Raw genomic sequence first — 57,671 nt, 5'->3', positions numbered from 1 at the left:
TACCAGTTCACCATCGGCCAGGTAGAGCAAAGTTTTGATCATATGCTCTGGCTTTTTATTCAGGAAAGAGCTTAATTCGGCAATCGTGCGCACATCTGGTGTCGCAATACGTGATACTTCAGGCGCCTTGCCTGCTTCACTCTCTTCCTTTTCTTCCATGTGCTCGACAGACAAGGAAGACTGAAATGCTGCCTTCTCCAGATTCGCAGCATACCCGCATTGTTTGCATGCCACAATCGTATCTTCCCCTACATCAGCCAGCGCCATGAACTCATGGGTCTCTCCTTGTCCCCCAATGGTACCAGCGTCAGCTTCAACCCGAAGATAATTCAGACCGCAGCGCTCCAGAATGCGGCAATACGCTGAATTCATCGCCTGATAGGTACGATCAAGCTCATCCCAGTCTGCCGCGAAAGAATAGGCATCCTTCATGATGAATTCACGTCCGCGCAGCAAGCCAAAACGCGGGCGTCGTTCGTCCCGAAACTTGGTGCCAATCTGGTACAGTGTGAATGGCAGCTTTCGGTAGGAATTGACCTCATCCCGGGCCAGCGCTGTAACCACTTCCTCATGCGTTGGTCCAAGCGCAAACTCCCTTGTGTGCCGATCCTTCAAACGCATCAGCTCCGGGCCGTACTGTGTATATCTGCCAGACTCCTCCCATAGTTCGGCTGGCTGCATGATCGGCAGCAGTACTTCCTGACATCCGGCACGGTCCATCTCTTCCCGCACGATTCGCTCCACGTTCAGCAGTACCCGGCGGCCCAGTGGCAGATAACTGTATATGCCTGCCGCTAACTGACGAATCATACCCGATCGAAGCAGCAGGCGATGCCCGGCCGCATCAGCCTCTGCTGGCGCTTCACGTAATGTAGGGACAAGCAGTTCACTTTGACGCATCTTTATAACACTCCTTATTAATCTGAATAATAGACATGATCCTGAATTCGGCTTTAACAGCAAAAAGACACATTCGTCAAGGGACGAATGTGCCGTGGTACCACCCTTATTTAACTGCATACACTTCTGCTTCATGCCCTGCGTGAGATATACAGTCCTATCGAGCATAACGGGCCCTTCCGGCGCAGGTTGCAGCCCGTTACCGACACGGACATTCCCCTTCGCAGCTAACGAGGTAGGAATTGCGCAGCAGCTGCAGGAATGTTGCACCTATCCATTCCCTCTCTGGTGAAGCCGGCCTGCGTAATCATGTCCTCGGTAAACGCTGTTTCCATTTTTGATCACATTAGAACATTTATAAGCACTTGTCAACAAACACCTCTGGATGCCCGGTCTTGAAACGAAATCCGTAACAGTGGCTGACACGGCTCCAGGTTCACTGTAAAATAGAGAAATAACATTTCAAGGATTACATCGTCGGCTCCCTTATGTCACATCAAATGCACGGTTTTCCTTAATAAAAAAATGGTTCCTTGATAAAGGAGTTTGTCTTATGCCCTATATTATCTATGATCTTGAATTTACAGTAAGCCGCAATACACGCTACTCCTCTGAAATTATTGATATCGGTGCCGTTAAAGTAAGTGAGGACACCAATGGCGTGCTTGCCGTCACCGACACCTTTCATACGTATGTTCGGCCATCCAACAAACCCGTTCTGTCTACAGACACGGTTCAGTTCACAGGCATCACTCAGAAAGACATTGATGCAGCCCCTCTGTTCCCGGCAGCGTTAGCTCAATTCATCGAATGGATGGGCACCGAGCCTTATTATATGTGCTCCTGGGGACCGGATGATCGCAGCAAGCTTATCTCCCATTGCCGCACACATCAGCTAGATGTGGCTTGGATCACGAATCATAATGACCTGCAGCAGCAGTGGTCGCGAGCCATGCGCGTAGACGGAAAGTTCCGTCAGCTAGGCCTTGCCCAGGCGCTTGAGCTCTGCGGCATTGAATTCGACGGTACACAGCATCGTGCTCTGGATGACGCGATTAATACCGCGAAGGTGTTCATGCACCAATTTGATCAGTTTACACTGGAACATAACTGTGCAGCCGATGATGAAGGTGTGACCTCGAAAGTGGTTTACTCTAGCGCTGCACAAGATGAGGAGAAGGAATCGCCATTTGGCAACCTTGCCAATCTGTTCAAAACCAAAGAATAGGCTTGCTGCCGGGCTTTACTATGTCATCGCGCGTGTTATGAATCGTCGTATACCTGATGCCAGCGCCTAAGATGCTCTTTCATCAGGATACGGCAATGTTTCGGTTCGAGAATCTCCGCCTCTGGTCCATACTTGGATATCCAGCTCAGAAATTGATCGACGTCGCTTAATACCGTTTCAAACAACAGGGTACCTTCGGGCTCAATAGTTACAATGGGGGCTGTTAACAAACGCTCTTGCATCACATGTTCCACAACAAGGGAAGAAAATCGGATTTTGACTACAGCCCCTTCCGAACTTCCGTTCATTGTCCGGGCAGTACGGAAATAAGACTGGATCAAGTAATCATTTTTGCGGAAGGTGCGTGGCATCATTCGTAGATCATGCAGCCGATTGACCTGGAACGTCCGAATACTCTCGGATAGATGACAATAGGCTACAAGCTCAAATTGATATTCTCGCGGGATCAAAAAATAAGGATCAATCCGAATGGTTTCCTTCTCCCCTTGGGACTGGTAGCTCCCTTCAACGCTGTTTTGTGAAATTCCTGCCTGGAGCAACGTAATAAGAGATGAATTCGGCTCATCCCCCTGCTGATCTTCCCACACATTGGCTCCCTCTCTGAACATTCCGCTGATCTGCTCTGACCATTCCACCTGATCGGTGCTGTGCTTCAGATTCGAAGCAACCACTTTCTCATAAGCACTCTCGAATGCAGGCTTGAGCAACGGACGGATATCATCCATTACTTCTGCCAGCTGCATAAACGCCTGTGCTTCCTCATTCGACCAATTAAGCGGATACATAGCAAAATGGCTGATAAACATGTACCCTCTTCCGTGTCCCATATTGGCGATCGGGATATGCATTGCACTGAGGGCCTCCATGTCGCGGTAAATCGTCCTTTCCGTCGTCTCGCATCGCTCGGCAAGCTCACGGGCTAAAATACCTGGCTTGGCTTGTACCAGCGTGATAATGCGCATTAATCGGATTAGTCGGTCTGTCATTTTGCCAGGCCCTCCATGGTGTTGTTTCAAATCGTAGGATACAGCTCCATCCTTGACTGGTATAGTATTGATGTATACATTCGACTTGTGGCTTGACTTCACCTTCATAAAAAATATGTAAACTCGTTCTCTCTATAACGTTACCACTCGGTTTTGTTTTATTCACTTAACATCGTGTTCTGGCGATTATGATAACCGGTCGTAAACGTAATGCCATAGTGATAACGAAGCTTTTCAACAATCTCGGCTTCAGCGTAATAATCGAGATCCTGCTTGCGCGCAGCTTCGATCAGCAGTGCATCCGCATGACGACGCAGCAGCTCGCTTCCCTCTTCGATGCGCCCTCGTTCATAAGCACGTAAAGCCTGTTTAAGTAATGGAACCGTTTCGTTCAATTTAATCGTTTTTTCGACTTTCGGGTCCTCTGGCTGGCGAAGCATGCCCAGATGACTTGTATATTGAATATAAAGCTGTTCTCTGCGAAGCAGCACACGCTGACTCTGCTTCAACTTGCGGGTACTCCAGTAAGCAGAGCATACTGCCGCTTTGCCGGAGAAATGAGGTCCTACAGCGAATTCCAGCAGAATCTGTTTGCTTTCCCCCTTGTATACATCTCCAAGCCGAAGGACCCAGCCAATATCTGTCTCTTTGGAACGGCATCCATAGATGCCTTTCAGATGAACTCCGTGTTCCGGTTTGAGCAAAAGCTCTAAATCTCTCGACATAATTTTGGGTGCTATTTTCCTAAGTCTTTTGGCAGGGGCTCCGTACCGCCACTCTACCATCATATACACGGGATCGGCCCCCCCTGTCGGTATGGCCTCTTTATTCCACGAATAAGATACTTCAAAGACTGAGTTCACTGGTAGTCTCTCCCCCGATTTATGTGTATTATCTTCTAAGTTAGCAGGGTGAATGGACACTATATTGTCACGGAACATATGTTCCCATTACTTTTTTCCATTATATTAGTTTTCTCTCCCTTGTTCCGCCTAGAAGCGACAATAAACGACGAAAAAGCCTGGCTATTAGCCAAGCTTTTGACACGTCTCTCTATGACAAGTCCTATCTTACACGGCAGGAGGATTAATCTCCATATTGTGCATGTACTGTACACAATCCGTTTCAGTAACAGGAGCATAAGTTACACTGTCAATAATAAGTTTGCGTCCTACTGGCTCACCGTTTACGGTAATTATAATCGTTTTCGTTAAAGTGTTATGATTTGATGTACTCATATTATTCTACTCCTTCATTTCACAAAATTCATTTAAATTAAATCTATTGGGTATACGGTAATTTATTACATATTTACGCACAGCATATACGCAAAAAAAGTATTTTATATTTTCGAAGTTTCGCTCTCCTTGTATTACCCCATCCTATCTAAAATTAAACATTTGTTTCATTTCGATTTTTTTGGGCCTTTTCGGGTAATAAAGCTTAATCCTCTTGAACCCTTTGTCCCGTTTTTGACGTATAATGAAAGAGCCGTAATTCAACAAATGCCGACGAATTCGGCAGCCGATCCATTTTACCGAAGAAAGAGGTGTTAATGATGCCAAAATCCATTCCGGGTTATTTCATTCGGGTGTTACTCAGCACTTGTATACTTTTCACCATTACATTAGCTTCCACTGCTCATGCAGCGAGTGCCAATATATTTTCGGATATCTACAGCGGATGGGAGCGCGTCTCTGAACTGCCTGGAGAAGTCAATGCCTTGCAGGAAAGCTACAAGCAGACACTGGAGCAGTTAAATCAGGCCTCTGCTCAATTGGGACAAGCCCAAGCCAGCGTCGAAGCCTTTAAAGCGCAGAATGAACAGCTGCTGGCACAGAATCAAAAGCTCACCGACATGGTCAGCAAGCTGCAAAATGAACAGGATGCCAGAACCGCTACAGCGCAGCGTATTCAAACGATGGTGATTACTGTCGTTTCTCTCATTGCAGGTTACTTCCTTCTGATCCGTGTGATGCGCTGGGGAATGCGCCGCCGGTCAGGCCGAGTATAACAGAACAGGAGCAATGGCATGAACATACATCTGAACCATGCTGAAGCTGGCACAGCCGGACAAGTGGTTACTTTTTCACTGATACAGGACGACCGTCTTCACATTTTGCATCCGCAGCAGATCGTTGCGTTTCGTGGCCCCAGCAACAGCAGGCAGGATAAGTTGCTGAATATATCGGGCATATATCGCAAAAAAAAGCTCATCAAATCGGAGATTACCGGCCCTTGTCAGTTTGTCGCCGCTCTTCCTCCCGGATTTACGATGAAAGAAGTACAGCTGACCGAGAATAGCGATCTGCTCTATGATTTTCGTCATTTGTTCTTCTATACTGACGGGGTCACCATGCATACCAAAATTCAGAAGATCAAAAATATGCTGATCACCCGGGATGCCGTCAAGATGAAGTTTTCGGGCGAAGGCAAGATCGGACTGCTGACGCAGGGTCAGGTATGTCAGCAGGAGCTTCACCCCACCGCTCCGCTCTATGTGGACGCCGGAAGCATTATAGCCTACCCGGAGAATGCTCATCTGGAGCTGACCGTATACGGGAATAATCTGGCCAGCCAGCATATGAACTATCATTGGAAAATGACAGGACACGGCTCCGTACTCTTCCAGGCTGGACGTGAGAATTACAAACTGCAGCAGGACGTGAACGATGAGGGCTTGTTTAAACGGATATTAAAAGAAGTTATTCCCTTTGGTAATGTGATTATCAAATAACAGATTCAGGGACTTCTAAAAAATATGCCGAGCCAGTAAAGATGTGTGGTATACTGTACCCGGACAATTAAAGAAGAAAATCCATGCCCTTCGGCATGGGAGAGGTTCGCGAACTCCCTCTACAAGACTGGACCAGCTTATGGCATATTGCTATCGGTTAAGGTCAGCTTACAGTCTTGCGTACAGCTCTCCGCGTTCAGATGTTACACAGGCTGGCTTCAAACAACTATTGAAGTGCTGTGTATGTTGACACGGTGTACGTAAAAAACTAAGGACATTTTCTTATTGCAGCTTTTTTGAAGCTGCCATTGAGAAGGTGTGTTTTTTGATGGATGCCAGTTCATGAACTTCTCTGTTCTTCCGACATTCCTTGCTGCCATGCAGGGGTGATCTCAAGAAGATGGAGAGGTTTTTTTATGTTGAACGAAGAAAAAGCGGTCGTTGTATTCAGCGGCGGACAGGACAGTACAACTTGTTTGTTCTGGGCGAAGAAACAATTCGCCGAAGTAGAAGTCGTTACGTTTGATTACGGGCAGCGCCATAAACTCGAGATTGAGTGTGCCGCAGCCATTGCCAAGGATCTGGGTGTACAGCAAACGGTGCTCGATATGAGCCTGCTGAACCAGCTTGCTCCTAATGCACTCACACGTTCCGATGTGGAGATTACACATGAGGAAGGTGAGCTGCCAAGCACCTTCGTGGATGGTCGGAACCTGCTGTTCCTTAGCTTTGCAGCTATTCTGGCCAAACAAAAAGGCGCTCGTCACCTGGTTACAGGTGTATGTGAGACAGACTTCAGCGGATACCCCGATTGCCGGGATTCATTTGTGAAGTCGATGAACGTGACCCTTAATCTGTCGATGGATTATCCTTTCGTTATTCATACTCCACTGATGTGGCTGGACAAAGCTGCGACATGGAAAATGGCTGATGAGCTCGGCGCTTTTGATTATGTGCGTGAACGTACGCTTACCTGTTATAACGGTGTCATTGGTGACGGATGCGGTGAATGTCCTGCCTGCAAGCTTCGCAAAGCCGGGCTGGATCGCTACGTACAGGAACGGACGTCTGCTCTGGAAGCAGCACCCTCCACTGGAGCGGATGCATGATGAGAGAACCGGGGACATTTCGGATTGTTGAACGTTTGCAGCGGATCGATCAGGATATTCTGCCCTCACAGCTGAGATATCATCGCAAGCGTGTACTGGTCAGCAAGGAGTTTACATTTGATGCGGCGCATCATCTGCATTGTTATGAAGGCAAGTGCAAAAATCTGCACGGGCATACGTATAAAGTCATTTTTGGTATCAGCGGTTATCCGGGTGACACCGGGCTGACGGTTGATTTTGGACATATCAAGGACATCTGGAAAAGCCGTATCGAAGGTTATCTGGATCATCAGTATTTGAACGAAACGATGCCCTTAATGAATACAACGGCTGAAAATATGGTTGTCTGGCTGTTTGAACAGATGGAACAGGCTTTACAGTCCGAGCCCTACGCGGGACTTACCGACGGCGCTCGGACCGAATTTGTGCGGCTCTTTGAAACGCCAACCAGTTATGCCGAGGCGAGACGGGAGTGGATGATCGATGAGTAGCGCACAGGATCAGAAGCAGGTCAAAAGCACATTTGCAGTTGACATGCATGCGGATGTGCTTGCGCAGAACGAACCGGGTCCAGCTAATCTTTCCACGCTGGCTACAGATAGACCTCAAGCTCAAGCTAAGGAAGCACGCATCCCTGTCATGGAGGTTTTTGGTCCGACGGTTCAAGGCGAAGGCATGGTGATCGGACAAAAAACGATGTTTGTGCGCACCGCGGGATGCGATTACCGCTGCTCCTGGTGCGACTCGGCCTTTACCTGGGACGGCAGCGGCAAGGACCAGATTCGCATGCTGACGCCGGAGGCGGTATGGGATGAACTGCGCCGCTTGGGCGGCACACGCTTCTCCCATGTGACCCTCTCCGGCGGCAACCCCGCCCTGCTGGCTTCGCTGGGCGGGCTGGTTGCCCTGCTGCGGGAGAACGGCGTCCGCACCGCGGTCGAGACGCAGGGCTCACGCTGGCAGTCATGGCTGGCGGACATTGACGAAGTCACGGTCTCGCCCAAGCCACCCAGCTCGGGCATGGACACCGACTGGGCGGTTCTGGACGATGTGATCGGCCGGCTGGCTGCTGGCAAGGCAGATCGAAGCCATAGTCTGAAGATCGTGATCTTCGATCAGACAGACCTGGACTATGCCCGCCGTGTGCATGCACGGTATCCGGGCACCGCTTTATTTTTACAAACGGGGAACCCGGATGTTGCTTCGGCGGATACGCCACATCTGGCGGCCTCCCTGCTGGAGCGCTACGAGTGGCTGATTGACCGGTTGAGTGCTTCGGACGATTTGAATAATGTGCGGGTGCTGCCACAACTTCATACGCTGGTATGGGGCAATAAACGCGGAGTGTAACCCCCTTTCCTGTTTCCAACATAACCGTACTCCCACACAAATCATTGGCCTACCTTTGAATAAACTTTATGAATGAGATGGACGATATGGGTGATATGGGTGGAATGGGCGGCATGATGTATATTTGCTTTAAGCATTTTCAGAAGAAATACAGGCTGTTCCGCCTGTCACTATATATGCAAGATTATTGCGAGGCCTGCGGCTTCGACTGGATAAGAGGAGTGTTTGTACCCTATGAGACAACCTGACGAGATGCAAGATGTAACATTGCTTGGCAACCAGAATGTGAAATATACGTTTGAATATGATCCGGGCATACTGGAAAGCTTTGATAACAAGCACCCGTACCGTGATTATTTTGTCAAATTCAACTGTCCCGAGTTCACCAGCCTGTGCCCGATTACGGGTCAGCCGGACTTTGCAACGATCTACATCAGCTATATTCCCGATATCAAAATGGTAGAAAGCAAGTCGCTCAAGCTGTACCTGTTCAGCTTCCGCAACCATGGTGATTTTCACGAGGACTGCGTGAACATTATTATGAACGACCTGATCAAGCTGATGGACCCGCGCTTCATCGAAGTCTGGGGCAAATTCACCCCGCGCGGCGGCATCTCCATCGACCCGTACACCAACTACGGCAAGCCTGGAACGAAGTACGAGCAGATGGCTGAACACCGCATGATGAACCACGATATGAACCCGGAGACGATTGATAATCGTTGATCCAAAATTATAAAAGATATAAAAACGGGACTCTTCCAAATATGAAGTAGCCCCGTTTTTCCATTATTGATAATGATAGACCTCACCTGTTTCTACCAAAATTTCCGTCCAGACCAATTCACAATGGTATGGAATTGGTGAAAAGCCAGCATTGTACATGTGGAGTTTTGGGAAATGTTGTGATAAACTATAGTCAACAAGGATAAAATAAAAAGAGTAAGGATGCGTCAACATCCTCACTCTTTTACAACAGCCGCTTTCAAGGGCGGTGGCTGTAACCGGTAATTGAAATAGACCATTACCTTAGTCGGGGCGGTCTATTTCTTTTTGTTTTGATTATTCAATGCAATGACGATTGTTACGACCAGTCCAATCAAGGTTACTGTAAACCCCGCAAAACTGATCATTAGCGTCAGTACATCTTTTATCTCCACAGGCATCACCTCCTTACACAGGAGACTAGCCGACCACCCATTCAAGCCATTCTGTTGTTGTAACATATTATACCATATCTACTAACCTGTGGACATCCATTTGATATAAACATAACTGTATGCCATCAAGCAATGCAATTGAATTACCCTCGTAGACAGATGATCTGATTTTTATTTATTTTTAGTTTTATACAGTTAAAGGTTATTCTCATCTTTCTTATTCATCTCATTTTCCTCTTTCTCCCCTGTTCCCCTTGTCGCTTCATGCAATCTATCCTATTATGTAACAATATGCTTAATTGCATAGAATCTAACATCAGGCGCTGATCCCTCGTGACCGCGACCAAAGGAGAACTGATTATGTCCACTCAAACCACTTTAGCCACGGATGCCGCTGCGCGTTCCAAGGCCCCGACCGGATTGGATGCCCAAGGCACCGTATACCGGATTCTTATTGCCATCAGTCTTGTGCATCTGTTCAATGATTCTATTCAGTCTGTGATTCCGGCGATTTTTCCCATTTTAAAAGATTCCATGCACCTGACCTACACCCAGATTGGCTGGATTGCGTTTGCGATTAACTTCACCGCGTCCATTATGCAGCCGGTCGTTGGCTGGTTTGCTGATAAAAAACCGACCCCGGCGATTCTGCCGGTTGGCATGGGTTTTACGTTTACGGGCATGCTGCTGTTAGCCTTTGCTGACAGCTATATGATGGTGCTCATCTCCGTTATATTTGTCGGTCTTGGCTCTGCTGCCTTCCATCCGGAAGGCTCACGAGTATCTCACATGGCTGCCGGCCCGCGCCGCGGGCTCGCTCAATCCATCTTTCAGGTAGGCGGCAATGCAGGGCAATCCCTGGCTCCGCTGCTGACACGCTGGATTTTCATCCCGTTTGGCCTGTTCGGAGCGATCGGCTTCACCGGAATTGCAGCGATGGGCATCGCCGTTCAGCTTTATGTTGCACGGTGGTATGGAAAAATGCTGCAATCCGGTACATACCTGCGCAAACAGGCAGCAGCCCGCCGAGCTCCCAATCCGGCCCTGCGTAAGAAGATTGCCGCGGCGATTACTATTTTAATCCTGCTTGTATTTGTTCGTTCCTGGTACGTTTCGTTGATCGGCAGCTTCTATGCCTTTAACCTGAAGGAAGCCTTTACATTGTCTACAGAAGACGCACAGATCTATATCTTCCTGTTTCTTGCTGCCGGAGCACTGGGTACGTTCTTTGGCGGCCCGCTCGCGGATCGCTTCGGTAAACGTAACATGATCTTCCTATCGATGGCTGGAGCCGCACCGCTGGCACTGCTGCTGCCATATGCCAATCTGTTCTGGACGGGCGTGCTGCTGACGATTATCGGCTTTATTATGTTATCCAGCTTCTCGGTAACCGTTGTATACGCCCAGATGCTCATTCCCGGCAAAATCGGAACCGTATCGGGTCTTATTACAGGCCTCGCTTTTGGAATGGGTGGCATCGGCGCGCTTGTGCTAGGCAACTGGATCGACGCCATAGGTGTATCACCTGTGATGCAGCTGTGCAGCTTCCTGCCGCTGATCGGCATTTTCACGTTTCTGCTTCCATCGGATAAATTGCTCCATCGCTGGGCACAGGAAAACGGGAGCGAGGAGTAAATTTAAACAGTGCATTGGCCACTGAATAAAACGACAAAAGGTTCCTGCTTGTACTGTTTAACCAGACGAGCAGGAACCTTCTTCTTTTTTTCTTTTCTTTTTTTCTTTTTTCTTTTTTCTCACATTAGGCACAGTCTAACCTGTTTTTTGTCTGCTCCAGCCTCGCAGCTCTACCAGAATAAGCACAACAAACAGGGCGGCAAAACAATCAAATGCTCTCTGCAAGCCAAACCACTGGGTCATCAAACCCAGACCAATAGCAGGTAAAACAACGCCAAGATATGTTCCTGCATAAAATAAAGATAGTACATCTGCACGCCACTCATCCGAGGTCGTTTCATTCACAAGGGCCAGGCTTCCTGCATAGAGCGGTCCATACCCCATGCCTACGCAAACAATAGACGCACACAAGCAAATCATTGATCCGGTGTGTACCGTCACTACCAACAGCAGCAGCCCTGCTCCGATCAGCAGTGTCCCGAATAAACCCATGCTGCGAAGCTTCCAGCGTGCACTTCTGAATTGAGCAAGTGCAGCAATAATTAATACGATAGCCACAATAAGCCCGGACAGGACATAGCTTGTTTGACCGATCCATTCATTCAAATACATCGGAATCGTCGAGCCATACAGGCTCGTAATCCCCCATGCTACAAATGATGACAGCACGGCAACACTGAATGTTTTTGTTCCCGAGCGTGGAAGAGTCGGCATATGAAGCTTATATCCAGAAGTTCTGCCGGATAATTCAGCACGGGAGCTTATGAGACAGAGGAGTCCTGGGATCATCAGCAATAAATGCACGACGTAAGGGAGCTGTGTCGGATACGGCGCATATTGTGCCAATATGCCGCCCATCATAGGCCCTAGGGCATTTCCTGCGGTCACAGCGATAGCACCAACCATTGCGGCCTGCCTTCGATCCTGCCTTGGATGCAGCTGGGTCAGAGCAGCAACTGTAACTCCGTTGAATATGCCTACGGATATCCCCTGCAGGACTCTGGCGACCACGAGCATCGGATAACTCGTAGCAAAAAGCAGACAGAGTGTGCCTGCCATCGCGATGAGCAAGCCAGGCACAAGAAATCGGCGAAAGCCCCCACCGGATAACAACTGCCCAGTGATGATGATTGACGGAATAAGAGCAATCGCATAAGCAGCAAAAGCCATGGACAGCATCCCGGGTGTGAGATGCCACTGTTGCTTGTATATCGCATAGATGGGTGAAACAAGATTAAGACCCATCACCGCGATAAACAGACCATATGCGGCTGACCAATAGGAGAAACGCTTCGAGCGTATGCGCACCTTGTCCAGCCGGATGACATCCGGTAGCTGCTGTAAGGAATACGAGATTCTCTTCACGCCCTCATCATCAAGTTCAGCTTGAATGCGTACGCGGGACACATACCGATCTCGCGATCTTACCGTGGCAATATTGTCAATATTGATTCCTAGACTAGCAAACAAATTGGATATGCGAGCCAGCACTCCGGGATGATTGCTCACCGTCACCGACAAGACACACGCCCTCATGGCTCCCCCTCCTTTAGATACCGTAACAGAATATGGCTTGTTTGCTTTGACAATCTACAGCGTATTCACCAGAATCGAGGCTACAACGATAGAAGCCGTGGTTACAGTAGTAAAGCCGCCAACAAGCATCGGCGTAAGTATTTCATCCATAATGACTTTACGCTCTTGCTCATCTTCTGTAACCGAGCGGCTAACTTCCTCACAAATGATATAATCGCCAGGAAAGCCAAACATGGCTGTCAACGCAACAGGAATGCCTTTGAGCGGGTCCCACTTGAGCAGCTTGGAAGCCGCAAAGCCACCAACAATAATGCCCACAGCCGCAATCACAATGATCAGCAATACAGGTCCAAGAGATTGAACTAGTGCATCATATGTCACTCCATCTGTACTGGACATAACCACAACAATCAAGCCTACCATGGCTGCACCTGTCGTGCCTGCCTTGTCCATGATACGGGCCGGGAATATGCCTGCCATATGTCCCAGAATCCCCAACAGCAATGCCCAGATGCTGTAGTTGATTGAAGTCAGACTGTTCAAAAGCACAGCCAGGCTTCCTGCCAGAAAGAGCAGAAACAGCAAAATGGGCGGCGTCTGAAAACGACTCGGAAGCAAAGATTTGGATGTGTTGACTGCATGAGGATCAGCACTTCCAACCGATGATTTATTTTCAAAAAAGCCCTGTCCCTTCATTTTCACCACGTAGCGGCGCAGCAAATTCGTTGCAATGGGCATACCAAATAGAGAGTGAATTGCCATAATGACAGCTGGAATTGTAATCAGATATGCAAGATTTAACTCCTGAAGCTTCTGCGTAGTAATCAGGTAAGACAGTATTCCGCCCACAACCGGGCTTGCTCCCGATACCGCAACGGTATATCCATAGATCGGCGAAACAATTAACAAAATGAGCACTGTTCCCGTTATCGTCGCAATGAGCGAAATCAGTATGGCTTTGTACTGTGATCGAATCAGCTTAATCGGGATCAGTGTTCCCATATGAACGAGTAGCGGTGCAACCATCAGACTGCCGAATGCGGTCAGTGCAGACGTTTTGACAATACCCTCCGGGAAAAATCCAGCCCAGCTAAGCAGCAGGAATCCGACCAGAATGATGAGTAGCGAAGGAATACGTGCTCTGGACCATACGGAAACTAACTCACCTGCGGCCAGAAGAAGTAATAATATGGAAGCTACAAAAATGGGCTGACTAAACATGTGGATTCCCCCGTTCTCATGTAAAAAATGCAGTGACTCGTTTTTACATCATTTTAAACGTTCACCTTCAAGATACACCTGTTCTACATTACTGTTTGTCTGCAGCAGTCTGATATCCGACAACGGATTCACTCCCAGTACAATAATATCTGCCAGTTTACCCGCTTCAATCGTGCCGATCTGTTCGCTCATCTGCATTGCAGCTGCGGCAGAACGAGTTGCGGCTACGATCGCTTCCATCGGTGTAAAGCCGACATCCTTCACAAGCAATTCAAGCTCCAGTGCGTTTCCTCCATGCTCTACAGGAGCACATGAACAGAAATCCGTACCAGAAGCAATGACCACCCCGGCCTTGTGAGCTGTAATCATATGCTCGATATGCTCCTGATACACAAGCTGTGCCTTGCGGATGCCGAATTCAGGCACCCCGAATTTATGTCCCTCCTGAATGATGCGATGAACAATGGATAAGGTCGGCACAAGCACTGCCTTTTGCTGCAGCATGAGTTCAATACCACGCTCATCGATGTAGATTCCGTGTTCAATCGTTTTGACTCCAGCCATTAATGCATTAAGGATTCCTTGCGTCCCTTGGGCATGAGCAGCTACATAGGATTGAACTGATTCCGCTTCGTATACGATAGCTTTAAGTTCATCGAGACGAAACTGTGACCAGCGCGGATCATCCTTCTCCGACAACACTCCACCCGTAGAGCACACCTTGAGAAAGTCCGCCCCTTCACGAAACTGCGTGCGGGCCGTCTTGATGCACTCATCGACCCCATCACAGGTTGTAAAAATATTCATTTCACTCGGCAGCATATGAATATCTGCATGCCCACCCGTTTGACTCAACATATGGCGGGAGGTTTTGATTCGCGGCCCTTTCACGACCCCCTCTTTCATCAGATCTCGAATATATACAGCAACATGACTGCCGACATCCCTCACGGTTGTAAAGCCGGCCTGAATGAGCTTGGGCAAATCCTGCAAGGCTCGTCCCATCTGCATTTCGCTCGGCTCCAGAGCGACTTGTGCCATATTCAGTGATTTGGGACCATGAATGTGGACATGGGCATCAATCATGCCCGGCATGATCGTTTTACCATGAAGCTCGATAACTTCTGTTCCCTCAGGTACGATAAAGCTGCTTGCCGGACCTGCATACATTATCTTCTTTCCCTCAATAAAAACTCCGCTATTCTCCAGCGGTTCCCCACCATTGCCATCAATAAGCGTCGCCCCGGTTAACCACATTCGTTTCTCCATTTCACAACATCCCTTCTATGCTATAATCATTTGTTTTTTATATTGTTCAATTCGATGAATTGCAAGCATATCTGCCGCCCGGAATGCAGGAATATTATGCTGTCTGGCCAGTTCAAAAATGGTACCTAGCTGCTCATAAATTTTCGCTACATTGTTAAGCGCCCGTTCTCGTTGATATCCCTGTAATTCATCAGATACATTGATTAGTCCGCCTGAATTAACAACATAGTCAGGTGCATATAAAATTCCGCGTTCATGCAGCAGATCACCATGGCGTTCTTCCCGAAGCTGGTTATTGGCTGCACCGGCAACGATCCGAGCCTTCAATAATGAGAGTGTGTCGTCATTAAGAATACCACCCATCGCACAAGGTGCAAAAATATCACATGGCACTGTATAAATCTCGTTAACCCCCACTGCCGTGGCATTGTAATCTCGCACAGCCCGATCTACATGCTCCTGAACCACATCGGTGACGATGAGTTCAGCGCCCGCCTCTTTTAGAAAACCACATAAATGATAGGCTACACTGCCAACTCCCTGTACAGTCACCACTTTGCCTGATAAATCAGGAGAACCGTAAACTTCATTCGCTGCCGCACGAATTCCTTGAAATACGCCAAATGCAGTTACTGGTGAAGGATTGCCACTGCTTCCGAATTCAGGAGAAACCCCTGTCACATATGGAGTCTCCTGATGAATATAATCCATGTCCATCACGGTTGTGCCTACATCCTCGGCAGTAATATACCGTCCCTGTAGTGTATTCACATATTTGCCAAACGCACGAAACAAGGCCTCACTCTTGTCTTTTTTGGGGTCACCTATAATTACAGCCTTCCCACCGCCAAGCTGAAGACCAGCCGCTGCCGCTTTGTAAGTCATACCGCGAGCCAGACGAACAACATCCTCCAAAGCTTCATCCTCCGAGGCGTAAGGATACATGCGAGTCCCCCCCAATGCAGGTCCCAACGTAGTATCATGTATCGCAATGATGGCTTTCAAGCCTGACTGCTTGTCTTGACAATACACCAGCTGTTCTACGCCATAATGCTCAAGTAATGTAAATGTCAATTTGGTTCCCCCCAGTTAAATACGTTAGATATATTGACATTATAGAAATCATCCATGCCTAAAGTCATTGGAGAATCCATCAGAATTCTTCATAAAAATATGTGGCTATCCACAATTGACAACAGTTTTCCATTTCAATAGACCGTCCGATATGTTAACTTATATAACAAATTCATCAGATGAGAGTTGATCGTTATGAAAGCATTGGTGGACTGGATGAAAACGACTTGGGGTACAGCAGATATTCATATCTGGAGACGGGATATGTATGATCGGCACTGGAGATGCTGGTATCCATCAGTAGAGACAGAGTCTGATTATTCTGCCCCGGCCTGGCTGGAGGACGAACCGTTGAACTTGCCAGAGTTGCCGTCAAACAATATACAAACGTTAGCTTTCTCTATTGAACTGCTGGATCACTGCGAGATTAGAGTGGCATTGCCCGAAGGAGTTGCTGTGTCCGCTGATCAACGTCTGCTACTGGAGTATTTGATTCGGGACACGCTCATGCAGGAACAGATCACTATTGAACGTGCGCATCATGAGCGCTGGCTGGGAGGACTTAGAGAGTTGACCAGTTCTCTTGATCTGAATAATTTACTCTTTAAAATATTGGAGAATTCACTCAAGGTCATTCCCGCCGCTTCCAACGCGTTATTTATGATGATTGATCCGGATACTCGGAAATGGGTGTCCAAAGCCCAGATCGGATTCACAGACTCCATCTATCAAATTACTTCAGATATTGAAGAGGGTATTACCGGGACCGTTTATCGTGAGGGCAAGGGCAAAATCTATGAGGACAATACTCCAGTATTCGAGGAAATCATTCGTACGCTCAGTCTCGAAAATGTTCGCATCTTCGCCGAATCCAGCCACTACAGCGGTTTTGCCAAAAGAACGATCGCAGTGCCCGTTACGATGAAAGAAGACCGAATCGGTGTCCTGCTTGTTTATCAATATAAAGATACCAAGCTGCTGAATGAAAGCGATCTGATCAAGCTGCAAGGCTTCGCCGATCAGGCTGCTATCGCGATCTCCAATGCACGTATGGTTAATGAGCTTGTTGAAACGAATGGATATCTGGTTATTCGAAACGAAATTCATAACCTATTCACTCAACTGTCCATGGATAGCCGCTCTTTGCCAGAGATGATTCAGGCTGTTGAAAAAAATATAGGGCTACCTACCCGCTTCGTTGATCTAACAAAGCAAGAGTGGTACCCTGTGCAGCATAACGTGCCCTTTACCGCTTCAGAACTGGACCAGACTTTGGGTAAAAACCTGGCTCCAGTTATACTCGATTCGGATAGACAATTTCCTTATTATATTTTCCCTGTTCATAATGGTCCGCTACTTGCCGGATGCTTTGTTGTACAGCTAAAACGCCCACTGCGTCCACTAGACCATGATATTCTGGAGCAAGGAGCGGCTGTGGTCATGCTGCAGTTGGTGAACACCTACTCCATGACGGAAATGATATACCGACGGAGAAGGGATTTTTTCGAAGAGCTTATTCAATATAGGGAACCAGCCGAACTTTCTGATAAGATACAGCGCTTTGGTCTGTCTAGCCAAAAACCGATGTTTGTCTGCCTCTTACATCTTTCTGAAAATGTTCAGGACAAGGAAAGCAACGTCATTATGCAGCGATTCATTGCTCTTATTGAGAAGGAGCTCTCCGGTGAGAGCATGCTGTTATTCAGTTCACATGACAAGGTTACAATTCTGCTTCAGGCGCAACAAGTACGCAGCCAGCAGCAGCTTGTTCGCAAGTTAAAAAACCTGGTAAAACAAAGTATTACCTCAAGACTCCCACTTCTATATGGTGGAATCGGGGGAATGTATTCAGGTTTGGAGCAGGTAGCCAGAAGTCATGAGGAAGCATCACGCACACTGCTTTTTCTGCGTAAAAGCCAGCGTACAGGCATTATGAAGTATGAAGAGATTGGGATTAACCGGTTGTTTCTGCAGCAGGATATGGAAGAGATTGAGAGTTACATCCATGATGTGCTTTCCCCTCTACGCAATTATAAATATCAGGCAGAGGAGCTTGAATTGACACTGCATGTATATATGGAAAATAACCGTTCCATGTCGCTCACAGCAGAACAGCTTCATATTCATCCCAACACGCTGTACACACGGCTGCGTAAACTGGAGGAAATTCTGGCACTGGATTTGAATGATAGCGAAGACTGGATGAAAGTATATCTCGCATGTCATTTAAGTAAAATTTATTAGTCGGCTCTATTCTATTAAGCATACAAGGCTCCTGTCGTTCTGAATCATACAGATCTGCAGGAGCCTTGACTATTGTGACAAGATATATCTAAATCGTTACCTGTTCAGACATTCGTATCTGTCCACATGAACAGGTCCCCAGCAACATCAGACTGTGATCTATTTTAAACGTTGCAGAATCAAACGTTTTTTATACAGCATTTTACCTGCCTCAGCCACATCCTGGATCGTATTTTTGTTGCTGACTGAACCAAAAATCATACCCGCAACAGGCACCAGCTGGAACAGCTTTTTCCAGCCAAAAGACTCACTATAGGAGTTAAACACCTCACGCCAGCCCTGCATTTGGGATACCACCTCTACCTGCTTATCCGGGTTGTCGTAATCCGCCAATTCCTCAAGAATGGCTTTTTTGCCTACAATGTCAGCAGAAGAGAATTGCAGACATTTTACAATGAAAACGCGCTCCAGCGGATCATCGGGATCGTAACCATAACACAGCGCCATCTCCTGCAGCACTTTCAATGAAAGCCCCATGACGAGCGGAATGTCCGCTGCAATGGTGACGATACCTCCAAACCCCGTTGCGGCCCCTTGTGCCGCAGCAAACTTGCTTCGACTTTCGGTAATGTTATCCGCCACGCGGTCCAGCACCTCAAGCGGTATTTTGTGCACACTATGAATTTGGGCGGTGTTCTCCGTTTCTGCATCCTGCTCTAATCGGTAGATGTAATCTGTTGTTATGGGGTAACCCGAGCGCTCGCTTTCCTCTTGCAGGAGCTTGGCTACTTTTTTCTTCTGGACAAGGAATTTGCCACCCGTTTGCAGATACTGACCCACTTCGTTTAACGCATCACCAATCTTCTGCTTTAACCCCTTCGGCATCACTTTATCCAGCATGACAAACGGCAAACGCCCGATTTTATCCCAAATAAACAGATCCTTCTGTTCCTTCTCCCACTTTAAAATGTGTTCAAGTTCCCGATCCAGTGTCTCGCGTGATTCCATCTATAATCCTCCTATCAGATTGTCATGGTATATCCCTATTTTGAATACTGCCTGATGACTTGTCAGTTCAGCTTGTACATATCCTACTATTTCAGCTAACGATCTCAGAAGAGCTTATTTACTCAATATCAGGCTTTCTGAAATTGTAACGATTCCCAGGAGTCTTATTTTACCGAAAACACATAATAAACGCCCATTTGAACATAAAATTGCCCCAATAAGCTCTCCTCGATTCGTTAGAAACTAAACCCGTGTAATATGTGCCAAATAGCGCTTCTGGGGATCGTTAGAGTTTCGTTGTAAATGACTATTGGGCATTAAAGGTATACGGCTCTTGAATAGTAATGAGGTTGAACGGCAACGAAGCTTGAATTTATTTTCAATATCATTGTATACGCTACTGCCCGATTTCGGTTGCTTTCCTGCTCTTGCTCTTGCTCTTGCTCTTGCTCAAAGCCTCCTTGATCCAAACCTCCTGATTCAAGTTTTTGCTCGAATCTTGCTTTCCCCCCTTCTCGAGACATGATTAACAAAAAGAGCCTTTCGTGTAGCATGTTCTGCTAACAAAAGACTCTTCCTATAAGCGCACCTAGCGTTATTTCAATTCGGTTACGGCTTGACCATCAGGAACGGGAACGCCAAAGCTCGGCGTACCATCCTCATTCCAATGAATCACCTGAGCGCGAGCATGACGGTTTGGATCGTAGAGTGGATCACCCTCAATCTCTTTGTAGTTGCGCGCGTGATAGATGAGAATATCCGTTTTGCCATCAGGTGAAACGGTAAAGCTGTTGTGTCCGGGGCCATACTGCCCATTCTCTTCACAAGTCTGGAACACCGGCTCAGGAGACTTCACCCAGCTTGCAGGGTCAAGCAGATTCGCATCTTCATCAGCGGTAAGCAGACCCATGCAGTAATGATGATCGGTTGCGCTTGCTGAATAACTGATAAACAGGCGACCATTTCGATGCAGCACGGCTGCGCCTTCATTGACTTTGAAGCCAATAATCTCCCAATCGTATTCCGGCGTAGAAATCATGACCTGTTCGCCGCGAAGCGTCCATGGATTTTCCATTTCGCTAATGTAAAGATTGGAATTGCCGTCAATACTCGGGTCCTTCTGTGCCCAAACCAGATAACGTGTGCCTTTGTGCTCAAAGGTTGTAGCATCCAGCGCAAAGCTCTCCCATCTAGTTCGAATCTGGCCCTTTTCCACCCATGTTCCTTCAAGCGGATTAAACGAAGCATTTTCCAGGACGTACATGCGATGATCGAACAGACCGTCGTTTGTCTCGCTGGTATGAGCTGCTGCGAAGTATATGTACCATTTGCCATCAATAAAATGAATCTCCGGTGCCCAGATGTTCGCGCTCATCAGTCCTGTCTCGCGCTTCGTCCAGGCGGTCACTGGCTCAGCTTCTCTCAAAGTCTCCAGCGTCTCGGCACGTCGAATTTCAATTCGGTCAAAAGCGGGCACAGAGGCAGAAAAATAATAGTATCCGTCTGTATGGCGGTACACCCACGGATCAGCACGCTGCTCCAGCATAGGATTGGTAAATGTCATGGTTTTGGTCATGGGAATGAACCCCTTTCATATATGTGTGTATGGCTTGAATCTGTGATGTGCTCGGCGAAAACATGGAGAGCAGGGTTAGAGGGGCACAGCGGACGTTCGCGGGCGGATGGGCCTTGGTACTCTCCTTGTCCTCCGATTTCTTCCTTCACCGCTCCTGGCGGTGGAAATCGGATGCCAAACTCGCACTCGCGGCTCCTTCCTCCCTCTCACTGCTGGTGCCCCAGCGCTGGTTGCTCGCGATATTTTCGCTCGCTGGCACACATCGGGCTTCGAGCCTTTAGGTTGGCTCGAAGGTTGTGGCGTTGACCGCTTGGCCGGGTCAACTCTTCTCGCGCACGCGCTGGGCTCACGCCTTTTGAGGGCACAGCAGGCGTTCGCGGGCGGATGGGCCTTGGTGCTCTCCTTGTCCTCCGATTTCTTCCTTCACCGCTCCTGGCGGTGGAAATCGGATGCCAAACTCGCACTCGCGGCTCCTTCCTCCCTCTCACTGCTTGTGCCCATAGCGCTGGCTGCTCGCGATACTTGCTCGCTGGCACACATCGGGCTTCGAGCCTTTAGGTTGGCTCGAAGGTTGTGGCGTTGACCACTTGGCCGGGTCAACTCTCCTCGCGCACCAGCACCGCTAACGCCCCGCGCTTGAAATGCAGCACGGCTTGCAATCCGCTCGCCAGCGCACATCGCTCGAATCCCGGCGATGCTCGTCAGCGCCCCCGATCGGACGGCATCATCTCCGTGCGCTTCCCGCTGCTCTCGCTTGTGCAGCGCGCCCCTCGGCTGACCCTCTCATCCCGATCCCGGGTCAGCGATCTACTCAGCTGCGCTGATTTGTTTGCCCCAGACCGCGATGCCGCGGTCGTTCAGGCCGGTTACCACCAGCGCAGGCTGGCTGCGCTCCCAATCCCAGGATGGGAGCAGCCTTAGCTCTTCCGTGGAAGCGCCGCCCGCAGGGCTCTCCTTCCACGTCAGCGTTAACGTTTGCTTGCCATCAAACGTCCAGGTGCCTGAACCGTTCTCGCTTTCGATTTTACCTTTCGCGGTTAGCGTATAAGGCACTGCCTGCACCTGTCCATTCACAGCCGGATCAAGCGTCATTCCTTCCCAGGTTCCGGCAATCATAGACTCGGGAATATCCTGCGTTGTCTCACCCGCATAACGTTCCGGCGAGACGATAGGCCAGCCGTCTTTGGTCCACAGCATTTTACGCACATGCAGATACGGCCAGTTTTTGTCCGTCTCTCCCCGGGCATGGTGCACGATGTAATAATCATCGCCATCTTTCAGCACTGAATTATGTCCCGGGGCAACCCAGCCCTCCCCTTCGGTAAAACGGTATCCTCCCAAAATTTTAGTGCCAATCTCATACTGCGGCAAATGCTCCGTGTCTAACATGTTATTCCCGTTCATGTCCGTATAAGGTCCTGTAATGGAATCGGCACGCGCTACACGTACGTTATAATCCTCGAACAGGGAATCATACGAGACGAACAGATAATATTTTTGAAACTCAGGATTGTAGACAATATAGGGTCCCTCAACTGCGCCCTCTTCGGTCGCCCGATCTCTTGCAGCAATGCGGGTACCGTACCCCTCTTCCTTGAACTTACCCGTATCCGGGTCAAGCGGTGCAATATAAATCCCGTCGAAAAATGAACCGTATACCATCCATGGGTTGCCCAAGGCATCAAGCACCGGATTGGCATCAATAGCATTCAGACCGTCCTTCTCCTGACCGGCCGTCTTCACCACCAGTCCCTCATCCTTCCAAGGTCCTTCCGGAGATTTGGAGGTCTGCAAGCCGATTGCAGACTGCGTGCTGCCAAAGCTGGAGGCAGAATAATACAATCGGTAGGTATCTCCAGCCTTGATAATATCCGGTGCCCACAGGTTTGTCGCTCCTGTCCAGTCCAGCGCTTCCTTCGGAATGCCCGGCAGAGCCTGCCCCACCCATTTCCAGTGAATCAGGTCATCTGACTTGCGGACCATCACACCGGGTTTAGGCTCTCCTGCCACACGTACGTCCGTGGAATAGACGTAGTACCCTTGGTCTGTTTTGATAATAGCCGGATCATGTGCATTGTTCACTGTCCATTTGGATTCATCGTCCAGAATCGAAAGATCATACAGCTTCGTATCCTGCGGAGCTTCCGGAAAAACGGGTGGATTCGCCGTATTCCCGCCTTCTGCACAGCCTGTCACACCCATAAGCATCAGTAGCATGAATGCCACTACTCCCTTCCTCGCCTTGTGCGGCCCCTTTGGTTCTCTGCAATATCTCCAATCTACTCGTCCTTCTCGTCTCTCCGACTCTTTCCACTCTTTTCTTTCGCGTGGTTCCGTCCGTTCCATCCATTCCTCCCATGCTCTCCACACTCTCCGTGCTTTCATCACCATCACCCTTTGACCCCTGAAATCGCCACCGACTCGATAATTTGCTTCTGGAAGATCAGAAAGATAATCAGAACAGGCAGCAAAGCAACGATCGACGCAGCCATAATAAGCGGATAATCCGTTTGTATCGCATATGTCGCGTTAAAGTTCGCAATAACGAGCTGCAGCGTCTGCTTTTCCGGTGAATTCAAATAAATAATCGGTGCCAGATAATCGTTCCAGATGCCCATAAACCACAGAATCAGCTGTGCAGCGACGGCCGGTTTGATCAGCGGAAATGTAATGCTGGAATATAGGCGGAAGTAAGAGCTTCCGTCAATCTTCGCCGCTTCAATGATTGCATCCGGTACACTGAGCAGATATTGCCGCAGGAAAAAGATCATAATCACGTTCCCGAACAACCCTGGAACAATGAGCGGCAGCAAGGTGTCCACCCAGCCTAGCTTGGAGAACATCATGAATTGCGGAATCATCACCGTTGGATAGGGAATCATCATGGACGCCAGCAATGCGAGAAACAGTTTATTTTTATGCGGAAATCTCAGCTTGGCAAAAGCAAATGCAGCGAGACTCGACGTAAATGTGCCTACCACCGTCACACTGAGTGCTACAATAAGACTGTTTTTGATACCGCTGAGCAGCGGCCCCGCTTCCCAAATCTCTTTATATTTACCAAACTGGAACACCTCCGGAATCCATACCGGCGGCAGCGCGAATACATCCTGCTTCTCCTTGAGCGAGGTGGACAGCATCCAGAGCAAAGGTGCAATCATCGCAATCGCACCGATGGACAGAACGATAAATATGATGGAGTTTGTTACCTTCCTTCTTTGACTGTAAGACATCTCCCGTTCAGCTCCTCTCCTCGCCCATTAATCCCCGTCGTAGGCTGATCTTTCGTTTAGTTTGAATTGCACAAGCGTAATAACAAAGATAAACAATCCGAGAATCATGGCCATCGCTGACGCGTAGCCCATCTGCAGGTTGCTGAACGCCTTTTGCCAGATGTAAAACACAATCGAAGCCGATGCATATTCCGGTCCGCCTGTAGGCGTCATAATGTTCATCTCGGTAAAAATCTGTGAACCCCCGATAATATTGGTTACCACAAGGAAAAAAGTAACAGGCTTCACCATCGGCCAGGTGATATTGCGAAAAATCTGAAATCCGTTGGCGCCGTCCAGCTCTGCGGCCTCGTAATACGTGCGGGATACACTTTGCAGTGCTGCCAGATATAACAGCATCGTGTAGCCAAGACCTTTCCAGACGGTCATGATAATCAAGGCCGGTTTGACCGTATCTTTGTTTGCCAGCCAGTTCGGGCCTTTAATGCCAAACAGGTCGAGGAACTGGTTTACCAGACCATAGTCTCCGTTGTACGCCCAGTTCCACATGATGGATACAGCCGCCAGAGAAGAGATAACTGGTATGTAGTAGATCACACGAAATGTGGTCGTACCCGGAATTTTACGATTCAGTCCCATTGCCAGCAGTAGTGCAAGCAACAAACCAATCGGAATGCCGAGCATCAGGTAAAACGTATTAAACATCGCCTTGTAAAAAAGATCGTCGGTCAGCAAATCCTTGAAATTGTCCAGCCCGATAAAGTTCATCTGTCCAAGTCCGTCCCAATCCGTGAACGAACCGTAGAGCGAGTAGAGGAACGGGAACAACACAAAAATCAGAAGCCCCAGTAGTGGAGGCAAAATAAACAAGTATCCATACATCATCTCTTTGCGATACAAACTTGATTTCGTATTCACGTGTTCACCCCTGTTTCTAAGATCAGCATGTGGCATACATCGACTGGCCTTTTTGAATCCTGGCTTCTGCTCTGTTCCGGTCAATACATGCCACATGCCCGTATGGAATCTGGCGATAAAATTAAACTAGACGTTTACATCGTTCACTCCGATGACAGAATAACCTTCCAATCGCTGTTATCCCCAGATTTTTTGAATTCCCTTTTCCAAAGGGGAAAATCCGGTGATAAAGGCGAACGCTTCGCTTTTCCAGGTTTTTTCTGTCCTCTACGTTACAACATGTAAAAAATAGTTCAATTTTTATCTTCTACCAAACAAATGATGCCAGCAGCATTGGTTCAGGCTGCTGGCATCCTCTCTTTGCTATCTATTTATTCTGGGATTTTTTCTCCTGCTCCACGGCTTTATCCAGCAGCTTCTGCATTTTCGGTTGCTGCTGCTTTACATAATCTGCGGCAGTCATTTTGCCATCCAGTACCGGCTGAATGTCGGTAAAGAACATGTCATACCATTCCGCGTTATACGTGTAGTTGCCTGGCAACGCACGTCCGTAGTCTTTTACGATATCAATGAATTCCTGTTTGTTCTCCGGCTTCGTTGAGGTGTCTTTAGCCCACTCATCGGCCATATCAAGCAAATTCGGAATCTGAACTTTCGCGTCTACCAGTTGTTTCATGCCTTCTTTCGAAGCTGTGAGGTAGTTCACCAGCTCAGCCGCCTCTTCCGGGTGCTTCGTTTTGGCGGATACCCCGATCCCCAGCGAACCGATCCATGTTGCCGATTTACCAGTCGATCCCGCCGGGAAAGGCAGCAAATCATAATCGAACGGAAGCTTTTCGAAGGTACTCATATCCCACGGACCTACAGGGAAGAAGGCCATCTCGCCTTTCATCCAGCGCTGATACGTATCGAGCGTTTGTGCTTCTTCAATGGAAGGTGTGATTTTGTATTTGTTCTGCATATCCGCAAAAAATTGCAGCGCTTCTGCGAATTTCGGATCATCAATCGTTACTTTGGTTTTGCTCTCATCCAGCCAGTCAGCCCCGTTACTCCATACAAAAGCCTGCAGTGCCCACTGTACGTTAAATCCTGTACCGAACACATCGGGTTTGCCATCACCATTGGTATCCTTGGTTGCCTGCTGGTTCACCTTGATGAACTCTTCCCATGTATACGGCTTGTCCTTGTCAGGGAAGGGAATACCTTCTTTTTCAAAAAGAGTCTTGTTGTATCCCAGTGCAAACGGCCCGACATCCTTAGGCATGCCATAAAGATCGCCTTGTCCTGCCATCTTGCCATCATAACGATACAGATCAATTCCATACTTCCAGATATTATCCAGATTGATATCCTTGTTTTTCTCGATATAAGGAGTCAGATTCATCAGCACATTGCTGTTTACGTAAGCCTTCATATCACCTGGTGCGAAATAAAATACGTCAGGCATGCTGTTGCCTGTAATCGCTGCACGAAGCTTGGTTGCATACTGATCAGCAGCGGTCACAATGATCTTTACTTTGACGCCAGGGTGCTCTTCTTCAAATTTCTTCACGACCGCCTGATACGCTTTCTGCTCGTCCGTTCCTCCGCGGAACATAAACGTCAGCTCTTTATCCCCGCTTCCTGAACCTGAGCCTCCGCTTCCCCCTCCGCAGCCTGCCAGCACCAGTGCAGTAACCAGCATTAGCAGCATAGACGTGATCCAACTCTTTCTCTTGACCATATGAACCCCTCCTGATCTGGACTTGTAAACGTATTCATGATGATGAATCAGCTTTTCTGTTGTTAAATTTATCAAATCCAGATCCATTTAGTCAATACTTTATTAAAACATTTTATATTTATTTAAAACAAACAACATACTAATAGGTCGGCCAGCCGTTTGCGTCCCAAAGCAGATCGTTAATCAACAATTTGGGATTGCCATTATCTGTTGCATCATAAGCATGGCGTACGATAAGATTGCCGTTAACCACGTCTTGCCCGCCCGGACCTTTCCATCTCACATTGCCTGCATCCAGAATCGTACCGCCACCGTTCATCATATTCACGCCGTTTTTGTCAACGTAAGGCCCTGTAATGCTGGTTGAGCGTCCATAGACCATTTTGTAGGTGCTGTTCACACCTTTACAGCAGGAATCAATGGAAGCAAACAAATAATAATACCCGTTGCGATACGTGATACTTGGTGCTTCAATCGCTCCTCCGTTATTCGGCCGTGCTGCAATGGAAGAGATGCTGCCTGTCGGTTTCATCGTATTTTTGTCCAGCTTCACAATCTTCAGACCACTCCAGAACGACCCGAAAGCAAGCCACGGATTGCCAGAAGCATCAATGACCAGTTCCGGATCAATGGCGTTGTAGTTATTCGATGTTGTGGATTGCAGCACCAGTCCCTCATCCTTCCACTGACCGGCTCCAACACTGTTTGCGGATGCAAGCCCGATCGCAGACCTGTTCGAGCCAAATGTCGAAATGGAATAATACAGCCACACCTTGCCGTTGTATCGCTGCACGTCAGGTGCCCACACGTCCAGATTGGCCTGCGCCGGAACAGCAGTATTCCACCAGGATGGCTCACTCAAAAAAATCTGTGGTACACGATACCACGATGTTCCGTTATCCGATTTCAGCACCTGAATACCCGGGCCGGTGGAGAAGGTGTACCATGAATTGCCCTCTTTGATGATGGATGGATCATGAACAGCGATGTCTCCTGTCAGATTCCAGAACGCGGCTAACGCCTTGGACTGTCCTGCAAGCACCAGCACCAATACAAGCAATGCCGGCATTGCCCAACGTCTTTTTGTTGAACGCTTTATGCTGCTCACGCCCTTCGAATCATCCGTGCCCCTTAAATCATCAGAGCTCACTGAACGCTTCATGCCTCTAAAACTCACCCATGTCCTCCACTCTAAACCTTTCACACTCTTCCAATCTAAACCCTTCAACTTCTTCCACTCCGAGCCTTTTAAAATCTTCTTTAAGCTGAATTTCTCCATAACACAACGCCGCCTCTCCTTATAAAATGGTTGCTTTGGTTCATGAAGTATTAAATCAATTTAAGTATAATAGGATTATAAAAGCGGTTACATGACAATTCAATGGTATATTTCAAATATATATAAATTAATTCAAAGTTTCATTTCAAATAAACCGAACTACATAAGCTGAACAAAGATTTTACACAGCCCACTCCGATGACAGAATAACCTTCCAATCGCTGTTATCTCCAGATTTTTTGAATTCCCTTTTCCAAAGGGGAAAATCCGGTGATAAAGGCGAATGATTCGCTTTTTCAGGTTCTTTCTGTCCTCTCCGTTAGAGTGTAAATGAATCGTTCAACTTATATAAAATATAGGTTTATTTTTAACTCCCCCAATGTATACATAGGGTATAACTCCGTTTTCTCAGCTCTTTCTTTCCAGCATGTAATGATTTATAATTATCTGAAATAAAACAGTCAAATGTGCAAAAGTCTGCGTAAATAGGCTTTGTTCAGAACGGGGAAAGGACATCCACCTATGATTTATATTAAAGATCTGATGTCAGGTGTGAACATTTTCAAAGCACTCAGTTCCGAAATTCGCATTCAGATTATCGAGCTGCTGGCCAGAAACCAAAGTCTTAACCTTAATGACCTCGCAACCAGGCTCGGACTTAGTAACGGTGCAATTACAATGCATATCAAAAAGCTTGAGGAGAGCGGACTGATCGAGATTAACACGGCGGTTGGCAAACACGGCATTCAGAAGATCTGTTACCTTAACGAGGAAAAATTAATGGTCGATCTGCGCTCACAGGAGATTCACAATCGGTATGAGGTTGAGATTCAGGTCGGGCATTACAGCGACTATCAGGCAGCCCCTACGTGCGGCATTGCAACGAAAGACAGCATTATCGGGGAATTCGATGACCCGCGTTATTTTGCCGACCCGCTTCGGATTGATGCGGAGATGATCTGGCTGGCGGAAGGTTATCTGGAATATCGTATTCCTAACTATCTCAAGCCTAATCAGACGTTTAACGAAATCCAGCTGTCTATGGAGCTCGGCTCGGAGGCCCCTGGTTTCTGTGATAATTATCCGTCCGATATTTACTTCTATATCAATGGCAAAGAGATCGGGCTCTGGACAAGTCCAGGCGATTTTGGCGATACACGCGGCACGTTCAATCCAGACTGGTGGCCTCCGCATCTGAATCAATACGGCATGCTGAAGCTCATTCGCATTACGAAGGAAGGCAGCTATATCGACGGATGCCGGATTTCGGACGTCACGCTGGATGATATCGGACTGGATTACAAAAGTGATATCCATTTTCGGATCGCGGTCACCGACGGCCCTGTGAATAAACGCGGCCTGACCATTTTCGGCAAAAGCTTTGGCAACTACGGTCAAGGTCTGCTGGCTCGGGTGTTATATAACGTACAGGAAGACTAGGCCTCTAAACGATCTATCATAACCTGTTTCCTTCTAGAGAAGGGAATCAAGAATGTCGGTACAACAGTGATTGGAAGGTTGAAGAAAAGGAATAACGGGTGGGATTCTTTTGAAACTGGAACGGTTAGTCTCGATCATCTATAAGCTGCTGAATCATGAGGTATTGTCTGCCTCTAAACTTGCGGAGGAATATCAGGTGTCGCCCAGAACGATCTATCGGGATATAGACGTCCTCTGTGCGGCGGGTTTCCCGGTCGTTTCCCATCAGGGAATGAACGGCGGATATGGCATGGTGGACGGTTATAAAATGGATAAGAGTCTGCTCGGTTCGTATGACGTACATGCGTTGATTACCGTGCTTACCAGTCTCTCTACCGTTTTTCATGATGCGCGTGCCCAAGGCACGATCGAGCGTTTGCAGACGATTGGTGATCAGCATCAGAAACCAAGCTTGACTGTAGACCTCGATACCCATCGCACAGATCCAGACTCTCTACCGTATCTTCGTGCGGGAATCATACAACATCAGACGGTACAATTTGATTATATTAATGCAAAAAACGAGCGGTCCGCCCGGGAACTGGAGCCTGTTCGACTCCAATATAAATATCGCAGCTGGTATGTGTATGGATATTGCAGAAGCCGGCAGGATTATCGGGAATTCCGGCTGTCGCGGATGTTAAATGTACATCTGACAAACCGTTCTTTTAACCCCCGCATGATCCCCGCTGACGAAGCTTCTTCCTCCCATACTGACTCACAGGATTCCATGACGGATGTAGTGTTTCGGGTATACCCGGACGCACTCGCAGAGGCTATGGATCATTTCCAGCAAGCAGACAAACAATTTCATGAGGATGGGAGCATGACGATGCGTATTCAGATTCATCGGCCGCTCCAGGCTCCGTGGTTATGGTCATTCCTGCTCAGCCTGGGGAGTGGCGCAGAGGTGCTTGAACCTGCAGCACTGAGGGATATTCTGGAGACAAAGCTGCGAAATGCACTGAAACGTTATAACCAGGTTGATATGTGAAGTGTGGATAGCGCTGAAAGCACTGGTAGTCCCTGCTCGGTTAGCTTGATTTCAAAATTCGGTAAAATCTCGGTAAAATCGAAGTAGAAGTATGACACGCTGTTGTCATACTTCTTTTTTTATAATCTTTTCAGCAAGATAGCACTATTTCACTGAACTAATCGCCAAATTAAAGGAGACGATCTTTATGAATCATCCGCAACAAATGTATCATTATCATGTTTGGGCATCACAGACCATCATGCAGCGCATTCAGGAGCTCCCGCCTGCTGTACTGCATCAGGAAGTTGGCAGTTCCTTTCCTACTCTCGCTCATGCTCTGAGTCATCTGTATGCCGTCGATCAGATGTGGTATCTGGTCCTAACCGGAACAGGCATGCCTGAAGCTTTGCAGCTCTGTATGCCGCGCAACGGAGAAACTTTTGCCACGATAGAAGAATACGTTAATCGTTATGAAGAGCTATCCGATCAGTTCCTTGATTGGTTCCGTCAGCAATCAGATTTGGAGCAAACCATTCCACTCGACAATCCCTTTGCGGGCCTACGCCAAACCAGTCTCGCAGAGATCATTTTTCACCTCGTCAATCACGGAACCTATCACCGGGGCAATATCTCCACCATGCTGCGTCAATTGGGTCATGCCTCTGTCATGAACGACTACTTCCGTTTCTGGTACGAAGGCGAAGGCTCCAATGAAGTTGCAGATTCTGATGCTGTTGTATAAGCATGTACTGCTTGAAGTCTATTACACATGATGGAAGGTCTTGGATCTGATGCAATCTCTCTCACCTGAAAATGTACTCCCCTTTACTTCCAGAGAAGAGTTAAGGCTGTGGTTAGAAGAGCATGGAACCTCACATGCATATTGCTGGGTTCGTGTCAGCATAAAACCACACGCCGAAACAATCTTATATCTGGATGCAGTTGAGGAGTCGCTGTGCTTTGGCTGGATTGATGGAGTGAAAAAGAAAACCGCTGACAACCGGCTGTTACAGCGCTTATCTCCACGCAGCCGCAAGAGTTCATGGACCGAGTTAAACAAGGAGCGTGTACGTCGTCTGAACAGGCTTGGTCTTATGCGGGATGAGGGCAGAAAAGTTCTGCCTGATCTGAACCCGGAAGCTTTTGTCATCGAAGACGAGATTCAACAAAGGTTAATAGCAGACAGGCAAACCTATGAAAATTTCCTGGCATTTCCTCCGCTGTATCAACGCGTTCGCATCGACACCATTCAAAGTGTAAAACGGCAGCCTGAGCTGTTTCAGAGCAGACTTGATAAATTCATCATGCATACGAGGGCAAACCAAATGTATGGTCAATGGCACGATGACGGAAGATTGCTACTTGATTAAAAGATGAATCCGGCTTGTTCGTTCCAAATGATATAGTTAGAAGCACATTGTTCCGAACGATCAACACATCAAAGCAGGAGCTTCCCATGGGGAAGCTCCTGCTTTGATGTAAGAGCACTTTTGTTTTTAAATAGGAGAACATAGGGAACAAAAGATCATTTTTGCAGGTGCTTGTTTCTATGCTGTAACTGTATTTACGCTTTTAATCCACATCGTCTTTGGCACCCGCATTTTGCCTGAATCCTTTGGGAGACCTTCCATAAGCTTTGGTGAATTGTCGTGTGAAGTAATTGCTGTCATTGTATCCGCATTCATATGAAACCTCAGTAATCGGAAGACTGCTATATTTTAAGAGGTGACATGCTTTTTCCAAACGAAGCTTATGCATATACGAGATGGGTGTTGTACCGTAATAGGATTGGAAAATGCGATTGAGATGTCTCATTGAAACATTCGAATGACCAGCTATTTCCTCCAGCGACAACGGCTCCAGATAATGATCCTCGATATAGGAGATAGCATTAGCCAGATGCATGAGATGATTGCCTTCGATTCCGTTCTCCTGCGTATCGTAATGCCGCGAAAGATAAACAACCATTTCCGTAAAGCGTGAAAGCAGCATCGTCTGATACCCCTGCTGCCTGTTATGATATTCCTCAATCATCATGGAAATCAAAGACTCGACATAATCCAGGCCGGAGATGGGCAGGGCGAGCTTGGATGCATATGAATGTGCATTGCGATACATGGGTTCCAGCACAAACAAAGCCTGAAATCCGTTCGATTTCCGTAGATCAGGGCCGATCGAAGCAAGCATTTCAGGTCTGAACATAATGTTGCAGATCTGAAAATCATGGGGTTCCCTGTATGCATGAGGTGTGGAACCATTAATAACAAACGCATTTCCTTTTTTGATAAAAAATGACTCATTGTTAACGATATGCGTGGCATGGCCTTTAAGCACAATGACAAGTTCGGAGAAATCCGCATGCCTGTGCAGCTCTGTATCCTCATCATGTCCCCCGTATTGAATATAAAACGGGAACTGCACATCCGATGTGAACCATCCCAGATACGCGTTGCTCAGTTGTCTCACCTCCCAAACCCCTTGCTGAATTGAATGTCTATATCATGCTATTCCAGGACTGAAAAATCAAGGTATCCAACTCGAGGTGCCGATATAATTCCTCATATACACCAGACAGATGTGATGCAACAGTTCGAGGAGGTGGCCGCAGAGCAACATCAGAATATGCTGGTATTTCAGTTTTTTTCCAATGGTTTGCAAGCGCATTCAACAAAAAATCAACAGGGGGTTATATTTTGGCTCAATGGATAAGAAACATCTCGAAGCTCTCCGTCACACTTACGCTCTCGATGAGCTTGCTGGCCGGATGCGGCAGCAACAATCAGGAAGTAGAGAACGGTAGTACTTCCGAGGATCAACTTTCTCCCGTAACCTTCAGCTTCTTTGGCGCAGACGCCAATCCAAACTGGAATAACATGCAGGATGCGGTTGGAAAAGAGATTACAAGACAAACCGGGGTATCCCTGAACGCTGAATTTGCTGTTGCTGACCCTTCACAACGACTAGCTCTGATCTCGGCCAGCGGAGATTACCCCGATCTGATCAGCCCCAAGGGTGATTTGGATAAACTCGTTGATGCCGGAGCAATGCTGGATCTCACCGATCTGATCGAGGAACATGCACCCAATCTCAAAAAGCTGTTTGGTGAACAGATCAAACGTTTACGCTACAGCAATGAAGACCCATCCATATATGTTATTCCCACGTATTCTTCCATAGACGGAGTCAATTTCGTAGCAGGAAGTGGTTTCGAGCTCCAGCACCGTGCGGTGAAGGAAGCCGGATATCCAGAGATTAAAACGGTACAGGATTTCGAAACTGTCATTCGCAATTATCTGGAGAAGCACCCTGTGGATGAAAAAGGAAATCCCAACATCGGTCTCACCCTGAATGCCGATGATTGGCGCATACAGATTACCGTGACCAATCCTGCGGCGGAAACAACCGGTAAATCCGGTGACGGCGAGTATTATATAAACCCTGAAACTTACGAAGCCACATATCACTTCCGCACGGAAGGTGAGAAGGAATATTTCCAGTGGCTCAACCACATGTATAATACCGGTCTGCTCGACAAGGAATCCTTTGTTCAGAAGAACGATCAGTATCAGGCTAAAATTGCTTCAGGCCGGGTTATTGGTCTGACGGATGTAGACTGGGGTTATGGTGATGGGGAGAAGGCACTCAAGGCCGAAGGAAAATATGATCAAACTTATGGTCATTATTCCGTTATGCTTTCGGATCAATACAAGGATAACCGTTTCCAGTCTACAGGTTTTATGGCTGGGTGGGGTGTAGGCATCACTACCGCTTGTAAAGACCCCGTTCGAGCCATTCAATTTTTGGACTTCCTTGCTTCCGAGCAAGGGCAGGTTCTGAACAATTGGGGAATTCAAGGCCAGCATTATGAGCTGCAGAATGGCAAGCGTGTAGTACCTGCAGAAGTTCAGGAACGCATCGTTAACGATAATATTTCGTTCAGCCGGGAATCCGGGATAGGCTTCTATACAAATCTGGGCGCTCATTACGGAGATGGAGTCAAGGATTCTACAGACAATTACTTCACTAAAAATTACCCGGAACAGATCGTGGAGAATTATACCGCTGCGGATAAAGAAACACTCCAGGCCTATAACGCTAACACATGGATGGATTTATTTCCAAATGAAAAAGACTTTCCCGTGAAACCTTGGGGAGCTGTATGGAATATCTCTGTCCCAAGTGAAGATGAGATCAACGTCATTGCCAACAAGGTCAAGGATATCACCTGGCGCCAGATTCCGCTGGCTATCATGTCCAAACCGGAGGAGTTCGAAAGTATCTGGAATGATTATCAACAGAAGTTGCTTGATGCGGGGGTTGAAAAAATGGAAAAGGGCTTCACGCAATACGTTCAAAATCGCGTTAAGCTCTGGAATGAGTAGAGGTGTGATCCAGATGAATTATTCAAATCCGATTATTCCGGGATTCTACCCTGATCCGAGCATATGCCGGGTCCAGGATGACTACTATCTGGTGACCAGCACGTTTGAATATTTTCCTGGCGTACCCATTTTTCACAGCAAGGATCTCGTGCATTGGCATAAGATTGGCCATGTTCTGACGTCCACTGAACAGCTTTCACTTGGCAATGCATGGCGGTCCGGGGGCATCTACGCCCCCACTCTCCGTTATCACGAGGGCTGTTTCTACATGGCGACCACCAATGTCAGCAGCGGTGGCAACTTCTATGTGCGAAGTGAGCAGGCTGAAGGCCCATGGTCACGACCTGTCTATGTGGCTCAGGACGGGATAGACCCTTCCCTTCTCTTTGATGAAGATGGTCGTGTATACTTTCAGTCAGCTTGCAATGGACAGGACGGTGAAGGAATCTATCAATGCGAGATTGATATCTCAACGGGTCATAAACTATCCGAGAGTCGTCTGATCTGGAAGGGAACTGGCGGTGCTGCTCCCGAGGCTCCTCACCTTTACAAAATTAACGGTTTCTACTACCTGATGATTGCTGAAGGCGGAACGGAGTACGGACATATGGAGACCATTGCGCGCAGTGATGCTCCATATGGGCCATATGTACCGTGTCCACATAATCCGATTCTGTCCAATCGCAGCCTGAAATCGAGCATCCATGCTGTGGGACATGCAGACCTTGTACAAATACAGGATGGCAGCTGGTGGGCTGTATGCCTTGGTATTCGCCCGCCTGCCTATCCTATGCGGCATCATCTGGGGCGGGAGACGTTTCTGGCTTCTGTAACCTGGACGCCTGATGGCTGGCCAATGATTGGCGAGAACGGCCGACTGCATGCTGTTATGGACAGTCCCAACCTGCCCGAATTCAAATGGCCTGCCCCGGTGTCTCTGGATCATTTCGATCAGCCTGCGCTCGGACTGGACTGGATTCACCTGCGTAATCCTGCTCCGAATAGCGTTTCACTCCATGAATCTCCAGGGCATCTCACGTTGTATGGAAACTCATCCTCACTGGATGACGGGAAAAATCCAGCCTTTGTAGGGCGCCGCTTGAGTCATTTCTGTTGCAGCATAGCTGCCATGCTTGATTTCGAGCCAGCCTATGAGAATGAAGAAGCAGGATTAACGGTGTATATGAATGAGAAGTATCATTATGATCTGGCTGTTAAACGTATCCAGGGAGAAAAGAAATGGATATGGCGGCGTATTGTCGGCTCACTGAGACTGGAAGAGGTGCTGGAATGTAATTGTGGTGATGGCCCTGTAACGTTGCATGTGGGGGCTGACCCTGATCAATTTACATTTTCAATAAAACATGAATTATCAGATATTTATTCTCTGGGCTCTGCGGAAACACACTTGCTTTCCAGCGAGGTAGCAGGAGGTTTCACCGGTATCATTGTTGCGATGTATGCATACTCTCCGGCAGCGGCCCCAACTCCCGCACGGTTTGACTGGTTTAATTATGAACCTGCACCGCAGGATTAATCGGAAAAAGCCGATTTCGGGGACGTGCTGAAAAAATATGATATAGGCTCGGTTTAAGTTATGCTAAAGACACTTTGGGTTGAGTATATAAGATATCATAGAGGCATTGAAGGCATACTGGAGATACAAGAAGATACGTCGGAGACTCGTTGGAGACACATCCAAGAGATGTCGAAGATATGAAGGGTACGACGGAGATACTGAAATGATACACCGTAGACTCGGGGGAAACTCGTCCAAGAGATGTCGAAGACATGAAGGGTACGACGGAGATACTGAAATGATACACCGTAGACTCAGTCGAGACACATCCAAGAGATGTCGAAGTCCTGCTGAAGTCACGTTGAAGTTACAACTTAAAGCTTCTAACGAATTCAGGAGACGCTATTATGCCAATTTTCAACCTTCTGAGATTCTAACGATCTCCAGAAGCCTTATTGTCCCAATTTATCCCTTTTCGGAGGCATTTTGGACCGAATTTACTGAAATAGCGTCTCTCAGAATCGTTAGGTTTGGAAACATCCCATATTCGCTTCAATAAGGTCTGTGGAGATCGTTAGCGCTTGAAGCAAAGCAGCAGCTTCCAGCAACTTCATCTCCAACTAAAAAAAACATCTGGCCTCCGTTCTCCCTGGGCATGTCTCGAAATTTACTGTAGCACATCATTTACTGCCCTTTCGCCCCCTGCTGCGCCACTTTCCCTTGACGTGCCCTGGCACGCCAGTGGAAAACATCCGGGCTTGGAACGAAATTTCAGCAAAGTTGGCTCCCCCAGGAGAACGGTTTGCCATTTACTTCAGCTTTTTCAGATACACCCTCAGTTCAATGTTAAACAGATCCAACACTTGGTTTTTGTCTAACACATTCCCTCAGAGAATACGATCCGCTAGATGGTTTTTCTGGTTTTTCTGGTTTTTCTGGTTTTTATGGTTTTCTGATTTTTATGCTTTTCTACTTCTCTACCGTTCCTCCCGTTACCTAATTTGCTTGCTGCTCAAGCAACAGGTGATACATGTGGCTGACCAACCTCGTCATGAAGCTGGGCACTGCGTGCTGGAAGCTGCACGCAGTATACAACCGCGTACCCTGGCTTTATTTACCGGAAGGCTGTGCTTCAGCGGTGTAGCCTGTTGGAATTTCGGCCTCTGCCGTCACTTTGGTAATAACCATCGGGTACATCTTGTCAGGATCAGGCTGCAGGATAGAATATTTGACGATCGCCCGATTCTCCTTCTCCAGTTTGACTTCATCAATCTTCAATCCGTACCCCGGATGCGGCATTTCGGCAGTCAAGGTCACTTTGCTTGTTTTGTCATCCACCTTGCTGATTGTTACCTCAGGTACGATGCCTTGCTGGCCTTCCCCTGGATTCGTTGGAGCCGGTTCAGTTGAACCGCCGCCGCTATGCTGATCCACAAACTCAAGCGCATTGAAAATCATGCTTGCTGCCTCCATACGGGTAAGCGACTGATCTGGGCGAAAATTCCCGTCCTTGTCCAGCTCAATGATGTTCATATTCAGCAGGTTCTGGACCGCAGATATAGCGTCCTTACTTAGTTTATTTTCATCCTTAACTTCATTATACTTCATGATTACGGGATAATTCCCGGTTGTGCCAATTCCCTCATGCAGCAAAATAACAAATTGCTCACGTGTCATCTTGCCCTGCGGGTTCACTTCTACCGGAATGGACAGACCATTCTGAGTGGCTGCTTGCACAGCATCCGCATACCAGGTGCTCGGACTGATTTTAGTCTGAGCGGCAGCTTCCGCATATGCATTTTTCAACCCAAACGCTTTGACAATCATCTGGATACCTTGCGGCTCGGACAAAGCTGCATCTGGACGGAACAGATCGGCCGTTACTCCGTTTACAATACCTTTCGATTTCAATGAATCTACAACCGCCTTTTGCCCCTCATCCTTGATGTCGGAAAATGCAAATACCGAAGCTCCTCCTGCTGTCAAAGAAACGCAAAGTGCAAGTGTTGCAGCCAAACCTTTTTTATGTTTCATTTCCTGGCACCTCCATCATATTAGTAAAACCTTTTTATCACCTTTTCATCCCTACAGACGGGACACCCCCGGAAAATGTTTCAGTTCACTTGGCAATTGGTGAATACAATTTCATAAGCATGCATATGAATTGCTGCATATCAGCAACGTATGATATGTTGTCATATCACCTGCAGATCGTATGTAGACTGTGTACAACGTGCATTTCACCTATAGATAGGTATTCTCATTTTGAAGTGTTCCCTTGGCGTATTTCTTTTCACAGTTGCTTGTGGATCTGCTGTAAGCTTCCCGCTTTCAAGGATGAGCAGGTTCATTGACAACATCCCACATTAGCGCGAAAATATAAATAGAGAATTCATCATATGACGGATAAATTACAAACGAGTTCGCATACAGTAAGAGGGCATGACACGCTAACATCGAGGTGTCTGCCCTTTTCTTGACTTCGTTTGTATGAAACAAGCGCTCCAATCGTTCCATAGCTCTAACCAACCAAAGGAGAACCCACACCTATGTCCAAAAAAGGTTTGCTGCGCGGTTATGTGTTATCCCATTGGCCCATCTATCTCCTGGCTATTCTTTTGATCATTGCGTCCAACGTCGGCCAGGCCTCCTTGCCCCGTATTCTGGGCAGCTTCACGGATCAATTAATGCAAAACTCACTTCAGATGCAGACGGTGATTCGTTACAGCTTGTCCCTGCTTGCGGTTGCCATTGCCTACAACTTGCTGTTTGGTACTGGCCAATTCATGATTATGAAGCTGGGCCGCCGTTTCGAATTCATGACACGGGAGCGGATTTTCCGCAAATTTTCCGAGCTTAGTGAGCATTATTTTTCCAAACAGGGCAACGGCAAGCTGCTCAGCTATTTCATGAATGATGTTACCTCCGTCCGTGAAGCCATCTCGAACGGGGTTACCATGACGACCAACGCAACGTTTCTGCTGCTTTCCTGTATCGTGATGATGCTGCTGAGCGGAATTCCGCTCACACTGATCCTGATCAGCATTGTGCCCCTGCTTGCGATTCCTTTTCTGGTTGTATTCTTCGGCCCGCGAATACGAAAGCGCTCCCGGGATGTGCAGGAAGCTCTCGCCACGATGACGGAGTCTGCCGAAGAACAGCTCGGCGGTATTCGTGTGATCAAAACGTTTGCCATTGAGGACAGTGCATGTTCACGTTTTGGCGCAACGGTTGATGATATTAAAACCAAGCAGCTTCGCCTGGTTCGACTGTCTTCCCTCTTTCAAGCTGCACTCCCTTTGCTGGGCGCGTTGTCTCTCGTTGTGTCCTTGCTGGTTGGCGGCATTCTGACGATGCAGCATTCCATTACGCTGGGCAGCTTTGTTGCACTGACCTTATATTTGCGCATGATTATGGGCCCGCTCCAGCAGATTGGCAACGTGATCAATACGATGCAGCGCTCAGGGGCCTCGCTCGAAAGAGTGAATGACTTGCTCAATGAAGTACCGGATGTGCGTGAAATTGCAGAAGCAGAGACACTGCACAATGTACAGGAGATTACGATCCGGAATCTGACGTTCCATTATCCGGGCAGCACAGCTCCAGCCTTAAAGCAGATTCAGCTCCGAATTGGAGCAGGTCGTACGGTTGGCATTGTCGGCAAAACAGGTTCAGGGAAAAGCACACTGGTCAAGCTGCTTCTTCGTACATACGAGCCGCCGGAAGGCAGCATTTTCATCAATGGCACAGACATTCGTGAACTGTCACTGGACAGTCTGAGATCACGGATCGCTTATGTTCCTCAGGATGGATTTCTGTTCAGCAACACCATCCGTGACAACATTGCCTTCAGCAATCGGGAAGCACCGCTTGGTGATGTCGAGGACAGCGCCAAACAAGCAATGATCTATGAAAATATAGTCCAATTCCCTGACCGTTTCGATACGCTGCTTGGTGAACGCGGACTTACGTTATCGGGTGGACAGCGGCAACGCACCAGTCTCGCCCGCGGACTGATCAAGCAAGCCCAGATGCTTATTCTGGACGACAGCATGAGTGCCGTCGATGCGGTTACCGAGACCGGCATTCTGCGCAGTCTGCGCAAGCTGGGCAAGGGCAAGACAACCCTGATCATCTCCCATCGCATCAGCGCGGTTCGTCATGCAGACCACATTATCGTGCTGGATGAAGGACAGATTGTTGAACAGGGAAGCCATGCCGAGCTGATGGCTGCCAAAGGCCTGTACGCAGCAACCTATCGCTTGCAGGAGGAGGGATTACATCATGTCTGACGCCGAGGACAAGGAGAAGCATAAGAACAGAACGCAGCATTCAGAAGCCACAAATGATACTAACAATACAAATGACACTAACAATCAAGCCGAACCCGACTCTGACACAGTCACTGGGGATCAGCACAGTAAACGCGCTTCGTTTAAAGCGATGATGGGTTATGCCAAGCCGCATCGGTGGGCTTTCGCCGGGATTTTCTGCTGCTCCCTGCTTGGCATATCGGCAGATTTGCTGCAGCCTTATCTGGTGAAGATCGCCATCGATGACCATCTGGCTGTGGGTCAAACGAGTGTCAGCTTTCTTGTTCAGCTTGCTGCCATTTTCCTGGGGCTGGCTGTGATCAGTTTTATTTTCACGTATGTACAAAACAATCTGTTACAGCATGTCGGTCAGAGCATCGTCTCACGCATTCGTAAAGACCTGTTCCGGCACATCTCCAAAATGTCGATGTCCTTCTTCGACCGCTTTCATATCGGCAGTCTGGTGACCAATGTATCCAGTGATACAGAAACGATCAGCAGTTTTTTCACACAGGTGCTGCTTAGTCTGATCCGGGATGGCATGATGCTGGTGCTTATTATCTTTTTTATGTTTCAGCTTGATCCTGTGCTCGCCAGTTATTCACTTATCGTACTGCCCGTTATCGCCGTTGTAGCTGCTTTATTCCGCCACAGGCTGCGGAGAGCCTACCAGAATGCACGTACCCGGCTTTCGCGTCTCATTGCCTTCACTGCGGAAAACCTGTCCGGTATGTTTCTGATCCAGGCATTTCATCAGGAGGAAGAGCAGAAAAAACGGTTCAAGGAGCAGAACTCCCTACACCTGCAAGCCAACATTGCACAGGCACGTTCTAATGTGATATTTAACCGGACGTTTGACATTCTGGGTAACGCAGCTCTGGTAATGATGGTCTGGCTCGGCGGGCGGGCTGTGCTTGGTGAATCTCTGCAAGTTGGGGTGCTGTACGCATTCATCAGCTATATTCGGCAGTTCTTCCAGCCCATCAACCAGATTACGATGCAATGGAACACCTTCCAGTCTACCACCGTTTCTATGGATCGGATCTGGAACATTTTGAGCACTAAACCTGAAGTGCATGATCCCAAGCCGGGCAGCAAACCTGCTCTGGAGCCGCAGCAGGTTATGGGCCAGATTGATTTTAACGACGTGTCCTTTGGTTATCGTGCAGACCGGCCAATTATTCAAAACATGAACCTGCACCTCTATCCGGGTGAGATGGTCGGTATTGTGGGAACAACCGGCGCTGGCAAAAGCACGCTGATTTCCCTGCTCAATCGTTTCTACGATGTGAATCAGGGCAGCATTCAGATTGATGGCACCGACATTCGCCAACTTCCACAAGCTTCGCTTCACCGTATTGTCGGTCTGATTCAGCAGGAGCCTTTCCTGTTCTCAGGTACAATTGTTGATAATGTGCGAATGTTCAGAGAGGATATTACACGGGAGCAGGCGATGGAGGCTTGCCAATTCGTTGGTGCAGATGCGATGATCCGTCGTTTACCGCAAGGATACGATACTCGCCTGTCGGAGCGTGGAAGCGGACTGTCTGCCGGGGAACGGCAGCTGATTTCTTTTGCACGAATCGTCGTCTTCCAGCCCCGGGTGCTTATTCTGGATGAAGCCACCGCGAATCTCGATTCACACACCGAGCAGCTTGTGCAGCATGCACTTGAGTCCGTCTCCCAAGGCAGAACAACCATTGTTATTGCGCATCGTCTGTCCACGGTGATGCATGCCGATCGAATTCTGGTGATGGAGCACGGTGCTATTGTGGAGGAAGGATCACATCAGGAACTGGTTGCGCTGCAAGGCGTGTATGCGGATTTATACCAGCACGCACGCGAAGCCGGACAGCATTCGAGCAAGCTGGGGTAAGTACCGGCGCTTCGTAAACACCGTGATCATGACAATTCTGGTAAATGAACATGAGAAATGACAGGCTAATAAGTTGTTCACATCTCCCCCACCTAACGGCCGCCTGAACTCGTAAACTACAATATGGGCTCGCACGTCAACTGTAATATATGCTTACCGTCAAATACAATATGGCTGCACACGCCAAACATGCCGCTCTGCTCATGCAGGCGGCAATTTTACATGTGGGGCCAGGGATTACAAGGAGGAATGAATAATGCATATGCACTCTGCCTCGTCCGAACATCAGCACGGGGAAATCGGAGAAATTCGTTATCGCCGCATCACAGCCATCTGGAAAGGAAGCCTCTGCCTCCTGTTCCTTGTCCTGTGTGTGCTGCTCTTATGGATCATCGTGGCCGGGCAGACAGAAAATGTAGAGAAAATCTATTATCCTATGGCCGCGATACTCGGTATGTGGATGGTGGGACCCTTTTTCTTTATGTTCCTGAATCGCTCCCTTCAGCGTTCAACCGTACTCTTGTCATGGGATGAGCAGCATCTCCACGCCGGACACCGTGATCTCCCGTGGGACCAGATTCGCAAGATTGAGCTGACTACCCCGGCTCAGAGCAAGTGGCAGCTATCCCGCTCCCCCATGTATGCCATATATCTGAAGGATGGCACACGCGTCCATATCCACTCCGATCATCTGCTTGGAAAAAAGAGACTTCTTCACTCTTTGGCTCTGCTTCAGCAGACGTTAAGGGGACATCAAAAGATGGATCGGGACTGATCTAGCTGCTGGTGTCCTCTTCTCCTCCTGACTATGGGCTATGTTGGGGGCTCAGAAAAAACTTCATCAGACTTTCGGGAAAAGCCTGACCCTGGGAGTTTCCTTATCGGCTGGGCATCATACGGTATTCCTTGAGACAAGGGCATGAGGAGCAGACTTGCAGGACAAGTTCTACAAAGCTTCCATATAATCTTCGCTCTCTCTTATTTCCTGGACTTCTCTACACCAATGGACAGATTCACTCTATAATTGCCCAAGGGCAGCAGCGCCTCCAGCAGTTCACCCAGCTGCTCGGTCGATCCGGTCTGCACCTGCATCAGGTAACAACCTTCTCCGCTTACACGGTGGACCTCAACGATGTCCTCACGCGCTGCCACAAAAGCACGAAAGGCAGGATGTTTCTCGCCAGAGTTCAGAAATACCGTGACAAACGCCTGCAGGCCCAAGCCGACGCGTTCCGGATTCCATTTTACCGTATACCCTTCAATAACCCCCAGATCCTGCAGCTTGCGAACTCTTGCGCCAACCGCCTGCCCCGTAAGATGCACCTCTTCCCCAATCTCCTTGTTTGATCGTTTGGCATCCTGAATGAGGATCTGCAGAATACGTAAATCCGTCGCATCTATCGTTTCGTTCATGGATATTCAGCACTCCTTTCACCTTGAAAATCGTCAGGTCAATCTGCATTCAGCAGGTTATGTACGACGTGAATCGGTTTGGTTAACATATAGGATAATACTAAGAGAGAACATGAAGGAGTGCAAATGAAATGAAGATTCAATTGATTAGAAATGCCACATTGTGGCTAAAATATGCAGGTTTGAACATTCTGGTTGATCCGATGCTGATGGATGCCGAGAGCATGCCTGCTTTTCCCAATACACCAAATGATCTGCGCAATCCCCGAGTCAGCTTGCCCGATATCGAGCCCGATATTCTGAACCCCGACCTGTTGCTTGTAACGCACACGCACCCCGATCACTGGGACGAAGCCGCTGCAAGGCAGCTGCGCAAAGATATCCCGCTGATATGCCAGCCTGGGGATGAGCATATTTTCATCAAAGCCGGATTTACAAACGTAACCCCAATCGATGTACAGCATGAGCATCAATCGATACAGTTTGCTCGTACTTCAGGGCAGCACGGTACAGGTGAGATTGGCAAACGTATGGGGAATGTATCCGGCTTTGTGCTTGAAGCGGCTGGAGAACCCGTCACCTATATTGCCGGGGATACCATCTGGTGTGAGGAGCCTGCGAAAGCCATTAAAACCTATAATCCAGAGGTCATTGTTGTTAATGCCGGAGGCGCCCGCTTCCTGCAAGGTGATCCCATCACGATGGACGGCCCCGACGTCGCCGCCGTAAAACGCGCTGCACCTTCAGCCCATCTCATCGCCGTTCATATGGATGCCATCAATCACTGTATGACAACACGTACCGATCTTGCCGCTTATCTGGCATCTGAGCAGCTGGATGGGGAAGTGTTTATTCCACAGGATGGCGAAAGCCTGGAGTTTGGCGGAAAGGCTTGAATTTGAAGCTGCATAAAATATACGTTATCAGCAAAGACCGCATTGCCTGTCATCAGGGTTATGCGGTCTTTGCGTCTTGCTTTATTCGTTTCGTGCCATAGTCAAAAGATCCATTAAAACAATAGATTGGATCAACCGATAAAGCAGTGACTTAGATAAAGAGTGATAAAGTAATGGACTAGATCCCTAGATCAGACCAGCCTTCGAAAGTAAACGTGCTACCATCTGTGTAACCTCCGCACGGGTAACGAACGCATCAGGAGCCAGATCACCTTTGCTTCGACCCGTCACGATTCCCGCTTCAATCATCTGGGCTGCACCCTTGATGGCCCATGAGGAAATCCCTTTTTCCAGACCGCGGTCTGCGATAATCTGCCGAGCTTGCTGCTCAGTGATTGAAGCTGGTCCGGTTCTAAGTTCCATCGCTCTGGCTAAAAGAAGTATTGCTTCCTCACGAGTTATGTTCCGATCAGGTTGGTAACTTCCATCCGCATAACCTTGTATCAGATTATACTCGCGCGCACTGCCAACAGCTGCAGAATACCATACATTCTGTGGCACATCAGAGTACGTGCTGTTCAATGCTTTTGGTGCTATGCCCAATGCCCGGGTGATGATCACGGCAAACTCAGCGCGAGTCATATACTGATCAGGACTGAAGTTACCGTTACCTGTCCCTTCAATGATCTTTCTGGAAGCCATATCATTCACAGCATTCTGTGCCCAGTGCCCCGCTACATCGTCGAATTGAACCTGATTGAAGATAAGCGCATAGGTGCTGTTGCTTAAACTGTTGATTACTGCCTCATATCTTCCATCTCTCAGGACAATACGAGTAGGTACATGCCTTACAGTGCCGTCCGGGTTCACAACAACGCCTGTAGTGATGCCGGATTGTGTTTTCCCTTTTTCGAGAGTGATTGTTCGTTCGACATAAGTATTAAACTGATGAATATCTACAGACCGGTCTCCGTATGTCCCCCGCACCTTAAACTCAACAGGCATTCCTTGAAGACTGAACTGGTTCTGTTGAAGCGAGCGAGTCACGGCATCACTCTCTGCCTGAGAGGGTTTGCCCATCTCCACTTGGATTTTCATATCTTGCAGAGCTTTGTCGCCCCCCAAGCCTTGGGCAAGGGAATCGAGTGAAATCTGTTGTACAGGAAGGCTGTACGTTGCGAAATCGGTCTGCAGCTTCAATACGGCCTTTGACTGCTGCATATCCCGAATCATGGAGCTGTCCAGCTCTCCGATCAGCACATCTGCACCAGAAGGGACCAAAATCGTAACCAACGCGCCTGGGCCTTCAGCAGCCAGCTTCTGTTTTAATTTTTCGGGATCAACGCCGACCTTGCTTACAACCTGACCCTCTCTGGTCGTTTGAGTTAAAAAGCCGATCTGTTCGGATACACCATTCACAAGAACGTTAATGCCTTGGCTGACGGTTGTCTGTGTAGATGATGATGTACCTCCTGTTGCATTGCCTGAACCGGAGCTGCTGTCTGAGCCACCTCCACTTGAAGGTAACGCTGGAATCACTGCATTGGAAGGCGTCGATGCTAAACTGCTGCCCACCGCATTAATTGCCTTAACCGTGAACGTATAACTTGTGCCATTCGTCAAACCTGATATTGTTATTGGACTTGAGGCTCCCTTGACCTGAATATTGCCTGGTGAAGCTGTTACTTCATATTCCGTGATCGGGCTGCCTCCATCCTGACGTGGAATATCAAATGTAATGGTTGCTTGAGCGTTGCCGGTTGTTGCTTTTACATTCTTAGGCGCATGAGGAACGGTAGGGATCATCAGCCAAGGCGTTGCCTCACTGATTACACCATTTACGCTCTGTACGACATAATACTCACCGCCAGCTGGCAGATTGCCGAATCGCATTTTGCCATCGGATTGCAGTTCGGGACTATCGGAAACAAGTGTGCCGTCCGTCAAATATAAGCTGACAGTGGCTCCGGGATAGACTTCATCCACATCCAGATACCCGATGCCCACACTACCTGCAGGTTTCCGCAGGTCCACGCCGATGAAATCGGAATTGTTACTTTCTTCGCCATTTACCGTTTGAGTAACATAGTACTCTCTGCTGTCCGGTATTACGTTCTCAAAACGATACGTGCTTTCTGTAACCGGTTCAGAGGTAGCCTTCAGGGTATCGGTTTCCGCCTCATAGAGCTTCAGAACGGCACCAGAAGTGAAGCCGCTGACATCAATATATTCCGTTCCCTTTACCGCTGTCGGCCTGCCGGGCGTATTAATAGACAGCTCGATGAAGCTTGTCGTTACACTAACTACGCCGTTAATCTGCTGTTGAGCATAATATTGGGTACGTTTCTCCAAGCCTGTGAAAATAACCTTGTCCGGCTGCTGCAAGTTCGGCGTATCGGAAGAAACCAGCTCTCCACTCTTTTTGTACAAAGAAACGGTAGCTCCTGGATATACATTACTGATCGTGACTGAAATGGAATCAGCACTCGCTTCAGGGTGTCGCAACTCGGAATTTACAAATTCAGAATTCTCACTTTGCTCCCCGTTAACCGTCTGTGTGACATAATACCCTCCAGTTTTAGGCTCTACCGCTTGGAACAGGTACGGGATCTGCGTCACAGCATCTGCCGTGGCTATAAGCGAGTTATCCGACTTCTGGTAAAGCTTCAGGGTTGCACCTGATGTGAATCCGCTGACCTCGATGCTTTCCAGCTTGCCTTGAGCTACAGGCGCAACAGGAATGTCCGGTGCCACGTAAACGGTGTCTGATTCACTGATGACTTCATTAATCGTTTGCTGCACGTAGTAGTAGGTACGGCTGGTGAGATTAGGAAAGATGACTGTCCCATCTGGCTGCACATCGGGTGTATTGGAAACGAGACTTCCATCCCCCTTGTACAGAGAAACAGTGGCTTGAGGATAAATGGTGCTGACCTTGATGGAATTACCATCCACACTGGCCTGTGGGTTTGGCAAAGTAGAAGTCGTAAAATCGGAGTTTTTACTTTCTACGTTGTTAAAGGTTTGAGTTACGTAATATTGGCTCTTGCGGGGTACAACAGACTCAAACGTATACGTAGGGTCTGTTACGGGAGGTGAAGTAGCCTCCAATGTACCACCATTCACCTGGTACAGCTTCAGAATGGCCCCCGAATGAAATTCGCTGACCGTGATCTGCCCCGGTTTTCCTTCGGCTTTAGGCCTTTTAGGAGCTACCGTCACCGTATTGGAACCTTGAATAACTCCATTAATACTCTGTGTAGTGTAGTAATTTATTCCTGCCGTCACACCTTTGAACAGCACGGTGCCATCGGACTGAAGCTCTCCAGTGATGTTGACTAAGGTTCCATTGGATTCATACAGCTTTACTTCCGCTGCAGGGTATACATTGCTAACCAGCACTTCCTCTACATCCCCTGATGCTTGAGGCTTGCGCAGCTCGGAATTGACAAAGGGGGAATATCCGACGACTTCTCCATTCACCGTTTGTTTCACGTAGTACTGTTCCCTGTCAGGAACAACGGGACTAAACAGATATATGCCCCCTGTAACGGGTGTTGAAGTAGCCACCAGCTCCCCGTCAGAGACTCGATAGAGATCCAGCACCGCACCATTCGCAACATCGGATACCTCAATGCTTTCCAGCTTGGAAGTAACCGTCGGATTACTGGAGGCCGCAAGCACAACAGGCACTTTACCCCACATCGTCATCACCAAACTCACAATCATGCAAATTGCTGTAAATTTCAAAATCAGCCTTCGGTCCATAGCATCGCTCTCCCTTTTCACCTATATATACCCCTGGACGGCTTACGCGCGGAACAACCCCCGTATCACACGATTTCGTCTGGAATATACTGCTATACTATCACAAAACATATTGTATTAGTTGATATAATTCGACTTTTTTCGCTAAAAAAATTAAGATGATGGATACGCTATCATTTTTGCTTGAAAATAGTGATAAATCTATGCGAGAAACTCATTCTCGTTGGATAATAAATGCTGCTAAATTGACTCCCTGCTTGCTAACCTTGCAGCATGTAATATATTCTGGCAATCGTATATCAGTCTCGGAGACGTCTAGGCATAACTCGTTTAACCGCTCCTACATTCGAATTTGGTCTCGCAGCTCTAACGAATCGAGATGACGCTATTCGCGGCTTTTCGGCGACTTTGAAATTCTAACGAATCCAGGCGACGCTATTTGTGAGAATTCCCCCTTTTTCTGCGTAATATCAGCTCATTTCGGTGAAATAAGGTTTCTGGGAATCGTTAGATTCTGGAAGGGATGAAAAACACCTAAATAAGCTTTCCTGAGATCGTTAGCGCTTCTGAATTTTGCATTGTGCTGCCCTTGGAGAATAAACCTCCACCCACCTAGCTCACTCAGACTGCAAACTCATCCTACAAGCATCCTGTTCCTGCCGAACATTACGGCAGGGATCGCCTTCCGCTCACGGGGCGGCTTTCGCTCACCGGGCTAAAAAAAATCTGGATGCGATATTCGCATCCAGATTTTTTCACGTCACTTCGACCTTCACGTCACTTCGACCTTCGCGTCACTTCGACCTTCGCGTCACTTCGACCTTCGCGCCACTTCGACCTTCACGTCACTTCGACCTTCACGTCACTTCGACCTTCACGTCACTTCGACCTTCGCGCCACTTCGACCTTCGCGCCACTTCGACCTTCGTGCCACTTCAGTCTTCAGCCTGCTTCGGGATTCACTTTACTCTGTCCCCCTGCTTGCTCTCGTTGAAGGCTGACTTGTATTCGGTAACTTATCTTGGTGTTTTTTAGAGTTCTTTGCTCTATTGCGATCTACCTTGGCCTACAGTATTTTACCTTTCTTACGATTCCTTGCGCTTCCTTATATTCTGCTTTCGTTCCCTTATAATTCCTTCTGCTGACCTGATACCCTCTACTTTACTTTACTTTACTCTACACTACGATTAACGATTCCCTTAACTCATCACATAACTCGTACATTTCCTTTATCCGCTTACTGTACCTTCAAACGGATGACGTTCCAGGATGCCTTTGCCAGACTGGCTGTGATCAGTGTATCGGATACGGAGGCTCCACCACGGTTATGCGGAACGACACGGTCAGGCTGGGCAGCTGTGTTGCTTGCTTTGAGATCATCTGCCTCCAGCACGATATGCTCGATCAGGCTGCATTTACCGAAGCTGCGCAGATCAACCTCAAGCGGGAGAGATTCTTCCAGATGACGGTTAACCGCAAACACCGTGACCTCACCCTGCTCCTCATTATGCACTGCAATACCTTCCAGATAAGGAACGTCCGTGATTTCTTTGGTGTCATATTTAGGTGATTGAATCAGCGGTACCAACGCCGTTCCGCGACCATACACAGAGGCATGCATAAATGGATAGAAGATCGTCTGTCTCCATGAACCTCCACCTGTTTCTGTCATGATTGGAGCAATAACATTGACGAGCTGCGCCAGACAAGCCATTTTAACCCGATCCGCATGTTTCAGCATGCTAATCAGCATACAGCCTACCAGAAGCGCATCTTCATGATTATAGATGTCCTCCAGCTGCGGTGGAGCGATCTGCCACGGGTCCATTTTGGAGTCGTTCTCATGGGAGTGATACCATACATTCCACTCATCAAAGGACAAATACATTGTCTTTTTGCTGCGTTTCTTTGCTTTCATGTAATCACAAGTCGCTTTTACCGTATCAATGAAACGATCCATTTCCAATGAACGCGCAAGGAACGTTGGGGTATCATTATCCGGGTTGCCGTAATATTGGTGCAAAGAGAGATATTCGACATGATCATACGTATGATCCAGCACCGTTGCTTCCCAGTCCGGGAAGGAAGGCATGCCCAGATGCGAGCTTCCGCAGGCAACGAGTTCAATCGTTGGATCAGTCCATTTCATGACTTTGGCTGCTTCCGCAGCTGTGCGACCATATTCTTCGGCCGTTTTGTGCCCGATCTGCCAAGGGCCGTCCATTTCATTTCCCAGACACCAGGTTTTCACACCATGCGGCTGCTTGTATCCGTGCTTGATCCGAAGATCACTGTAATACGAACCTTCCGGATGGTTGCTGTATTCTACGATATTACGCGCAGCATCGACCCCGCGTGTTCCCAGGTTCACCGCCATCATCACATCGGAGTTCGCCTTTTTCGCCCAATCCACGAATTCGTTAAAACCAAATTCATTCGTTTCAATCGTTCTCCAGGCAAGCTCCAGCCTGCGTTTACGCTCGGACACAGGTCCAACGCTGTCCTCCCAATTGTAACCGGATACAAAATTGCCCCCCGGATATCGTACAATCGGCACCTGCAGCTCCTTCACCATCTCCAATACATCTGCGCGGAATCCCTGTTCATCTGCTGAACCATGTCCAGGCTCGTAAATTCCGCCATACACAGCACGTCCAAGATGTTCAATAAATGATCCATACAAACGCTTATCGACTTCACCAATTGTAAAATCTTTATCTATCGTCATTTTCGCTTTTTCCATGAATGATCTCATCTCCTCAAGATTAATAAAAAAATTAATTGATATTCTATGGATCAATGTTCATATTTATATTAAAATCGATAACACCACATATTTCAACCAGAAATTCAGAAAACATTATTCTTTTCAATGAATTTATGTTTAACTTAATTCTATAAATGAAATTGGAGGAACACCTGTGATCAGAGCAAATACCGATGCCGAATGGCTCCCATTATATGAAGCACTGGCAAGTGAAGTCCGCTTGCAGATTATCCGTCTTGTCGCCGAAACACCTATGAATGTGAAGGACCTTGCAGCATCGCTGGGGCTAAGCAGTGCAATCGTCACCATGCATGTTCGCAAGCTGCAGGACGTTGGCATCATTCAGTCCAAAATGGTTCGCAAGGACGGCGGCACACATAAAATGAACAGCCTGGCCGTGGACTGGATTGGCATCTCCATGCCCCAGGAAAGCGGCATATCCCGCAAGTTTCACGAGGTATCCATTCCTGTCGGACATTACACCCATTTCGACGTGTATCCAACATGCGGTTTAGCTACATCCACCCATGTGATCGGACAGTATGATGATCCCCGTTATTTTCTGGACCCGGACCGCATGCACGCCCACATCCTGTGGTTTGGCCGAGGATTTGTCGAGTATAAAATTCCAAATTATATGCTAAACGGGCAGCTGATCGATGCTATCGAATTATCACTGGAGATCGGCTCTGAGGCCCCCTCTGTCAATCCCAACTGGCCCTCTGACATTACGTTCACGCTGAATGGCATTCGTTTGGGTGAATGGACCAGTCCAGGCGACTCTGGCAATGGACGTGGTATCTTTACACCTGACTGGTGGAGCGATATTGTCAATCAATACGGCATGCTTAAAGTGCTGCGTATTACGCATGAAGGAACCTTTATTGATGGACAGCTTCTATCGAGCATTACACTCGCAGATATTCCTGTAGAACGCAATCTGTGGACGCTCAGGCTTTCTGTGGAAGAGGATGCCCGGCATGTAGGCGGTATGACGCTGTACGGTGAGGGTTTTGGCAACTACAATCAGGATATTTTATTCCGACTCTTCTACCACGATGGCATTCCAGCCTTGTAAAAAGAAAGCACAAAAACACCTTTCATTTGCCCTTATTCCAGGGTATTGAAAGGTGTTTTTATACCTGTGAGCTTGTCCTACAGCGCGCTGCCTCCATACAGGAAGCGGTATTCCCAATGCTTGCCGGCAATATCACTAATCGTCACACCACCGCCAGCGTTGGAATATGTATGCAGGATTTTACCGTTACCCAGATAAATACCCGTATGTGTGATCGTTGCCTTTGATTTGTTTATCCCTTTGTAAGCGGAAGCCGAAGTGCCTTTATAAGACATAAAGTACATCAGATCGCCGCGCTTCAGGTTTTTCCAATTGGTCGTAACCTGGCCTTTCTTCTTCACATACTCTCCTTGCTGACGTGAATCAGCCGGGAGTGTGACGCCCAGTCCATCAATGAAAGCTCGCCGTACAAAGCTGGAGCAGTCAAACACAGATGTGCTGTTGCGGTCTGCTGCATATTTATAAGGTGTCCCCATATACTTCATTCCAGCCGCAATAACCTTCTCTACTGCCGCGCTTCCTTTGACCGCTGAACCGTTGTTGGCATTAGAAATGGCTGAATTCGAACTGCTTGAACCGTTACCGGTCCCTTTGTTCTCAGCTGTTGTATCCTGATTCACCGGCTGAGTGTATTTGGATGAGGACGAGATGTAGCCTGTCCGATTAGCCGAATCTTTAATTTTATACCAGTCTGAACCGGATTGCTCCAGCACAGTTACCGTTTCTCCTTTGGATACCATCCGAATAACTTTTGCCGATGTCGTTGGTGAGGTTCGAAGGTTTACACCCCAGATGACTTCTGCTTTGGATTGATCTGCCGCTGCTGCGGATACCTGTCCTGTGAGTGCTGCCGTTGTCAGACTTCCCATCAGCATCGCTGCCGTTACACTTGCCGTAACAATGGTATTCTTCCAGTTCATGATGTCGTGTCCCTCCGAATATTACAGAATTTTAACCAGGAAGACATCTTCCCGGCTCGCCTTATTGTAAACGGGCATTCCATAACGTTCATCAGCCCAAAGTCCTGCAAGGATTTATCCAAGCTTGAGCACATCGCATCAGGGAAAACGTTCTTTCACTGGAAAAATAGAGCACACATGGCCTGAATTCAAAGGTTAAATTATTGTAACCAATTGATATACCTTCGATTGCCGCGTTTTGGTCATGTATGCCTTCTGTTCCCCCGCTATGCAACCCGCGAACTAGATTTTAATATTTCGCTGCAGCTGAATTGGAAAACATTACTACGTTTCATTCCACTCTCTTCTGGAATCCCTCCTTCACATTTGAAAATATATGGATTGGCAAACATGAAAAACCGGGGATTTCTCCCCGGCTTTCAGCTTGAGCTTATCAACAGCAATTCGAATGATGCGTTGGACGTTTCCATCCCCAATTCCTGAAACCAGCCCGGCACTCCATCATCTCTTGCTGATTAAGGCTCCATCCCCCACACTTTCACACCGTCCTGATACGCTGTCACTTTGGTCCAGGCACCAAAAGCGGATTGAGTAGCATCAAAGGAATAATCATTGGATTGATCAAAATTCGTCCAGTTGTTCTTCGAGAAACGGGTCTGGATGATGCCGGTCTCAGCGCCAGCTGCCAGACTTCCCGCACCCGCAGAGAAGCTGATCTCCAGATACGTATCTGCTGTGCCTTTGGCTGGCTGTACAGCAGCAAAGGTGCCCTGTACATTGGCACTGCCGAGCTGTGCATAGTCACACCAGAAGCTCAGATCCGCTGCGCTGTCCTTCGTGAAATAATAACGCACCTTCACCTTGCTCAGATCAATTGCCGTTGTACCTGTATTTTTCAGATTAAATTGTGGTGTAATCGCATTGCCCGAAGCACTGGACCCTCCATTGCGATACTGCACTTCCAGCGTTCCCGTTGAGATCGGAGCAGCCATCGGTGTCAGCACAACGACGTTAGAGTTAGTCTGACCACTCGCATTCGTTGCAACCACTCTGTAGTTATAAGCTGTTCCGTTCACCGCCGTTGTATCGGTATAGGTTAATGCCGTCAAACCTGTTGCAAGGTTGGCATATGCCCCCGTGCCCGTCGAGCGCTGCACCGTATAGGTTGCTGCTCCGGTCGAGGCCGTCCAGTTCAGCACAGCCTGTGCGTCTCCAGCCGTTCCACTCAGAGTAAATACTCCCGGCACGGTCACTCCGGCCTGCGGTGTTGCCGTAACCTGTGCGGATGGTGCAGATTCCCCAGCACTGTTGACTGCTGTAATTACATAATAATATGCTGTTCCATTCGTCAGTCCGGTGTCAGTAAAGGTAGAGCCTGTTACTCCAGTCGCTACGGAGGTGTATGGACCACCGTTTACTGTTGCGCGTTTCACACTGTATGAAGTCGCTCCTGCAGCTGCATTCCAGTTCAACACAACCTGCTTATCCCCACCAGCAGCGGTTACACCGGCAGGTGCAGCTGGCACTTGAACTCCTGGCGTGCTGCTGTCGCCAAGAAGACGGTCGAATTCACCATAAGCGGTAGCCATATCGACCTGTGACCAGAAACGGTGATACGTAAAGGTCGGTGCACCATTTTCCCACTTCTTCGTGGTTGGGTTGTATGATGTTTTGTACAGGTTATCCAGATATGCCCACGCCGGGTCCTGCTTGATCGCTGGACGCAGATCGGAGTATCCGATGTACACACCGTTTCCGCCTTTGGCCGGATCGGAAGGTACACCTGCTGTACCCGGAATGGTGTTTCCTTGACCGAACGTACCAGACCAGTTGGCCGGGATATAGATCTCTTTGGCGAAGTAGCGGAAATAATCTGCACGCTCCTCTTCCGTAACAATACCAACCCCATCATTGTAATCCCAAGCTGTATTCAGCAGATTCTGAGCCAATTCCTTGGCTTCCTGCCCCTTTACACTTAGAGAACCGTTCTCTGCCTCGGTTCCAGCCGCGAAGAACGTCAGCGCTTTAATATAACTTCCCAGTACCCCGGTATCCTGCACCGGGCCTTTGGTTATCGCATGGAAGTTCGGATTGTTCGTATATGTGCTGAATCCATTCCATTTATCCGGCTGCCCTTGCCATTCCTGATTCCCTGGAATCCAGAACTCGCCTGGGGCAGGTGTTGTTGCTACTTGAACGTTCGTTCCACCGAGAATCCGCTGTCCAGCCGCATTCAAATAATACCCTTCTGCATCTGTTACTGGACGCTCGTCAACAAACACATAATCCTTCGTCCAGTCAACCCACTTCGTAATGACCTTCTTGGCCATCTGGAAATTCTCTGAAGTCAGGTCGCCGCTCTCTGCCAAAATATAATACATCTCCGCTACACGCTCCAGCGGCCATGCCTGGAATCCAAACCAAGTGTTTGAATCCGGATCACGGTATACAGGTGCTTCCTGGTAAGCCATGTCATAGAAGGTGCTAACCCCTGCAGGATATGCCGCGTAGGAACCACCAATGCTGTTCGTTGCCCCGCCGCCGATTGCACCTTCATGGGATTGCAGCCATGTATAGAATTCCAGCTGGCGTTTCAGCGTAGCGTTCCAGTCTGCTTTCGCTGTAGGCGAATCAGGAATCAAGCCACCTGCCGGGTCAGACAGTGCATAAGCTGCAACCGGGTTTTGGTAAGCCTGATGGGTGTGGCTCGCTCCGATCCGCCAAGCCCAGTCTCCACCTTGGCCCAGACCACCGCCCCATGACGTGTACCAAGCCATCAGATACATGTTGGAATCCTTACCTGTACCCGGTGTAGGTGTACCATTCTTCGCACTTCCAACCTTCTGGAAATACTTGTCGTACATGCCGTACCGCAGATAATCCCCCATCTTCTTTGCTTTATCCAGATATTCCGAATTGTTGTAGCCCATTTCTTTGGCCCAATACAGCACCTGAACTGCACGAGCATCTGCATCCGTTGCGTTTGTGTAACGCCACTGTGCGGATGGTGCCTGATTTTCCTTTGTGAAAAGACTCATGAAACCTTCGCCTGATTTTCCAAAGGACTTATCATCCTGAGATGGATGAGGGATCGCTTCCCACACCGACTCCTGCTCACCGCGCTGGAACGTATTCACATACGTTGACGTATGGGAAGGATTTAGCAGATTGCCGTAGCCATACCAGTTATCCACGTCAATCAGCCAGTGCATCAGGTACGTCTGGTTGTTGCCATAAGTTGCCTTGAGCTCGGCATCTAACGGATCCTTCCCTGCGGCATATTGACCATTTAGATTGGATGGATATTGATCAGGGAATGGTTTTTCCGCTGCATAGGTTGCAGGGCTGTTCGGATTGTACTTGCTCATCGTTGGCTGTTCCTCTTTGCCGTCGCCTTCATTGACTGGAATAATATACTTCTCCATGTTATCCCAGGCTGCTTCAAGTTTGGACCAGTCTCCCGTGTAGTGACCATACATCGTCTCAAGCCATAACCAGTAGCTGTATGCTTCCGAAGTGGACATATGTCCGTAATCAGGGGCCTCACTCATCAGCGTTTCAATGGAGTGATACGGAATGCCTTCGGCAGAGAAGTACCCGTTCGCCGGGTCCTTCAACTGAGCATATAATTGCAGAAAGCGTGTTTCGTTAATTCCATCAGCCTGAATTTCAATTGCCTGATCGGCAGCATGCGCCGTTTGAGAACCCGTCCAGAGTCCTGTGTAACCGGTCAGCATGACAGTTCCCGCCAACATGGCCGTTAAACTCTTTTTTGCAGCTGTCTTCAACATGAATATATACCTCCCTGGATTAGTGAAAAATAATATCACTGCTGCTCGTCTATCCCCGCAGTTGCTCCATTTTTGAACTATTCAATTTTGAAATATTGCATAGCCTTCTGCACTTCCATCTGCATGCATCGCTTTATGCTTTATGGCTCCAGTCCCCATACCTGGGTATTGCCCTGATATGCCGTCACTTTGTTCCAAGCAGCAAAAGCGGTTTTGGAAGCATCGTAGGAATAGTCATTGCTTTGATCAAACACACTCCAGTTGTTTTTGGAGAAACGTGTCTGAA

The 57,671-nt window shown here is 48.2% G+C and carries 46 protein-coding genes (2 of these 46 cut by a window edge); 21 read left to right on the top strand and 25 right to left on the bottom strand.

The features are described 5' to 3' along the window. Positions 1-900 carry the 5' portion of a proline--tRNA ligase gene (locus tag ACQSGY_RS16965; RefSeq protein WP_427052735.1) on the bottom strand. The gene continues 846 nt to the left of window position 1, outside the view, so only the first 900 of its 1,746 coding nucleotides appear in the window; the start codon lies at positions 898-900; its stop codon lies beyond the left edge, outside the window. A 553-nt stretch (positions 901-1,453) separates the two neighbouring features. Here ACQSGY_RS16965 and ACQSGY_RS16960 point away from each other — a divergent pair. Next, positions 1,454-2,128: an exonuclease domain-containing protein gene (locus ACQSGY_RS16960; protein WP_427052734.1), complete on the top strand. Its 675-nt coding sequence runs from the start codon at positions 1,454-1,456 to the stop codon at positions 2,126-2,128. A 35-nt stretch (positions 2,129-2,163) separates the two neighbouring features. Here ACQSGY_RS16960 and ACQSGY_RS16955 read toward each other — a convergent pair whose 3' ends face one another. The 3 genes from ACQSGY_RS16955 to ACQSGY_RS16945 all read right to left on the bottom strand — a co-directional run bounded on the left by ACQSGY_RS16955 (position 2,164) and on the right by ACQSGY_RS16945 (position 4,373). After that, positions 2,164-3,243 carry a helix-turn-helix transcriptional regulator gene (locus ACQSGY_RS16955; protein WP_427052733.1) on the bottom strand — a complete coding sequence of 360 codons (1,080 nt, stop codon included), beginning with the start codon at positions 3,241-3,243 and terminating at the stop codon, positions 2,164-2,166. 50 nt (positions 3,244-3,293) lie between these two features. Then, entirely contained in the window at positions 3,294-3,998 is a 705-nt protein-coding gene (locus ACQSGY_RS16950; protein WP_184188797.1) for a hypothetical protein, read from the bottom strand. A 207-nt stretch (positions 3,999-4,205) separates the two neighbouring features. Beyond that, a complete protein-coding gene (locus ACQSGY_RS16945) occupies positions 4,206-4,373 on the bottom strand; it encodes a hypothetical protein (RefSeq protein ID WP_216516074.1) in 168 nt (55 codons plus the stop codon). Positions 4,374-4,690: 317 nt separating this feature from the next. Here ACQSGY_RS16945 and ACQSGY_RS16940 point away from each other — a divergent pair, with 317 nt between their 5' ends. The 6 genes from ACQSGY_RS16940 (at position 4,691) to queF (ending at position 9,057) form a co-directional block, all read left to right on the top strand. Beyond that, on the top strand, positions 4,691-5,149 hold the full coding sequence (locus ACQSGY_RS16940; RefSeq protein WP_427052732.1) for a hypothetical protein: 459 nt from the start codon (positions 4,691-4,693) through the stop codon (positions 5,147-5,149). A gap of 18 nt (positions 5,150-5,167) precedes the next feature. After that, entirely contained in the window at positions 5,168-5,872 is a 705-nt protein-coding gene (locus ACQSGY_RS16935; protein WP_111273047.1) for an AIM24 family protein, read from the top strand. Positions 5,873-6,291: 419 nt separating this feature from the next. Next, positions 6,292-6,981 carry a 7-cyano-7-deazaguanine synthase QueC gene (queC, locus tag ACQSGY_RS16930; protein WP_216516690.1) on the top strand — a complete coding sequence of 230 codons (690 nt, stop codon included), beginning with the start codon at positions 6,292-6,294 and terminating at the stop codon, positions 6,979-6,981. Then, on the top strand, positions 6,981-7,472 hold the full coding sequence (gene queD / locus ACQSGY_RS16925) for a 6-carboxytetrahydropterin synthase QueD (protein WP_427179468.1): 492 nt from the start codon (positions 6,981-6,983) through the stop codon (positions 7,470-7,472). The genes queC and queD overlap by 1 nt, the downstream gene beginning before the upstream one ends. 148 nt (positions 7,473-7,620) lie before the next feature. Then, entirely contained in the window at positions 7,621-8,331 is a 711-nt protein-coding gene (gene queE / locus ACQSGY_RS16920; RefSeq protein WP_427179466.1) for a 7-carboxy-7-deazaguanine synthase QueE, read from the top strand. A 234-nt stretch (positions 8,332-8,565) separates the two neighbouring features. Beyond that, complete coding sequence (queF, locus tag ACQSGY_RS16915) at positions 8,566-9,057, top strand: preQ(1) synthase (protein ID WP_110897191.1); 492 nt, start codon at positions 8,566-8,568, stop codon at positions 9,055-9,057. Between the two features lie 317 nt (positions 9,058-9,374). On the opposite strand, the gene ACQSGY_RS16910 is transcribed toward queF, so the two are convergent. Continuing rightward, positions 9,375-9,491, bottom strand: coding sequence for a putative holin-like toxin (locus ACQSGY_RS16910; RefSeq protein ID WP_222125695.1), 117 nt, complete (start codon positions 9,489-9,491; stop codon positions 9,375-9,377). 360 nt (positions 9,492-9,851) lie between these two features. On the opposite strand from ACQSGY_RS16910, the gene ACQSGY_RS16905 reads away from it, so the two are divergent. Continuing rightward, positions 9,852-11,126 (top strand): MFS transporter, encoded by a 1,275-nt coding sequence (locus ACQSGY_RS16905; protein ID WP_427052731.1) that lies wholly within the window; start codon positions 9,852-9,854, stop codon positions 11,124-11,126. Between the two features lie 135 nt (positions 11,127-11,261). Here ACQSGY_RS16905 and ACQSGY_RS16900 read toward each other — a convergent pair whose 3' ends face one another. Genes ACQSGY_RS16900 through ACQSGY_RS16885 form a run of 4 tightly spaced genes read right to left on the bottom strand, consistent with a single transcriptional unit; the run spans position 11,262 to position 16,226 of the window. After that, positions 11,262-12,662: an MFS transporter gene (locus ACQSGY_RS16900; protein WP_427052730.1), complete on the bottom strand. Its 1,401-nt coding sequence runs from the start codon at positions 12,660-12,662 to the stop codon at positions 11,262-11,264. Positions 12,663-12,716: 54 nt separating this feature from the next. After that, complete coding sequence (locus ACQSGY_RS16895) at positions 12,717-13,883, bottom strand: hypothetical protein (protein ID WP_427052729.1); 1,167 nt, start codon at positions 13,881-13,883, stop codon at positions 12,717-12,719. Between the two features lie 48 nt (positions 13,884-13,931). Then, on the bottom strand, positions 13,932-15,152 hold the full coding sequence (locus ACQSGY_RS16890; RefSeq protein ID WP_427052728.1) for an amidohydrolase family protein: 1,221 nt from the start codon (positions 15,150-15,152) through the stop codon (positions 13,932-13,934). A 15-nt stretch (positions 15,153-15,167) separates the two neighbouring features. Next, on the bottom strand, positions 15,168-16,226 hold the full coding sequence (locus ACQSGY_RS16885; RefSeq protein WP_427052727.1) for a Glu/Leu/Phe/Val family dehydrogenase: 1,059 nt from the start codon (positions 16,224-16,226) through the stop codon (positions 15,168-15,170). A 195-nt stretch (positions 16,227-16,421) separates the two neighbouring features. Between ACQSGY_RS16885 and ACQSGY_RS16880 the strand changes: the two genes are divergently transcribed. Continuing rightward, positions 16,422-18,470, top strand: a complete 2,049-nt coding sequence (locus ACQSGY_RS16880) for a helix-turn-helix domain-containing protein (protein WP_427052726.1) — start codon at positions 16,422-16,424, stop codon at positions 18,468-18,470. Between the two features lie 159 nt (positions 18,471-18,629). Here the strand turns inward: ACQSGY_RS16880 and ACQSGY_RS16875 are convergent, their stop codons facing one another. Both ACQSGY_RS16875 and ACQSGY_RS16870 read right to left on the bottom strand, forming a co-directional pair. Further along, positions 18,630-19,478: an EcsC family protein gene (locus ACQSGY_RS16875; RefSeq protein WP_427052725.1), complete on the bottom strand. Its 849-nt coding sequence runs from the start codon at positions 19,476-19,478 to the stop codon at positions 18,630-18,632. 595 nt (positions 19,479-20,073) lie between these two features. Beyond that, a complete protein-coding gene (locus ACQSGY_RS16870) occupies positions 20,074-21,054 on the bottom strand; it encodes a glycoside hydrolase family 43 protein (RefSeq protein ID WP_427052724.1) in 981 nt (326 codons plus the stop codon). Positions 21,055-21,116: 62 nt separating this feature from the next. Between ACQSGY_RS16870 and ACQSGY_RS16865 the strand changes: the two genes are divergently transcribed. Next, entirely contained in the window at positions 21,117-21,335 is a 219-nt protein-coding gene (locus ACQSGY_RS16865; protein WP_427052723.1) for a hypothetical protein, read from the top strand. 142 nt (positions 21,336-21,477) lie between these two features. Here ACQSGY_RS16865 and ACQSGY_RS16860 read toward each other — a convergent pair whose 3' ends face one another. From ACQSGY_RS16860 to ACQSGY_RS16835, 6 genes are all read right to left on the bottom strand, one after another. Further along, on the bottom strand, positions 21,478-21,732 hold the full coding sequence (locus tag ACQSGY_RS16860) for a hypothetical protein (protein ID WP_427052722.1): 255 nt from the start codon (positions 21,730-21,732) through the stop codon (positions 21,478-21,480). A gap of 129 nt (positions 21,733-21,861) precedes the next feature. Further along, on the bottom strand, positions 21,862-23,271 hold the full coding sequence (locus tag ACQSGY_RS16855; RefSeq protein WP_427179465.1) for an arabinan endo-1,5-alpha-L-arabinosidase: 1,410 nt from the start codon (positions 23,269-23,271) through the stop codon (positions 21,862-21,864). Between the two features lie 173 nt (positions 23,272-23,444). Beyond that, positions 23,445-24,287, bottom strand: coding sequence for a carbohydrate ABC transporter permease (locus tag ACQSGY_RS16850; RefSeq protein ID WP_111268726.1), 843 nt, complete (start codon positions 24,285-24,287; stop codon positions 23,445-23,447). Positions 24,288-24,314: 27 nt separating this feature from the next. Then, positions 24,315-25,205: a carbohydrate ABC transporter permease gene (locus ACQSGY_RS16845; RefSeq protein WP_427052721.1), complete on the bottom strand. Its 891-nt coding sequence runs from the start codon at positions 25,203-25,205 to the stop codon at positions 24,315-24,317. Positions 25,206-25,572: 367 nt separating this feature from the next. Next, on the bottom strand, positions 25,573-26,928 hold the full coding sequence (locus ACQSGY_RS16840; protein ID WP_145403519.1) for an ABC transporter substrate-binding protein: 1,356 nt from the start codon (positions 26,926-26,928) through the stop codon (positions 25,573-25,575). A gap of 139 nt (positions 26,929-27,067) precedes the next feature. Then, on the bottom strand, positions 27,068-27,997 hold the full coding sequence (locus ACQSGY_RS16835) for a glycoside hydrolase family 43 protein (RefSeq protein ID WP_188592787.1): 930 nt from the start codon (positions 27,995-27,997) through the stop codon (positions 27,068-27,070). A gap of 732 nt (positions 27,998-28,729) precedes the next feature. Here ACQSGY_RS16835 and ACQSGY_RS16830 point away from each other — a divergent pair. From ACQSGY_RS16830 to ACQSGY_RS16815, 4 genes are all read left to right on the top strand, one after another. Next, a complete protein-coding gene (locus ACQSGY_RS16830; protein ID WP_145403520.1) occupies positions 28,730-29,647 on the top strand; it encodes an ArsR/SmtB family transcription factor in 918 nt (305 codons plus the stop codon). Positions 29,648-29,756: 109 nt separating this feature from the next. Beyond that, positions 29,757-30,680 (top strand): helix-turn-helix transcriptional regulator, encoded by a 924-nt coding sequence (locus ACQSGY_RS16825; protein WP_427052720.1) that lies wholly within the window; start codon positions 29,757-29,759, stop codon positions 30,678-30,680. 187 nt (positions 30,681-30,867) lie between these two features. Continuing rightward, the gene (locus ACQSGY_RS16820; protein WP_427052719.1) at positions 30,868-31,404 is read left to right on the top strand and encodes a DinB family protein; all 537 of its coding nucleotides are present in this window, start codon (positions 30,868-30,870) and stop codon (positions 31,402-31,404) included. 49 nt (positions 31,405-31,453) lie between these two features. After that, complete coding sequence (locus tag ACQSGY_RS16815; RefSeq protein WP_427179463.1) at positions 31,454-32,032, top strand: YdeI/OmpD-associated family protein; 579 nt, start codon at positions 31,454-31,456, stop codon at positions 32,030-32,032. A gap of 202 nt (positions 32,033-32,234) precedes the next feature. On the opposite strand, the gene ACQSGY_RS16810 is transcribed toward ACQSGY_RS16815, so the two are convergent. Beyond that, positions 32,235-33,119 carry a helix-turn-helix domain-containing protein gene (locus ACQSGY_RS16810; RefSeq protein WP_145403842.1) on the bottom strand — a complete coding sequence of 295 codons (885 nt, stop codon included), beginning with the start codon at positions 33,117-33,119 and terminating at the stop codon, positions 32,235-32,237. A gap of 290 nt (positions 33,120-33,409) precedes the next feature. Between ACQSGY_RS16810 and ACQSGY_RS16805 the strand changes: the two genes are divergently transcribed. Together ACQSGY_RS16805 and ACQSGY_RS16800 are read left to right on the top strand one after the other, a co-directional pair. After that, a complete protein-coding gene (locus tag ACQSGY_RS16805; protein ID WP_240636523.1) occupies positions 33,410-35,044 on the top strand; it encodes an ABC transporter substrate-binding protein in 1,635 nt (544 codons plus the stop codon). A 13-nt stretch (positions 35,045-35,057) separates the two neighbouring features. After that, complete coding sequence (locus ACQSGY_RS16800; protein WP_427052718.1) at positions 35,058-36,581, top strand: glycoside hydrolase family 43 protein; 1,524 nt, start codon at positions 35,058-35,060, stop codon at positions 36,579-36,581. 1,092 nt (positions 36,582-37,673) lie between these two features. On the opposite strand, the gene ACQSGY_RS16795 is transcribed toward ACQSGY_RS16800, so the two are convergent. Continuing rightward, entirely contained in the window at positions 37,674-38,597 is a 924-nt protein-coding gene (locus ACQSGY_RS16795; protein WP_427052717.1) for an S-layer homology domain-containing protein, read from the bottom strand. Positions 38,598-39,112: 515 nt separating this feature from the next. Between ACQSGY_RS16795 and ACQSGY_RS16790 the strand changes: the two genes are divergently transcribed. From ACQSGY_RS16790 to ACQSGY_RS16780, 3 genes are all read left to right on the top strand, one after another. Then, entirely contained in the window at positions 39,113-40,855 is a 1,743-nt protein-coding gene (locus tag ACQSGY_RS16790) for an ABC transporter ATP-binding protein (RefSeq protein ID WP_427052716.1), read from the top strand. Then, positions 40,848-42,752, top strand: a complete 1,905-nt coding sequence (locus ACQSGY_RS16785; protein WP_427052715.1) for an ABC transporter ATP-binding protein — start codon at positions 40,848-40,850, stop codon at positions 42,750-42,752. The genes ACQSGY_RS16790 and ACQSGY_RS16785 overlap by 8 nt, the downstream gene beginning before the upstream one ends. Before the next feature lie 256 nt (positions 42,753-43,008). Next, positions 43,009-43,527: a hypothetical protein gene (locus tag ACQSGY_RS16780; RefSeq protein WP_427052714.1), complete on the top strand. Its 519-nt coding sequence runs from the start codon at positions 43,009-43,011 to the stop codon at positions 43,525-43,527. A gap of 203 nt (positions 43,528-43,730) precedes the next feature. On the opposite strand, the gene ACQSGY_RS16775 is transcribed toward ACQSGY_RS16780, so the two are convergent. Continuing rightward, positions 43,731-44,165: an Lrp/AsnC family transcriptional regulator gene (locus ACQSGY_RS16775; RefSeq protein ID WP_111268715.1), complete on the bottom strand. Its 435-nt coding sequence runs from the start codon at positions 44,163-44,165 to the stop codon at positions 43,731-43,733. A gap of 131 nt (positions 44,166-44,296) precedes the next feature. Here ACQSGY_RS16775 and ACQSGY_RS16770 point away from each other — a divergent pair, with 131 nt between their 5' ends. Beyond that, on the top strand, positions 44,297-45,061 hold the full coding sequence (locus ACQSGY_RS16770; RefSeq protein WP_111268714.1) for an MBL fold metallo-hydrolase: 765 nt from the start codon (positions 44,297-44,299) through the stop codon (positions 45,059-45,061). A 186-nt stretch (positions 45,062-45,247) separates the two neighbouring features. Here the strand turns inward: ACQSGY_RS16770 and ACQSGY_RS16765 are convergent, their stop codons facing one another. After that, a complete protein-coding gene (locus tag ACQSGY_RS16765; protein WP_427052713.1) occupies positions 45,248-48,790 on the bottom strand; it encodes an S-layer homology domain-containing protein in 3,543 nt (1,180 codons plus the stop codon). A gap of 1,276 nt (positions 48,791-50,066) precedes the next feature. Continuing rightward, positions 50,067-51,572, bottom strand: a complete 1,506-nt coding sequence (locus ACQSGY_RS16760) for an alpha-N-arabinofuranosidase (protein ID WP_111268712.1) — start codon at positions 51,570-51,572, stop codon at positions 50,067-50,069. A gap of 181 nt (positions 51,573-51,753) precedes the next feature. Here ACQSGY_RS16760 and ACQSGY_RS16755 point away from each other — a divergent pair, with 181 nt between their 5' ends. Continuing rightward, complete coding sequence (locus ACQSGY_RS16755) at positions 51,754-52,674, top strand: ArsR/SmtB family transcription factor (protein ID WP_420873318.1); 921 nt, start codon at positions 51,754-51,756, stop codon at positions 52,672-52,674. 77 nt (positions 52,675-52,751) lie between these two features. Here ACQSGY_RS16755 and ACQSGY_RS16750 read toward each other — a convergent pair whose 3' ends face one another. From ACQSGY_RS16750 to ACQSGY_RS16740, 3 genes are all read right to left on the bottom strand, one after another. Beyond that, positions 52,752-53,594: a C40 family peptidase gene (locus ACQSGY_RS16750; protein ID WP_111268710.1), complete on the bottom strand. Its 843-nt coding sequence runs from the start codon at positions 53,592-53,594 to the stop codon at positions 52,752-52,754. 515 nt (positions 53,595-54,109) lie between these two features. Beyond that, on the bottom strand, positions 54,110-57,385 hold the full coding sequence (locus ACQSGY_RS16745) for a glycoside hydrolase family 48 protein (RefSeq protein WP_111268709.1): 3,276 nt from the start codon (positions 57,383-57,385) through the stop codon (positions 54,110-54,112). Between the two features lie 140 nt (positions 57,386-57,525). Beyond that, positions 57,526-57,671, bottom strand: partial view of a glycoside hydrolase family 9 protein gene (locus ACQSGY_RS16740; protein ID WP_427179461.1) — the 3' end only. It continues 2,776 nt past the right edge of the window; 146 of the gene's 2,922 nt are visible here — the last part of the coding sequence; the start codon falls outside the window, past its right edge — the gene reads right to left on this strand; it ends in the stop codon at positions 57,526-57,528.

It is taken from the genome of Paenibacillus sp. TC-CSREp1 (genome assembly GCF_050171015.1).
GTDB lineage: Bacteria > Bacillota > Bacilli > Paenibacillales > Paenibacillaceae > Paenibacillus > Paenibacillus silvae.
Note: the sequence above shows the minus strand (reverse complement) of the source record. Positions and strands in the feature narration are given on the sequence as shown.

Excerpts from the sequence above, each read along its gene's own strand:
- ACQSGY_RS16960 (WP_427052734.1), top strand. The coding sequence starts at position 1,454 with ATGCCCTATATTATCTATGATCTTGAATTTACAGTAAGCCGCAATACA.
- ACQSGY_RS16955 (WP_427052733.1), bottom strand. The coding sequence starts at position 3,243 with ATGAAGGTGAAGTCAAGCCACAAGTCGAATGTATACATCAATACTATA.
- ACQSGY_RS16945 (WP_216516074.1), bottom strand. The coding sequence starts at position 4,373 with ATGAGTACATCAAATCATAACACTTTAACGAAAACGATTATAATTACC.
- ACQSGY_RS16940 (WP_427052732.1), top strand. The coding sequence starts at position 4,691 with ATGATGCCAAAATCCATTCCGGGTTATTTCATTCGGGTGTTACTCAGC.
- ACQSGY_RS16935 (WP_111273047.1), top strand. The coding sequence starts at position 5,168 with ATGAACATACATCTGAACCATGCTGAAGCTGGCACAGCCGGACAAGTG.
- queD (WP_427179468.1), top strand. The coding sequence starts at position 6,981 with ATGAGAGAACCGGGGACATTTCGGATTGTTGAACGTTTGCAGCGGATC.
- queE (WP_427179466.1), top strand. The coding sequence starts at position 7,621 with ATGGAGGTTTTTGGTCCGACGGTTCAAGGCGAAGGCATGGTGATCGGA.
- queF (WP_110897191.1), top strand. The coding sequence starts at position 8,566 with ATGAGACAACCTGACGAGATGCAAGATGTAACATTGCTTGGCAACCAG.
- ACQSGY_RS16905 (WP_427052731.1), top strand. The coding sequence starts at position 9,852 with ATGTCCACTCAAACCACTTTAGCCACGGATGCCGCTGCGCGTTCCAAG.
- ACQSGY_RS16900 (WP_427052730.1), bottom strand. The coding sequence starts at position 12,662 with ATGAGGGCGTGTGTCTTGTCGGTGACGGTGAGCAATCATCCCGGAGTG.
- ACQSGY_RS16895 (WP_427052729.1), bottom strand. The coding sequence starts at position 13,883 with ATGTTTAGTCAGCCCATTTTTGTAGCTTCCATATTATTACTTCTTCTG.
- ACQSGY_RS16890 (WP_427052728.1), bottom strand. The coding sequence starts at position 15,152 with ATGGAGAAACGAATGTGGTTAACCGGGGCGACGCTTATTGATGGCAAT.
- ACQSGY_RS16880 (WP_427052726.1), top strand. The coding sequence starts at position 16,422 with ATGAAAGCATTGGTGGACTGGATGAAAACGACTTGGGGTACAGCAGAT.
- ACQSGY_RS16875 (WP_427052725.1), bottom strand. The coding sequence starts at position 19,478 with ATGGAATCACGCGAGACACTGGATCGGGAACTTGAACACATTTTAAAG.
- ACQSGY_RS16870 (WP_427052724.1), bottom strand. The coding sequence starts at position 21,054 with ATGACCAAAACCATGACATTTACCAATCCTATGCTGGAGCAGCGTGCT.
- ACQSGY_RS16865 (WP_427052723.1), top strand. The coding sequence starts at position 21,117 with ATGGAGAGCAGGGTTAGAGGGGCACAGCGGACGTTCGCGGGCGGATGG.
- ACQSGY_RS16860 (WP_427052722.1), bottom strand. The coding sequence starts at position 21,732 with ATGTGCGCTGGCGAGCGGATTGCAAGCCGTGCTGCATTTCAAGCGCGG.
- ACQSGY_RS16855 (WP_427179465.1), bottom strand. The coding sequence starts at position 23,271 with ATGCTACTGATGCTTATGGGTGTGACAGGCTGTGCAGAAGGCGGGAAT.
- ACQSGY_RS16850 (WP_111268726.1), bottom strand. The coding sequence starts at position 24,287 with ATGTCTTACAGTCAAAGAAGGAAGGTAACAAACTCCATCATATTTATC.
- ACQSGY_RS16840 (WP_145403519.1), bottom strand. The coding sequence starts at position 26,928 with ATGGTCAAGAGAAAGAGTTGGATCACGTCTATGCTGCTAATGCTGGTT.
- ACQSGY_RS16835 (WP_188592787.1), bottom strand. The coding sequence starts at position 27,997 with ATGCCGGCATTGCTTGTATTGGTGCTGGTGCTTGCAGGACAGTCCAAG.
- ACQSGY_RS16830 (WP_145403520.1), top strand. The coding sequence starts at position 28,730 with ATGATTTATATTAAAGATCTGATGTCAGGTGTGAACATTTTCAAAGCA.
- ACQSGY_RS16820 (WP_427052719.1), top strand. The coding sequence starts at position 30,868 with ATGAATCATCCGCAACAAATGTATCATTATCATGTTTGGGCATCACAG.
- ACQSGY_RS16815 (WP_427179463.1), top strand. The coding sequence starts at position 31,454 with ATGCAATCTCTCTCACCTGAAAATGTACTCCCCTTTACTTCCAGAGAA.
- ACQSGY_RS16805 (WP_240636523.1), top strand. The coding sequence starts at position 33,410 with ATGAGCTTGCTGGCCGGATGCGGCAGCAACAATCAGGAAGTAGAGAAC.
- ACQSGY_RS16800 (WP_427052718.1), top strand. The coding sequence starts at position 35,058 with ATGAATTATTCAAATCCGATTATTCCGGGATTCTACCCTGATCCGAGC.
- ACQSGY_RS16795 (WP_427052717.1), bottom strand. The coding sequence starts at position 38,597 with ATGAAACATAAAAAAGGTTTGGCTGCAACACTTGCACTTTGCGTTTCT.
- ACQSGY_RS16790 (WP_427052716.1), top strand. The coding sequence starts at position 39,113 with ATGTCCAAAAAAGGTTTGCTGCGCGGTTATGTGTTATCCCATTGGCCC.
- ACQSGY_RS16785 (WP_427052715.1), top strand. The coding sequence starts at position 40,848 with ATGTCTGACGCCGAGGACAAGGAGAAGCATAAGAACAGAACGCAGCAT.
- ACQSGY_RS16780 (WP_427052714.1), top strand. The coding sequence starts at position 43,009 with ATGCATATGCACTCTGCCTCGTCCGAACATCAGCACGGGGAAATCGGA.
- ACQSGY_RS16775 (WP_111268715.1), bottom strand. The coding sequence starts at position 44,165 with ATGAACGAAACGATAGATGCGACGGATTTACGTATTCTGCAGATCCTC.
- ACQSGY_RS16770 (WP_111268714.1), top strand. The coding sequence starts at position 44,297 with ATGAAGATTCAATTGATTAGAAATGCCACATTGTGGCTAAAATATGCA.
- ACQSGY_RS16765 (WP_427052713.1), bottom strand. The coding sequence starts at position 48,790 with ATGATTGTGAGTTTGGTGATGACGATGTGGGGTAAAGTGCCTGTTGTG.
- ACQSGY_RS16760 (WP_111268712.1), bottom strand. The coding sequence starts at position 51,572 with ATGGAAAAAGCGAAAATGACGATAGATAAAGATTTTACAATTGGTGAA.
- ACQSGY_RS16750 (WP_111268710.1), bottom strand. The coding sequence starts at position 53,594 with ATGAACTGGAAGAATACCATTGTTACGGCAAGTGTAACGGCAGCGATG.
- ACQSGY_RS16745 (WP_111268709.1), bottom strand. The coding sequence starts at position 57,385 with ATGTTGAAGACAGCTGCAAAAAAGAGTTTAACGGCCATGTTGGCGGGA.